This window comes from Pantoea sp. KPR_PJ (genome assembly GCF_041386365.1).
GTDB lineage: Bacteria > Pseudomonadota > Gammaproteobacteria > Enterobacterales > Enterobacteriaceae > Pantoea.
The window spans coordinates 172,618-229,317 of the sequence record NZ_JABMIK010000004.1; the positions used below are offsets into that span (position 1 = coordinate 172,618).

Annotated in this window: 56 protein-coding genes, 1 tRNA gene and 1 pseudogene (2 of these 58 cut by a window edge); 30 read left to right on the forward strand and 28 right to left on the reverse strand. The window is 54.4% G+C overall.

Going from position 1 to position 56,700, the window contains the following annotated elements:
• The 4 genes and pseudogenes from licT to HP564_RS11350 form a co-directional block, all read left to right on the forward strand.
• Positions 1-80 carry the 3' end of a BglG family transcription antiterminator LicT gene (gene licT / locus HP564_RS11335; RefSeq protein ID WP_371243049.1) on the forward strand. It extends 754 nt beyond the left edge of the window, so only the last 80 of its 834 coding nucleotides appear in the window; its start codon lies off the left edge, out of view; its stop codon occupies positions 78-80.
• Positions 81-215: 135 nt separating this feature from the next.
• Entirely contained in the window at positions 216-2,072 is a 1,857-nt protein-coding gene (gene bglF / locus HP564_RS11340) for a PTS beta-glucoside transporter subunit IIABC (protein ID WP_371243051.1), read from the forward strand.
• A gap of 15 nt (positions 2,073-2,087) precedes the next feature.
• Positions 2,088-3,482: a glycoside hydrolase family 1 protein gene (locus tag HP564_RS11345; protein WP_371243054.1), complete on the forward strand. Its 1,395-nt coding sequence runs from the start codon at positions 2,088-2,090 to the stop codon at positions 3,480-3,482.
• Positions 3,483-3,593: 111 nt separating this feature from the next.
• Positions 3,594-5,222 (forward strand): annotated as a pseudogene (locus tag HP564_RS11350) (carbohydrate porin).
• Between the two features lie 58 nt (positions 5,223-5,280).
• On the opposite strand, the gene HP564_RS11355 reads toward HP564_RS11350, so the two are convergent.
• Positions 5,281-6,516, reverse strand: a complete 1,236-nt coding sequence (locus HP564_RS11355) for an anaerobic sulfatase maturase (protein WP_371243056.1) — start codon at positions 6,514-6,516, stop codon at positions 5,281-5,283.
• A 438-nt stretch (positions 6,517-6,954) separates the two neighbouring features.
• On the opposite strand from HP564_RS11355, the gene HP564_RS11360 reads away from it, so the two are divergent.
• Complete coding sequence (locus HP564_RS11360) at positions 6,955-8,634, forward strand: sulfatase (RefSeq protein WP_371243058.1); 1,680 nt, start codon at positions 6,955-6,957, stop codon at positions 8,632-8,634.
• A 127-nt stretch (positions 8,635-8,761) separates the two neighbouring features.
• Here HP564_RS11360 and HP564_RS11365 read toward each other — a convergent pair.
• The 6 genes from HP564_RS11365 to aspA all read right to left on the reverse strand — a co-directional run bounded on the left by HP564_RS11365 (position 8,762) and on the right by aspA (position 14,481).
• A tRNA-Phe gene (locus tag HP564_RS11365) sits at positions 8,762-8,837 on the reverse strand.
• Positions 8,838-8,944: 107 nt separating this feature from the next.
• Entirely contained in the window at positions 8,945-9,523 is a 579-nt protein-coding gene (locus tag HP564_RS11370; protein WP_371243060.1) for a transcriptional regulator, read from the reverse strand.
• Between the two features lie 53 nt (positions 9,524-9,576).
• Complete coding sequence (locus HP564_RS11375; protein ID WP_371243062.1) at positions 9,577-11,277, reverse strand: protein-disulfide reductase DsbD; 1,701 nt, start codon at positions 11,275-11,277, stop codon at positions 9,577-9,579.
• Entirely contained in the window at positions 11,253-11,567 is a 315-nt protein-coding gene (gene cutA, locus HP564_RS11380) for a divalent cation tolerance protein CutA (RefSeq protein ID WP_371243064.1), read from the reverse strand. Before cutA ends, HP564_RS11375 begins: the two co-directional genes overlap by 25 nt.
• 74 nt (positions 11,568-11,641) lie before the next feature.
• Positions 11,642-12,943 carry an anaerobic C4-dicarboxylate transporter gene (locus HP564_RS11385; RefSeq protein ID WP_371243066.1) on the reverse strand — a complete coding sequence of 434 codons (1,302 nt, stop codon included), beginning with the start codon at positions 12,941-12,943 and terminating at the stop codon, positions 11,642-11,644.
• A gap of 101 nt (positions 12,944-13,044) precedes the next feature.
• Positions 13,045-14,481, reverse strand: a complete 1,437-nt coding sequence (gene aspA / locus HP564_RS11390) for an aspartate ammonia-lyase (RefSeq protein WP_371243068.1) — start codon at positions 14,479-14,481, stop codon at positions 13,045-13,047.
• A 346-nt stretch (positions 14,482-14,827) separates the two neighbouring features.
• Here aspA and HP564_RS11395 point away from each other — a divergent pair, with 346 nt between their 5' ends.
• From HP564_RS11395 to HP564_RS11410, 4 genes are all read left to right on the forward strand, one after another.
• Positions 14,828-15,286 (forward strand): FxsA family protein, encoded by a 459-nt coding sequence (locus HP564_RS11395; RefSeq protein ID WP_371243070.1) that lies wholly within the window; start codon positions 14,828-14,830, stop codon positions 15,284-15,286.
• A 237-nt stretch (positions 15,287-15,523) separates the two neighbouring features.
• On the forward strand, positions 15,524-15,817 hold the full coding sequence (locus tag HP564_RS11400; protein ID WP_033749242.1) for a co-chaperone GroES: 294 nt from the start codon (positions 15,524-15,526) through the stop codon (positions 15,815-15,817).
• A 45-nt stretch (positions 15,818-15,862) separates the two neighbouring features.
• Positions 15,863-17,512 (forward strand): chaperonin GroEL, encoded by a 1,650-nt coding sequence (gene groL / locus HP564_RS11405; RefSeq protein WP_371243072.1) that lies wholly within the window; start codon positions 15,863-15,865, stop codon positions 17,510-17,512.
• A 195-nt stretch (positions 17,513-17,707) separates the two neighbouring features.
• Complete coding sequence (locus tag HP564_RS11410) at positions 17,708-18,064, forward strand: DUF4156 domain-containing protein (protein ID WP_371243074.1); 357 nt, start codon at positions 17,708-17,710, stop codon at positions 18,062-18,064.
• Positions 18,065-18,117: 53 nt separating this feature from the next.
• Here the strand turns inward: HP564_RS11410 and epmB are convergent, their stop codons facing one another.
• Positions 18,118-19,146 (reverse strand): EF-P beta-lysylation protein EpmB, encoded by a 1,029-nt coding sequence (gene epmB, locus HP564_RS11415; protein WP_371243076.1) that lies wholly within the window; start codon positions 19,144-19,146, stop codon positions 18,118-18,120.
• A 41-nt stretch (positions 19,147-19,187) separates the two neighbouring features.
• On the opposite strand from epmB, the gene efp reads away from it, so the two are divergent.
• The 3 genes from efp (at position 19,188) to HP564_RS11430 (ending at position 20,174) form a co-directional block, all read left to right on the forward strand.
• Positions 19,188-19,754 (forward strand): elongation factor P, encoded by a 567-nt coding sequence (efp, locus tag HP564_RS11420; protein ID WP_371243078.1) that lies wholly within the window; start codon positions 19,188-19,190, stop codon positions 19,752-19,754.
• Between the two features lie 50 nt (positions 19,755-19,804).
• On the forward strand, positions 19,805-19,936 hold the full coding sequence (locus tag HP564_RS11425) for an entericidin A/B family lipoprotein (RefSeq protein WP_371243080.1): 132 nt from the start codon (positions 19,805-19,807) through the stop codon (positions 19,934-19,936).
• 103 nt (positions 19,937-20,039) lie between these two features.
• A complete protein-coding gene (locus tag HP564_RS11430) occupies positions 20,040-20,174 on the forward strand; it encodes an entericidin A/B family lipoprotein (RefSeq protein WP_033749247.1) in 135 nt (44 codons plus the stop codon).
• Positions 20,175-20,204: 30 nt separating this feature from the next.
• Here the strand turns inward: HP564_RS11430 and HP564_RS11435 are convergent, their stop codons facing one another.
• Positions 20,205-20,729: a lipocalin family protein gene (locus HP564_RS11435; RefSeq protein WP_371243083.1), complete on the reverse strand. Its 525-nt coding sequence runs from the start codon at positions 20,727-20,729 to the stop codon at positions 20,205-20,207.
• A 134-nt stretch (positions 20,730-20,863) separates the two neighbouring features.
• Here HP564_RS11435 and epmA point away from each other — a divergent pair, with 134 nt between their 5' ends.
• Complete coding sequence (epmA, locus tag HP564_RS11440; protein ID WP_371243085.1) at positions 20,864-21,841, forward strand: elongation factor P--(R)-beta-lysine ligase; 978 nt, start codon at positions 20,864-20,866, stop codon at positions 21,839-21,841.
• A gap of 188 nt (positions 21,842-22,029) precedes the next feature.
• On the opposite strand, the gene degS is transcribed toward epmA, so the two are convergent.
• The 3 genes from degS to zapG all read right to left on the reverse strand — a co-directional run bounded on the left by degS (position 22,030) and on the right by zapG (position 25,060).
• Positions 22,030-23,094 carry an outer membrane-stress sensor serine endopeptidase DegS gene (gene degS, locus HP564_RS11445; protein WP_371243087.1) on the reverse strand — a complete coding sequence of 355 codons (1,065 nt, stop codon included), beginning with the start codon at positions 23,092-23,094 and terminating at the stop codon, positions 22,030-22,032.
• A gap of 92 nt (positions 23,095-23,186) precedes the next feature.
• The gene (degQ, locus tag HP564_RS11450; RefSeq protein WP_371243089.1) at positions 23,187-24,548 is read right to left on the reverse strand and encodes a serine endoprotease DegQ; all 1,362 of its coding nucleotides are present in this window, start codon (positions 24,546-24,548) and stop codon (positions 23,187-23,189) included.
• 110 nt (positions 24,549-24,658) lie between these two features.
• A complete protein-coding gene (gene zapG / locus HP564_RS11455; protein ID WP_371243354.1) occupies positions 24,659-25,060 on the reverse strand; it encodes a Z-ring associated protein ZapG in 402 nt (133 codons plus the stop codon).
• Positions 25,061-25,236: 176 nt separating this feature from the next.
• On the opposite strand from zapG, the gene zapE reads away from it, so the two are divergent.
• From zapE to sspB, 5 genes are all read left to right on the forward strand, one after another.
• Positions 25,237-26,364, forward strand: a complete 1,128-nt coding sequence (gene zapE, locus HP564_RS11460) for a cell division protein ZapE (RefSeq protein ID WP_371243091.1) — start codon at positions 25,237-25,239, stop codon at positions 26,362-26,364.
• 228 nt (positions 26,365-26,592) lie between these two features.
• Positions 26,593-27,021, forward strand: a complete 429-nt coding sequence (gene rplM, locus HP564_RS11465) for a 50S ribosomal protein L13 (protein ID WP_123798202.1) — start codon at positions 26,593-26,595, stop codon at positions 27,019-27,021.
• Between the two features lie 15 nt (positions 27,022-27,036).
• A complete protein-coding gene (gene rpsI / locus HP564_RS11470; protein ID WP_031375459.1) occupies positions 27,037-27,429 on the forward strand; it encodes a 30S ribosomal protein S9 in 393 nt (130 codons plus the stop codon).
• A 327-nt stretch (positions 27,430-27,756) separates the two neighbouring features.
• On the forward strand, positions 27,757-28,398 hold the full coding sequence (sspA, locus tag HP564_RS11475) for a stringent starvation protein SspA (RefSeq protein ID WP_371243094.1): 642 nt from the start codon (positions 27,757-27,759) through the stop codon (positions 28,396-28,398).
• A gap of 3 nt (positions 28,399-28,401) precedes the next feature.
• The gene (gene sspB, locus HP564_RS11480) at positions 28,402-28,890 is read left to right on the forward strand and encodes a ClpXP protease specificity-enhancing factor (RefSeq protein WP_371243096.1); all 489 of its coding nucleotides are present in this window, start codon (positions 28,402-28,404) and stop codon (positions 28,888-28,890) included.
• 49 nt (positions 28,891-28,939) lie between these two features.
• Here sspB and HP564_RS11485 read toward each other — a convergent pair whose 3' ends face one another.
• Together HP564_RS11485 and gltB are read right to left on the reverse strand one after the other, a co-directional pair.
• Positions 28,940-30,358, reverse strand: coding sequence for a glutamate synthase small subunit (locus HP564_RS11485; RefSeq protein ID WP_371243098.1), 1,419 nt, complete (start codon positions 30,356-30,358; stop codon positions 28,940-28,942).
• Positions 30,359-30,412: 54 nt separating this feature from the next.
• Complete coding sequence (gene gltB / locus HP564_RS11490; RefSeq protein ID WP_371243100.1) at positions 30,413-34,882, reverse strand: glutamate synthase large subunit; 4,470 nt, start codon at positions 34,880-34,882, stop codon at positions 30,413-30,415.
• An 846-nt stretch (positions 34,883-35,728) separates the two neighbouring features.
• Between gltB and arcB the strand changes: the two genes are divergently transcribed.
• Both arcB and mtgA read left to right on the forward strand, forming a co-directional pair.
• A complete protein-coding gene (arcB, locus tag HP564_RS11495; RefSeq protein ID WP_371243102.1) occupies positions 35,729-38,071 on the forward strand; it encodes an aerobic respiration two-component sensor histidine kinase ArcB in 2,343 nt (780 codons plus the stop codon).
• Positions 38,072-38,955: 884 nt separating this feature from the next.
• Positions 38,956-39,675 (forward strand): monofunctional biosynthetic peptidoglycan transglycosylase, encoded by a 720-nt coding sequence (gene mtgA, locus HP564_RS11500; protein ID WP_371243104.1) that lies wholly within the window; start codon positions 38,956-38,958, stop codon positions 39,673-39,675.
• A gap of 3 nt (positions 39,676-39,678) precedes the next feature.
• Here mtgA and npr read toward each other — a convergent pair whose 3' ends face one another.
• From npr to HP564_RS11555, 11 genes are all read right to left on the reverse strand, one after another.
• Positions 39,679-39,951 (reverse strand): PTS phosphocarrier protein NPr, encoded by a 273-nt coding sequence (gene npr, locus HP564_RS11505; protein ID WP_371243106.1) that lies wholly within the window; start codon positions 39,949-39,951, stop codon positions 39,679-39,681.
• Positions 39,948-40,802, reverse strand: coding sequence for an RNase adapter RapZ (gene rapZ, locus HP564_RS11510; RefSeq protein WP_123798194.1), 855 nt, complete (start codon positions 40,800-40,802; stop codon positions 39,948-39,950). Before rapZ ends, npr begins: the two co-directional genes overlap by 4 nt.
• Before the next feature lie 54 nt (positions 40,803-40,856).
• The gene (ptsN, locus tag HP564_RS11515) at positions 40,857-41,336 is read right to left on the reverse strand and encodes a PTS IIA-like nitrogen regulatory protein PtsN (RefSeq protein WP_371243108.1); all 480 of its coding nucleotides are present in this window, start codon (positions 41,334-41,336) and stop codon (positions 40,857-40,859) included.
• Positions 41,337-41,490: 154 nt separating this feature from the next.
• The gene (hpf, locus tag HP564_RS11520; protein ID WP_371243110.1) at positions 41,491-41,778 is read right to left on the reverse strand and encodes a ribosome hibernation promoting factor; all 288 of its coding nucleotides are present in this window, start codon (positions 41,776-41,778) and stop codon (positions 41,491-41,493) included.
• A gap of 21 nt (positions 41,779-41,799) precedes the next feature.
• On the reverse strand, positions 41,800-43,233 hold the full coding sequence (gene rpoN, locus HP564_RS11525; protein WP_371243112.1) for an RNA polymerase factor sigma-54: 1,434 nt from the start codon (positions 43,231-43,233) through the stop codon (positions 41,800-41,802).
• A gap of 47 nt (positions 43,234-43,280) precedes the next feature.
• Complete coding sequence (gene lptB / locus HP564_RS11530; protein WP_371243114.1) at positions 43,281-44,006, reverse strand: LPS export ABC transporter ATP-binding protein; 726 nt, start codon at positions 44,004-44,006, stop codon at positions 43,281-43,283.
• Between the two features lie 5 nt (positions 44,007-44,011).
• Positions 44,012-44,560: a lipopolysaccharide ABC transporter substrate-binding protein LptA gene (gene lptA / locus HP564_RS11535; protein ID WP_371243116.1), complete on the reverse strand. Its 549-nt coding sequence runs from the start codon at positions 44,558-44,560 to the stop codon at positions 44,012-44,014.
• Positions 44,529-45,107: an LPS export ABC transporter periplasmic protein LptC gene (lptC, locus tag HP564_RS11540; protein ID WP_371243117.1), complete on the reverse strand. Its 579-nt coding sequence runs from the start codon at positions 45,105-45,107 to the stop codon at positions 44,529-44,531. Before lptC ends, lptA begins: the two co-directional genes overlap by 32 nt.
• Positions 45,104-45,670, reverse strand: coding sequence for a 3-deoxy-manno-octulosonate-8-phosphatase KdsC (kdsC, locus tag HP564_RS11545; RefSeq protein WP_371243119.1), 567 nt, complete (start codon positions 45,668-45,670; stop codon positions 45,104-45,106). Before kdsC ends, lptC begins: the two co-directional genes overlap by 4 nt.
• A gap of 13 nt (positions 45,671-45,683) precedes the next feature.
• Positions 45,684-46,670, reverse strand: a complete 987-nt coding sequence (gene kdsD, locus HP564_RS11550; protein ID WP_371243121.1) for an arabinose-5-phosphate isomerase KdsD — start codon at positions 46,668-46,670, stop codon at positions 45,684-45,686.
• Between the two features lie 17 nt (positions 46,671-46,687).
• On the reverse strand, positions 46,688-47,668 hold the full coding sequence (locus tag HP564_RS11555) for a calcium/sodium antiporter (RefSeq protein WP_371243124.1): 981 nt from the start codon (positions 47,666-47,668) through the stop codon (positions 46,688-46,690).
• Between the two features lie 224 nt (positions 47,669-47,892).
• Between HP564_RS11555 and mlaF the strand changes: the two genes are divergently transcribed.
• The 7 genes from mlaF to murA all read left to right on the forward strand — a co-directional run bounded on the left by mlaF (position 47,893) and on the right by murA (position 52,696).
• On the forward strand, positions 47,893-48,708 hold the full coding sequence (gene mlaF, locus HP564_RS11560; RefSeq protein WP_371243127.1) for a phospholipid ABC transporter ATP-binding protein MlaF: 816 nt from the start codon (positions 47,893-47,895) through the stop codon (positions 48,706-48,708).
• A gap of 4 nt (positions 48,709-48,712) precedes the next feature.
• Positions 48,713-49,495, forward strand: coding sequence for a lipid asymmetry maintenance ABC transporter permease subunit MlaE (gene mlaE / locus HP564_RS11565; RefSeq protein ID WP_371243129.1), 783 nt, complete (start codon positions 48,713-48,715; stop codon positions 49,493-49,495).
• A 4-nt stretch (positions 49,496-49,499) separates the two neighbouring features.
• Positions 49,500-50,042 carry an outer membrane lipid asymmetry maintenance protein MlaD gene (gene mlaD, locus HP564_RS11570; RefSeq protein WP_371243131.1) on the forward strand — a complete coding sequence of 181 codons (543 nt, stop codon included), beginning with the start codon at positions 49,500-49,502 and terminating at the stop codon, positions 50,040-50,042.
• A gap of 13 nt (positions 50,043-50,055) precedes the next feature.
• Positions 50,056-50,688 (forward strand): phospholipid-binding protein MlaC, encoded by a 633-nt coding sequence (mlaC, locus tag HP564_RS11575; RefSeq protein ID WP_371243133.1) that lies wholly within the window; start codon positions 50,056-50,058, stop codon positions 50,686-50,688.
• 2 nt (positions 50,689-50,690) lie between these two features.
• A complete protein-coding gene (mlaB, locus tag HP564_RS11580; RefSeq protein WP_371243135.1) occupies positions 50,691-50,996 on the forward strand; it encodes a lipid asymmetry maintenance protein MlaB in 306 nt (101 codons plus the stop codon).
• A gap of 115 nt (positions 50,997-51,111) precedes the next feature.
• Positions 51,112-51,369 (forward strand): BolA family iron metabolism protein IbaG, encoded by a 258-nt coding sequence (ibaG, locus tag HP564_RS11585; RefSeq protein ID WP_371243137.1) that lies wholly within the window; start codon positions 51,112-51,114, stop codon positions 51,367-51,369.
• 67 nt (positions 51,370-51,436) lie between these two features.
• On the forward strand, positions 51,437-52,696 hold the full coding sequence (gene murA, locus HP564_RS11590) for a UDP-N-acetylglucosamine 1-carboxyvinyltransferase (protein WP_371243139.1): 1,260 nt from the start codon (positions 51,437-51,439) through the stop codon (positions 52,694-52,696).
• A gap of 84 nt (positions 52,697-52,780) precedes the next feature.
• Here the strand turns inward: murA and HP564_RS11595 are convergent, their stop codons facing one another.
• Together HP564_RS11595 and ispB are read right to left on the reverse strand one after the other, a co-directional pair.
• The gene (locus tag HP564_RS11595) at positions 52,781-53,062 is read right to left on the reverse strand and encodes a helix-turn-helix domain-containing protein (RefSeq protein WP_371243141.1); all 282 of its coding nucleotides are present in this window, start codon (positions 53,060-53,062) and stop codon (positions 52,781-52,783) included.
• Between the two features lie 245 nt (positions 53,063-53,307).
• Positions 53,308-54,279, reverse strand: a complete 972-nt coding sequence (gene ispB / locus HP564_RS11600) for an octaprenyl diphosphate synthase (RefSeq protein ID WP_371243143.1) — start codon at positions 54,277-54,279, stop codon at positions 53,308-53,310.
• 256 nt (positions 54,280-54,535) lie between these two features.
• On the opposite strand from ispB, the gene rplU reads away from it, so the two are divergent.
• From rplU to cgtA, 3 genes are all read left to right on the forward strand, one after another.
• A complete protein-coding gene (gene rplU / locus HP564_RS11605) occupies positions 54,536-54,847 on the forward strand; it encodes a 50S ribosomal protein L21 (protein ID WP_033749281.1) in 312 nt (103 codons plus the stop codon).
• A gap of 15 nt (positions 54,848-54,862) precedes the next feature.
• Positions 54,863-55,120, forward strand: a complete 258-nt coding sequence (rpmA, locus tag HP564_RS11610; RefSeq protein WP_006121751.1) for a 50S ribosomal protein L27 — start codon at positions 54,863-54,865, stop codon at positions 55,118-55,120.
• A gap of 230 nt (positions 55,121-55,350) precedes the next feature.
• Positions 55,351-56,523, forward strand: a complete 1,173-nt coding sequence (cgtA, locus tag HP564_RS11615) for an Obg family GTPase CgtA (protein ID WP_371243146.1) — start codon at positions 55,351-55,353, stop codon at positions 56,521-56,523.
• Between the two features lie 40 nt (positions 56,524-56,563).
• Here cgtA and HP564_RS11620 read toward each other — a convergent pair whose 3' ends face one another.
• Positions 56,564-56,700 carry the 3' portion of a hotdog fold thioesterase gene (locus HP564_RS11620; protein WP_371243148.1) on the reverse strand. 280 nt of this gene lie beyond the right edge of the window, so only the last 137 of its 417 coding nucleotides appear in the window; its start codon lies beyond the right edge, outside the window; it ends in the stop codon at positions 56,564-56,566.

Consider the following 56,700-nt stretch of genomic DNA (forward strand, 5'->3'; position numbering starts at 1 on the left):
GCTATCAGCGAGAGCTGACCACTGAAGAGATTATGTTCCTCACTCTCCATATTGAGCGAGTAAAAAAAGAAGGGCATTAAGCCCTGAACGGGATTGTTACTGCATCACGCAGGCAAAACCTGAGCGTGGCCACCGAAAGGAGGCCATTCTCGGGTTTTTTTGTTTTTGGGCTCAGTCAACGGGTGCCTGCGGGCATCAGATGAAAGGAAATTGAGATGGAATATCAGGCTGTTGCAAAAGAGATTCTTCGCCATGTGGGTGGAAAAGAGAACATCCTGAGTCTCGTACACTGCGCGACCCGGCTCCGCTTTAAACTGAAAGATAATCACAAAGCGGATGCTGAAGCACTGAAGCAGCATCCGGGTGTGATTATGGTGGTTGAAAGCGGTGGCCAGTTTCAGGTGGTGATTGGCAACCACGTTCATGCCGTCTGGCAGGCGGTGCGTCATCAGGCAGGGCTGACGGATGACGCTCCGGCCGTGGAGGAAAAGGGGCACAGGGGCACTCTGCTGAGCCGCCTGATCGACATAGTCTCAGCCATTTTTACCCCCTTTATTGGCGTGCTGGCGGCTTCAGGTATTTTGAAAGGGCTGCTGGCGCTGGCGGTGGTGTGCGGCTGGCTCACGACCGAGAGCGGCACCTATAAAATCTGGTTTGCCGCAAGCGACGCGCTGTTCTTCTTTTTGCCACTGGTGCTGGGCTATACCGCCGGAAAAAAATTTGGCGGTAATCCCTTTATCACCCTGGTGATCGGTGGAGCGCTTACTCACCCAGTGATGATCGCCGCCTTTAACGCCAGCCAGCAGCCTGACGGCGTTGCGGACGTGTTTCTTGGCATTCCAGTCACCTGGTTCAATTACAGCGCGTCAGTTATTCCCATTATTCTCGCCGCCTGGGTGAGTTGCTGGCTGGAAAAACAGAGCACCAGGCTGCTGCCGTCGTCGATGAAAAATTTCTTTGCGCCGCTGATCTGTTTAGGTGTCACCGTGCCGCTGACCTTCCTGGTCATTGGCCCGCTCGCCACCTGGCTGAGCCAGATGCTGGCGAACGGCTACCAGTGGGTTTACGTGCTGGCCCCCTGGCTGGCGGGCGCTGCGACAGGCGCGCTGTGGCAGGTTTGCGTCATCTTTGGCCTGCACTGGGGATTTATCCCGCTGATGATTAACAATCTTGCGATGCTGGGACATGACTCTATGTTGCCAATGCTGCTGCCCTCGGTATTTGGTCAGGTGGGTGCAGCGTTCGGGATCTTTCTGCGCACTCGCGATGCGCGCCAGAAGATGCTGGCAGGTTCTTCCACAATGGCCGCTATTTTTGGCATCACCGAACCGGCGGTGTATGGCGTTAACCTGCCGCTGCGCCGTCCATTTATTTTTGGCTGCGTGGCAGGGGCTATCGGCGGTGCCATTGTCGGCTTCAGCCATACACAGGTTTACTCATTTGGTTTTGCCAACGTCTTTACCCTTGCCCAGATGATCCCACCTGAGGGTATCGACAGCACGCTATGGGGGGGCGCTATCGGCAGCCTGACCGCGCTGATACTGAGCTTTGTGCTGACGCTGCTGGCCGGTATGAAAAACCTCCCCGTACAAAAAAGCGCGGTGGCAGTGACGACAGGTGATGATGAGGTGCTCTCTCCCATGACCGGCACGCTTCTGCCTCTCGACCAGGTGCCCGACTCCACGTTTGCCAGCGGCCTGCTGGGTAAAGGCGTCGCCATTATTCCCTCAGATAACCGGGTGACGGCTCCCTTTGCTGGCGAAGTCGCCTCCCTGTTTCAGACCCGACACGCCATTGGCCTGCTCAGCAACAGCGGTATTGAAATACTCATTCATGTCGGGATCGATACGGTGAAGCTCGACGGCAGGCCATTTATTGCGCGCGTGAAGGTGGGTGACAAAGTGCAGCCGGGTGATGTGCTGCTGGAGTTCGATCGTCAGCAAATTATTGAGGCCGGATACAGCCTGACGACACCCGTTATCGTCAGTAACAGCGACGAGTACCGTGAGGTCGTGTCCGTTACGGCAGCCTCCATTAAGGCCGGTGCGCCATTACTTAGCGTCAGTCATTAATAACAGGAGAACGTGATGAAGACTTTCCCGAAGGATTTTTTATGGGGCGGCGCATTTGCGGCGAATCAGGTGGAGGGGGCATACCTGGAGGAGGGCAAAGGGCTGTCTACCTCGGATATGCAGCCACAGGGTATCTTCGGCCCGGTGGTGGAGCGTGTGCCGGGCGACAGCAGTCTTAAGGATGTTGCTATCGACTTCTATCACCGCTACCCGGAAGACATCAAACTGTTTGCTGAAATGGGCTTTAGCTGTTTACGCGTCTCTGTTGCCTGGACGCGTATTTTTCCAGACGGTGATGAGTCACAGCCAAACGAAGCGGGCCTCGCCTTTTATGATCGACTCTTTGATGAACTGGCTGCACATGGCATCACACCGTTGGTCACCTTGTCCCATTATGAAATGCCCTGGGGGCTGGTTAAACACTATGGCGGCTGGGGCAACCGTCAAACCATTACTTTCTTTGAGCGATATGCGCGTACGCTGTTTGCCCGTTACAAAGAGAAGGTCAAGCTATGGCTGACCTTTAACGAAATTAACATGTCTTTACACGCGCCCTTAACCGGCGTGGGGTTGCCTGAAGGCAGCAGTAAAAGTGAAATCTATCAGGCTATCCATCATCAGCTGGTGGCGAGTGCCAGAGTGGTGAAAGCCTGCCATGAGATGATTCCGGATGCCCGCATTGGCAATATGCTGCTGGGCGGTCTGATGTATCCTCTGACCTGTAAACCGGAAGATGTCCTGAAAACGCTGCAGGAGAACCGCAGCTGGCAGTTCTTTGGCGATGTTCAGTGTCGTGGCGTCTATCCCGGCTATATGCTGCGCTACTTCCGCGATAACCAGATCCAGATAGCCATTACCGAAGCCGATCGCGAAGCGCTGAAATCAACGGTCGATTTTGTGTCATTCAGCTACTACATGACCGGGTGTGTCACCGCCGATGAGGCGCTGAACAAGCAGGCACGCGGTAATGTGTTGAGTATGGTACCGAATCCTCACCTGATTAGCTCGGAGTGGGGCTGGCAGATCGATCCGCTGGGTTTGCGCACGCTACTCAACATGTTGTGGGATCGCTATCAGAAACCGCTGTTCATCGTCGAAAATGGTTTAGGGGCAAACGATAAGCCCGATGCAGAAGGCGTTGTGCAGGATGATTACCGTATTCGCTATCTGAACGACCATCTGGTTCAGGTGCGTGAAGCTATCGACGACGGGGTCGACATCATAGGCTATACCTGCTGGGGCCCCATTGACCTGGTCAGTGCATCGCGTGCCGAACTCTCCAAGCGCTATGGCTTTATTTATGTCGATCGCGATGACAGCGGAAAGGGCACGCTGGCGCGCCGCCGCAAAAAAAGTTTCTACTGGTATAAAGAGGTGATTGCGACAAACGGCGCGTCGCTTGACGGTTAATTCTGCCAAAAGGGTATCAATAACTACCCGGTGTTTAATGGAAACTGAAGGCATCAGCCGCAGACGATGCCTTTAACTATAAAAAATGGATTTACTAAAATAATACCTCTTATGAATAATAAATATATATGTAAATTCGTGGCATTATTAATGGCTACGGTTTCTGTATCCTCTCATGCTACGGCGGAAAAAGTCTCTGTTGAACAACGGCTGGCGTTACTTGAAAAAGAGCTGGCGCGGAATAATAAAGAGCTACAGACCGTCAGAGAAGAGTTACGACATTATAAATCATTTTATGACACAACACCGGGGAAAATCCCACCAGCAGTAGTCAGTAACAAGCCTTCCAGCAGTGAAGGTCAGAATAAATTAACCAGCGAGACACGGGTTTCTGTCAGTGACGCCGCAAAAAATAATGTAACCACAGCTACGTCATTTGTAACGTTAAAGGATTTAGGGAAATATATTAAGGATGATATTGGTTTCGAATATTCAGGCTATTTCCGCAGCGGCTGGTCTACCGGTAACCGGGGAGCGCCGAAGTCATATGCCATCGGTTCGCTGGGACGTTTCGGTCAGGAGAATGGAGCCTGGTTTGACCTGCAGCTGTCGCAAAAGGTATAAGATGACCATAGCGGTAAGGTAGCGAAAGCTGTGATCATGCTCGACGGTAATGTTGGTCAGCAGTATAGCAGCGGCTGGTTTGACAAGGATTCGGAGAACGTTTTGCAGTTTTCCGATATTTATTTGACGACCAGAGGCTTTCTGCCTTTCGCGCCAGAGGCTGATTTCTGGGTGGGCAAACATGCTTTGCAGAAATATGAAATTCAGATGCTCGACTGGAAAAGTCATCGTACAGATGCTGATTCTGGTTTAGGGATTGAGGGCTGGGAAGCTGGCCCTGGCAAGCTGAACCTGTCGCTGGTTCGTGAAGACGTTAATGCCCATGCGGTAGATTATGCCTCTTCAGGAAAATCACAGCAGGTGAATACCAACAGCGCGGAGATCCGCTATAAAAATATTCCTTTGTGGCATAACGCCCTGCTGGAAGTTTCCGGCCGCTATACCCTGCCGAACGAAACAGAAAGCAACCACAGAAACGAAGATGACGGCAGCTATTACAGCCTTAAAGACTCCTGGCTCGCCGGGTTAATCCTGCGTCAAAATTTCAAAGGCGGCGAATTTAACGAATTAACCTTACAAGGGGCTAATAACTCGATAGCAAGTGGCTTTGCTCGCCTTTCAGGCGCCAATCCCTCTTACAGCAATAATGGTACCGGTGAATATTATGGTGAGCATAGCAACGGTAAGGCATATCGAATCATTTCTCAGGGGGAGAACTATCTGTCTGAAAAAATAATAATGGCTCACGCTATGGTATGGGCCTTGGGTAACGACATTTACAGTTATGATACCGGCGCGCATACTGATTTCAATACGATACGTGCAGTAGTTCGTCCTGCTTATATCTGGAACAACAGTAATCAATCAGGTTTGGAGCTGGGTTGGTTTAACCAGAAAAACAGAGTCGATGATACGCAATACCATGAATCAGGATATAAAATAACGCCTTATCACGCTATTAAAGTTGATACCAGTATTCTTACATCACGTCCAGAAATTCGTTTCTATGGTACTTTCATGAAGACAGATAATAACGGTATTAGTCATTTCAGATTTGCTGATAAAAAGAGTGAGCAGTTTACCGTTGGCGTTCAGGCAGAAGTATGGTGGAAATGAACGCATTTGCTGTTATTCATGCAGAGAATTAACAACAGAAAATGCGACTAAATAACGTTCAGGCTTTTTTCTGGTAGTGTGCTTTCTTTATTGTCTTTTTTGCGTTTGCCAGAGAAACGCCCTGTTGCATTAGCCGTAATAAATGCTGCATGACAGGTAGCGTATGATGCAGGTAGAGGGAAAAACCTTCGCAGAAATAGTTTTTATTAGGTTTTCCATCCCTGGAAATATTGAAACGGTGTTTAGGGCAGCCACCGTTACAGAAGGGGCGTACAGCACAGTCCAGGCATTCTTTACTGATGTTTTTAAGTTTTTTCTGGCCGAATGATCTGTTTTGGGCAGAGTTGACCCGTTCTGAAAGTTCATCGGAATTAATATTACCCAGCTTATGTTCGGGATAAACAAAATGGTCGCAGGAGTAGAGATCGCCGTTGGCTTCAACGATAAGATTAGCGCCGCATGTTTCGCTGATGACGCAGGCGCTGGGTTGACCGGCCATTCGCGCCATTGTCTGCTCAAAATTCATTATGAATACTTTGCCGAGATCATTCATGATCCAGTAGTCGAAAAGGGTATTGAGAAAGATACCCCAGGCTTTGGCTGAGACAGACCATTTTGTGACGCTGCACTGACCGGGATAATCTGGCTGAATCAGCTGCAGACCATTCGCATCAGTAACGGAAGCGCGCCGTTCTACTAAAGGAATAAACTGCATGTAACGACTGCCAATACGCTTGAGGAAGTTATAAATATCCAGCGGATGTTTAACGTTTTCCACATTGACGACGGTCAGAGTATTAAATTCGACCTGATAACGTTTTAATATTTCTAACCCTTTAATGACAGCATCATAGGTACTTTTACCGGCGCGGGTAAGGCGGTATGCATCGTTGCAGTTACGATCGCCATCGATCGATAATCCGCCCAGAAAATTGTTTTCTTTCAGAAATATGGCCCATTCATCATCGATATTTGTACCGTTAGTCTGAAAAAAATTATTGATGCGCTTATTGCCGGCATATTTCTTTTGCAATGAGATGGCTTTACGGAAGAAATCGAGGCCGGCGAGGGTAGGTTCGCCTCCCTGCCAGATAAAATCAACCACCGCCGCCTTCTGTGCGCGAATATTTTTTCGGATATAATTCTCCAGGGTATGGCTGTCCATCTTCCAGCGATTTTTGCGCTCAGGATAAAGATGTTCTTTTTCCAGATAAAAGCAGTAAGTACAATCTATATTGCACACCGAGCCGGTAGGCTTTGCCATAAGCTGAAAGTTTTCAATAAAACCGACCATTATCCTCTCCCTGGCTTAAAGAAAGTCACATATTGTCTAGTCTGGAATGAATATTCAACAATAAAAATCCTAATATGCCGCATGGAAGTCAACTTTGTTCAGGAAGCAGCATAGCGGAAATTACGCATGTCTATGAGGACAGGCAATAGAATATGAGCATTTTATTGATTTCAGTCATTTTTTATTTACAGAAATATTTTGCTTGTCAGTATGAATAACGTGATCCGTAACTGGTGATTTTTTATGCCTGGTGTCACAAAAATAAGTCATCAGAGTTGAATAAAAAAGCGGTTTTATCATGATGCATTCATAGCGGATCGTGACTGTAAAAGGCGAAACCCGACAGCGAAGAGGAAGAAAGCTTCTTGTTCGCTGTCGGGTTTTTTCTTTTTATCGATCTGCCTCTTGTTTCTGATGACTTCAGCAAAGGAAAATAAAATGCATAAGCTTACACTCAGCGCGGTCGCGCTATGTTTTGCCCAGATGTTTATCCCAGCGTCATATGCGGCGGATACGCCCCAGCAGGCAGGAAGTCATGCGGTAGCCACACGTCCCAATATTGTCTATATTCTGGTTGACGACCAGCGCTACGATGCTTTTGGTTTTCTTAATCCTCGTATTAAAACGCCGCATATGGACGAAATTGCCCATAACGGCACTTATTTTCAAAACGCCTTTGTCACCACCTCACTCTGTTCGCCGAGTCGCGCCAGCATACTGACAGGGATGTACGCGCACAACCACGGCGTGTCGGACAACAATCCTTCCGATTTGTCTCGCTTACATTATTTTCCTGAAGAGCTACGCAAAGCGGGTTATCAGACTGGATTTTTTGGCAAATGGCATTTTGGTGGCGCGGATAAAACCGCTACTGCGGGATTTGCCGGTTTTGATCGCTGGGTGGGCCTGCTGGGCCAGGGCGATTACTATCCGATAAATATGTATGGCCAACCGGCAATGCTTAATGTTGACGGTAAGCTGACGCCACAGAAAGGCTATATTACTGATGAGCTAACGGATTATGCTGTCGACTGGCTCAATCACATCGACAAGAATAAGCCGTTTATGGTTTATCTGTCGCATAAAGGCGTGCATGCGGATTTTTATCCAGCCATAAAATATAAAGGTACCCTGAGCGGCGTGAGCTTTCCTTTACCTGATACCTACGATGATACGCCGGAAAATTACAAAGGTAAGCCAATGTGGGTCAAAAACCAGCGTAACAGCTGGCACGGCGTCGACTATCCCTACAATAAAAAAATGGATATGCAGCAGTTCCAGCGAGATTATTACGAAACGCTTCGCTCGGTGGATGACAGCGTAGGGCGGGTACAGGCGTGGCTGAAGCAGAATGGTCTGGATAAAAACACTATCGTCATGGTTATGGGCGATAATGGGTTTATGTTTGGCGAGCATGGGCTGATCGATAAACGCACCGCTTATGAAGAGTCCATGCGCGTACCGCTTATCGCCTCTGGGCCTGGATTTGGCAAAGGTAAGGTGGTGAAGGATGTTGTGGCGAATATTGATGTCGCCCCGACATTTCTTGATGCAGCAGGGATAAAAAAACCGCAGAATTACGACGGCGACAGTTTTCTTAGGCTAGGGACCGATCGCACCGATCTTCCCGGCCGCAAAAACTATTTTGTCTATGAATATTTCTGGGAATATAACTTCCCCTACACGCCAACGACTTTTGCCATCAGGACACCCCAGTACAAGTATATTCAATATTATGGTGTATGGGACAAGGAAGAATTGTACGACATACAGGAAGACCCGTATGAGAAACACAATCTTATTGAGTCCAGAGACAAGAACCTGACTGAAGCCAAAATTGCTTTGCGCCAGAAGCTCTTTGAAGGACTGAAAGATCATGATGGCCGTAACATTATTCCTTATAACAGCAGAACCGAAGCAGGCCAGGTATTCCGTTATATTGAGGGGGGGAAAAAAATGTCAGATTTCCCTGCCGAATGGCTGCGTGGAGATAATCCGCGGGATAAATATGCCGGCCTTATCCCTGACGCAGTGGACAAGGAGAAGACGGTGGAGAATGTATTCGCCTCATTCGAGAAAACAGAAGCTCTTATCAGGGATATGATGGATAAACAGTAGGGAAACTCTCAGGCTGCGCATTAACGGACATGCGCGCCACAAGGACGCGGCGAAGTCATCGAACCGGTTCGATGAACGGGGATTGCTCAAAAGCAAAAACCCCCGCCGAAGCGAGGGTTTCAAATTTTGGTGCCCGAACCCGGAATCGAACCAGGGACACGGGGATTTTCAATCCCCTGCTCTACCGACTGAGCTATTCGGGCAACGGGGCGCATTAAACCGTAATGGCCGCTTCGCGTCAACGCCTTTACGGTAAAAAACCTGGAAAACGTGACTGATTGCCTGATTTTCAGTCAGAAGCGGCAAAATGCTATGCCAGTGCTCCGTTGGCGCGGCATAACGCAATGCGCAGAACATCTTCTGCCAGCCGTTTTGCGGTCGCCACATCCTGGACATTCCGCTTCACCAGCAGCTTGCTGAGGCAGCCCTCAAGAATAAGCTCCAGCTGATCCGCCACCATGGCGGGGTTGTCCAGACCCAGCTCGACCAGGATGCGATGGGTAAAGTGCCAGGAGGCCTGTTTTTGCTGTTCAGCAATCTGGTGCACCGGCTGGTCCGGCTGCGGATAAAAGCTGCAGGCGGCAATAAACAGGCAGCCCGGATAGCGTCCTTTCTGTACCTGCTCACTCAGCACCTGATAGCGCGCCAGCAGCTTCTGCTCGCCGTCCAGCGCCTCGCTGAGCAGAACCTGGCGCCGCCAGGTATCCACCTGCTGACCGTGATAGCGCAGCGCATCGTAAAGCAGGGCGTCACGGTCAGGCCAGAATTGTTCAAGCTCTGCCAGCGCCAGTTCACTGTCGCCCGCCAGCTGTTGCAATGACGTCGTCGCCGCCAGTCCATTTTTTTCGAGCACGTTTAACGCATGCTCGAGTATCTGTTCACGCTGCAAGTGACGTCTCCTCTCTTTGCTATTCCGCCTCTCGCGGAGTTACTCAGTGTCGTTTAGTGCACTCGATTCTGCAAATGCGCACGAAAATCTTCTGCATTGAGGAAGCCGGTAACGCGCGAATCGGGGATCTCATGGCCCTGCGCATCAAAAAACAGGATGGTCGGCAGGCCAAGCACCTGAAGATGCTGTAACAGGGCATTATCGGTTGCACTGTTTGCCGTGACATTGGCCTGCAACCGCTGCAAATTGCCCAGCGCCTGATGAACGCCCGCATCGCTAAAGGTATATTTTTCGAACTCTTTACATGCCACGCACCAGTCAGCGTAGAGATCGACCATGGTGACGCGACCATTGGCCTGCCGGAGGGCCGCATCGAGCTGCGCTACCGAGGCAATACGCTGGAAGGAGAGCGCTGCCGCCGTCTGTGACGCCACCGGTGCGCGCCAGACCCACTCCTGCAATGGACGCGCGCTGAGCAGCGCTGCGGCCAGCATAATAATTTGCACCAGCCGCCATTTGCCGCCGTGGCCACGCAGGCTGAGGCAAAATGCCCAGGCGAAAAAGGCAATACCCAGACCGCTCCATAACCGCATTCCCCACGTATCGCCCAGTACGCGCTCCAGTAAAAAGACCGGCAGCGCCAGGATAATGAAGCCAAACCCCTGTTTTACCGTCTGCATCCAGGGGCCACTTTTCGGCAACAGCCGGTTGCCAAACATCGTCACCACAATCAGCGGTAAGCCCATGCCCATGGCATAGAGCCATAGCGTGCCTGCGCCGGTCCAGAGATTACCGCTCTGAGCGATATAGAGCAGGATGGCGCTGAGCGGGGCGGTGGTGCAGGGCGAGCAGATCAACCCTGCCAGCGTCCCCATCAAAAAGACACCGGGTAGCGATCCTCCCTGCTGGCGGTTGCTCCACAATGTCAGACGGGTCTGAACGCTGGCGGGAAGCTGGAGCTGAAACAGGCCAAACATTGAGAGTGCCAGCAGAATGAAAACCAGCGACAGTCCGACAAGGACAACGGGGTGCTGTAGCGCCGCCTGAAAGCGCAGGCCAGCCGCTGCCACCACCACGCCCAGCAGCGTGTAGGTCAGCGCCATACCCAGAACATAGATGAGGGCAAGGCTAAACAGCCGCAGCAGCGAGCCGCTGCGCTGACCGCCAAGAATGATCCCGGCAATAAGGGGATACATGGGTAACACGCAGGGGGTAAACGCGACGCCAACGCCAATCAGCAGCGCCCAGAGCGGCGAGAAGGGCAGCGGCGCGGCCGGGGCAGGCTGTACGCTGACGGCTGGCACGCGCGCGCTGGCGTTTACCGCCGAGAGTGGAATGGTGCGCGTCTCCGGCGGATAACAGAAACCTGCTGCGGCACAGCCCTGATAGGTCACGCTCAGGGTGGCGCCTTTGGCCGCCTGCTGTAGCTGCACTGGCACGCTGAGATCCTGCGGATAGATTTCACTTTTACCGTAAAACTCATCCTCATGCGGCTGTCCCTGCGGCAGCACCACCGGCGCGAGCTGCGCCTGCTGTGCAGTGATACGGATCTGCTGTCGGTAAAGGTAGTAGCCCTGTTTAACTTTCCAGTCGAGCCGAAGCTGATTGTCCTGCTGAGTAAAATCAAAGGCAAACGCCTGATCCACAGGGACAAAACCACCGGTGGCGCTTGAAGAGAAAATTGAGGCCTGAGCCGGCAGCGTGATAAACAGCGCCAGCATAACGGCGATCAGGCAAGAGATGCGTGCAGCCATGACAAGTATTCACTGTCTCCATGTTGAACCGGAAGTGCCAGCAGTTCGGGCACGTCGTAAGGATGTTCGCGCTTGAGTAAATCGATTAGCGCCTGCTGATGTGTCGTATCGCTTTTTAGCAGCAGCTGGACTTCACTGGCCTGCTCAAGTTTGCCCTGCCAGACATAGAGCGAGGTGGCACCCGGCAGCAGCGTTACGCAGGCAGCGAGCCTGGTTTCCAGCGCCTGCGCAGCGAGCCGGTGCGCACAGGCCTCATCCGGCGCAGTACAGAGGATCACGACGGCATTCATTGCATCACTCCCGTTGGGTAAAGCGCCGATGATAGCACGTACACTGCGCAGCAGGCTTTCCAGGCTGTGAGAGGCTACAGCACCAGGCCGCCAATTAAAAAGCCGAACAGCACCGACAGCGCAATCGCCAGCACGCCCGGCACGATAAAGGCGTGGTTAAAGACATATTTGCCAATGCGCGTCGAGCCGGTGTCGTCCATTTCGACGGCGGCGAGCAGCGTCGGATAGGTCGGCAGCACGAACAGCGCAGAAACGGCGGCGAAAGAGGCGATGGCGGTATGCGGCGACACCCCCAGCAGCAGCGCGGCGGGCATCAGGGCTTTAGCCGTTGCCGCCTGTGAATAGAGCAGCATGGAGGCGAAAAACAGCGCCACCGCCAGCAGCCAGGGCGCCTGATGCAGTAAATCTCCTGCCAGCTGCTGGATCTCACTGATATGCGCCTTAACGAAGGTGTCACCAAGCCAGGCCACGCCCATCACGCAGACGCAGGCGCTCATGCCCGATTTAAAGGTACTGGCGTTGAGGATAGCACTGGTGTCGATTCGACAAAGCAGCGAAATCAGCGTGGCAATAGTCAGCATAAAGACCACGATGGCCTCGTTGCGCGGCAGGGGCGGTTGGGTAATCAGCCCGATACCGTCGCTGATGGCAGTCGCGTAGAGCACGACCGCAGCGATCCCCGCCAGAAACAGCAGCACCGAGCGTTTTGCACCGGGCTTCTCTTCATAGCGGCTGGCTCCGCGCAGCCGTACTTCGCCCCTGGCCAGGCGCGCCTGGTAAACCTCATCCTCGTGCAGCTCTTTGCCGAGAAAGTTTGTGACCAGCGCGGCCAGAAATAGTCCGATCATGGTCGAGGGAATCGCCACCGCCAGCAGGGCGATATAGCTCACGCCGCGCGGCTCCAGCAGCGAGGCAAAGAAGATCACTGCCGCAGACAGCGGCGAGGCGGTAATCGCAATCTGTGACGCGACGACGGCGACAGAGAGCGGGCGCGACGGCCGAACGCCTTGCTCTTTTGCCACTTCAGCGATAACGGGCAGCGTGGAAAAGGCGGTATGGCCGGTGCCGGCCAGCAGTGTCATCAGGTAGGTCACCAGCGGCGCAAGCAGCGTAACGTAGCGCGGATGGCGGCGCAGCAGGCGTTCTGCCAGACTGACCAGATAATCCATGCCACCGGCGACCTGCATGGCAGCGATGGCGGCAATCACCGCCATGATAATTTCAATCACGTCAAAGGGGATGGCACCGGGTTTCAGTCCGCAAAGCAGCGTCAGCGCCAGCACACCCAGTCCGCCAGCAAAGCCGATGCCAATGCCGCCCAGACGCGCGCCCAACCAGATCGCCAGCAGGACGATCGCTAATTCAACGACGATCATTCGTCACCTCATAAGAGTGCTAAAACAGCAGGCTATGTAGCAAATAAAAAGGCGCGCCGTGTTGATCGCGACGCGCCTTTATTCTTATCTCTTCAGGCTGATTACTGTTCGTTTTCGTCAGTGTAACGTTTGGCCTTGTACGCCGGGAACATCAGGTTCTGTACCGAGAAAATATCATCCAGCTCGCTTTCGGTTAGCAGCCCGCGCTCCAGCACCACCTCGCGCACGCTTTTGCCGGTTTCTGCACAGATCTTGCCGACAATATCGCCGTTGTGATGGCCAATGTAAGGATTGAGGTAGGTCACGATGCCGATAGAGTTAAAGACATAGGCCTCGCACACCGCTTTGTTGGCCGTGATGCCGTTGACGCATTTTTCCAGCAGGTTATAGCAGGCGTTTGTCAGGATGCTGATCGACTCAAACAGCGCCTGGCCAATCACGGGTTCCATGACGTTAAGCTGGAGCTGACCCGCTTCGGCGGCCATGGTAACGGTGGTGTCATTGCCAATCACCTTGAAGCAGACCTGATTCACGACTTCAGGCACCACCGGGTTGACCTTGGCCGGCATGATGGAGGAGCCAGCCTGCAACTCTGGCAGGTTGATCTCATTCAGACCGGCACGCGGGCCGGAAGAGAGCAGGCGCAGGTCGTTACAGATTTTCGACAGCTTTACCGCCAGACGTTTCAGCGAGGAGTGCACCATCACGTACGCGCCACAGTCGGATGTCGCTTCAATCAGATCTTCTGCCGGAATGACCGGCAGGTTGCTGACCTCGGCGAGGCGCTGCACCGCCAGCTGTTGATAACCGTCTGGCGTATTCAGGCGCGTACCGATTGCCGTGGCGCCCAGATTCACCTCCAGCAGCAGCTCCGCGGTACGCAGGATGCTGCGCGTCTCTTCATTCAGCAGCACGTGAAAGGCATGAAACTCCTGGCCCAGCGTCATCGGCACCGCATCCTGAAGCTGGGTTCGGCCCATCTTGAGAATGGTTTCAAACTCAGCCGCTTTACGCTCAAACCCTTCGCCCAGCTCTCTGATGCCGTCCAGCAGTTTCAGAATGGAGCTATAAACCGCGATGCGAAAGCCGGTTGGGTAGGCGTCGTTAGTGGACTGACATTTGTTGACGTGGTCGTTAGGATTAAGGAACTGATAGTCGCCTTTTTGATGGCCCATCAGCTCCAGTCCAATATTGGCCAGCACTTCATTGGTGTTCATATTGACCGAGGTGCCCGCGCCGCCCTGATAGACGTCGACCGGAAACTGATCCATGCATTTACCGTTATTCAGTACTTCATCACAGGCTTGAATAATGGTGTTCGCGATATGGCGTGGAATGGTTTGCAGCTCTTTATTCGCGAGCGCGGCGGCTTTTTTCACCATTACCATGCCGCGTACAAATTCGGGAATGTCGCTGATTTTACTGTTGCTGATACGGAAATTTTCAATCGCACGCAGAGTATGAACGCCGTAATAGGCATCGGCGGGGACTTCACGCATGCCTAGCAGGTCTTCTTCGATACGAATGTTATTTGCCATGGTAACCTTCTTGTTATTGGCCGCTTGCGCTGGCGCTATCCATCACAGGTGATGTGTTAGTTTGTCGTGGAAAGCCGGAGTCCGTAGTGTATCTGCCTGACCTCTGGCGCGCACGATCATATGCTGCCGTCGGGCTAAAGCGCGAGTCAGGATCGCTATTCACGCTCTAATTACCGTTAGCTTAGCTGCGATATGTGATGTTACGCACAAAATTAACCCCACTGTAAATATTTGAAAACATCGGTTGAATTAGCGCTGCGGCAGGCCCATCTCGTTGCTATACCGTCTGAAAAGGCGTTTTCGCTGCCTGCCTGACGCCGGGCAGCCCGACTAAAAGGAGAATACGGTGCGCTGGTTACCGTTAATCGTGATTTTTGTGCTTGCCTGGATTGAGATCACCCTGTTTATTCAGGTGGCTCATGCGCTGGGCGTGCTGATGACTATGCTACTGGTGATCTTTACCTCGGCGCTGGGCGTGTCGCTGGTGAAAAATCAGGGCATGAAAAACTTTATGCTGATGCAGGAGAAGCTGGCACGTCATGAAAGCCCGGCTGAAGAGATGATTAAAAGCGTGTCGCTGATCATCGCCGGCTTCCTGCTGCTGCTGCCGGGCTTTTTCACCGACTTCCTCGGCCTGCTGCTGCTGTTACCACCGGTGCAAAAGCATTTGACGCTGAAGCTGATGCCGCACCTGCGCGTCTGGCGCGGTCCTGGCGCGGGCCCCGACAGCGGCTTTACCGTTGACGGCGAGTATGAGCGAAAAGATAACGATCGTATCGGCCATGACGACCGACAGGATCGCTAAGTCTCTTCTGGAAAAAAAAGCGTGACCGCTGTGTCACGCTTTTTTTATGCGTGGCGCTAAAGCGGTCTTTTTTGCGTAAAAAACGGGCAGTTGTCATAACCAGGTAAAAAATTTGTCCCTGGGGCCTTGAAAGCGAATTTGGCCGACCCTATCTCTTGCACCACGAGGCCGGAAGCCCTGCAGCCCGGCGTTCAACCCAAAAATGAATGATTGGACTTCTCAAAGGAGAGCTATCTAATGAAAATTCGTCCGTTGCACGATCGCGTTATCGTCAAGCGCAAAGAAGTAGAAGCTAAATCAGCTGGCGGCATCGTTTTGACCGGCTCAGCAGCAGGCAAATCTACCCGTGGCGAAGTTCTGGCCGTGGGCAATGGTCGCATCCTGGAAAATGGTGAAGTGAAACCGCTGGACGTTAAAGTTGGCGACCTGGTGATCTTTAGCGAAGGTTATGGCGCTAAAACCGAAAAGATCGACAACGAAGAAGTGCTGATCATCTCTGAAAGCGACATTCTGGCGATTGTTGAAGCGTAATGACGCGAAACTCACTGAACGAAACGAATTTAAGGGACAATTGAAATGGCAGCTAAAGACGTAAAATTCGGTAATGACGCGCGTGTAAAAATGCTGCGCGGCGTGAACGTACTGGCAGATGCAGTAAAAGTTACCCTGGGCCCGAAAGGCCGTAACGTGGTTCTGGATAAATCTTTTGGTGCACCGACCATCACTAAAGATGGTGTTTCTGTTGCGCGTGAAATCGAGCTGGAAGACAAGTTCGAAAACATGGGTGCACAGATGGTGAAAGAAGTTGCCTCTAAAGCGAACGACGCAGCAGGCGACGGCACCACCACCGCAACCGTACTGGCTCAGTCTATCGTAAACGAAGGTCTGAAAGCCGTTGCGGCGGGTATGAACCCGATGGATCTGAAGCGTGGTATCGACAAAGCCGTTGTTGCGGCCGTCGAGAAGCTGAAAGCGCTGTCTGTTCCATGCTCTGACTCCAAAGCTATTGCCCAGGTTGGTACCATTTCTGCCAACTCCGATGAAAGCGTCGGTACCCTGATCGCGCAGGCGATGGAAAAAGTGGGTAAAGAAGGCGTTATCACCGTTGAAGAGGGTACCGGTCTGCAGGACGAGCTGGACGTGGTTGAAGGTATGCAGTTTGACCGTGGCTACCTCTCCCCGTACTTCATCAACAAGCCGGAAACCGGTGCTGTTGAGCTGGAATCGCCGTTTATCCTGCTGGCTGACAAAAAAATCTCCAACATCCGCGAAATGCTGCCGGTGCTGGAAGCCGTTGCTAAAGCAGGCAAGCCGCTGCTGATCGTTGCTGAAGACGTAGAAGGCGAAGCGCTGGCGACCCTGGTGGTTAACACCATGCGCGGTATCGTGAAAGTGGCTGCGGTGAAAGCACCGGGCTTTGGCGACCGTCGTAAAGCAATGCTGCAGGATATCGCTATCCTGACCGGCGGTACCGTTATCTCTGAAGAGATCGGTATGGAGCTGGAAAAAGCCGCGCTGGAAGATCTGGGCCAGGCTAAGCGCGTGGTGATCAACAAAGACACCACCACCATTATCGATGGCGTGGGTGAAGAATCTGCTATTTCTGGTCGCGTGACCCAGATCCGTCAGCAGATCGAAGAAGCCACTTCTGACTACGACAAAGAAAAACTGCAGGAGCGCGTAGCGAAACTGGCAGGCGGCGTAGCCGTTCTGAAAGTGGGCGCAGCAACTGAAGTTGAAATGAAAGAGAAGAAAGCACGCGTTGAAGATGCCCTGCACGCAACCCGTGCTGCGGTAGAAGAAGGCGTAGTTGCTGGTGGCGGCGTCGCGCTGGTGCGCGTAGCAGCACAGCTGACTGAACTGAAGGGTCAGAACGAAGACCAGAACGTGGGTATCAAAGTTGCGCTGCGCGCAATGGAAGCTCCGCTGCGTCAGATCGTCTCTAACGCCGGTGAAGAGCCGTCTGTTGTTGCAAACAACGTGAAAAACGGCGACGGTAACTACGGTTACAATGCCCAGACCGAAGAGTACGGCAACATGATCGACTTCGGTATCCTGGACCCAACTAAAGTTACCCGTTCTGCTCTGCAGTATGCTGCCTCTGTTGCTGGTCTGATGATCACCACTGAGTGCATGGTAACTGACCTGCCGAAAGGCGATGCGCCTGACTTAGGTGCTGGTGCTGGCGGTATGGGTGGCATGGGCGGCATGGGCGGCATGATGTAATTGCCCTGACGCTTTTGCGCTCTGAAAAACCCCTGATCGGAAACGGTCAGGGGTTTTTCTTTTGCAGATGAAAAGGGTATAAGTAAGGGCGCAAACCTTCGGCTTTGTGGGCTCAGGGCAATGAATGTGCAGAAAAAAGGCGTTTTTTTCTGCTACGCTGCCGCCCAATACTGATGATAATAAATGGGGATTACAATGCGGATTAACCTCTTGCTCGGACTGGCGGCTGGAACTCTGTTGCTGGCAGGATGCAGCAGCTCTCACCAGCTGAGCGCAGGTGGCGAGCGTGTCACGTTCACCGATCAACAGCCGGGCAGTGACTGTCAGCTTCTGGGTAATGTCACCGGTTCACAAAGCAACTGGCTGAGCGGCTCAGGCGGCGAAGGCAGTTCACTGCGCGGCGCAGCGAACGATCTGCGCAATCGCGCGGCGGAGATGGGCGGCAACGTAATTTATGGTGCCACCAGCCCAACGCAAAACATGTGGTCGGCCTTTGCGCCGCTGGACAGCAAAATGAATGGTCAGGTTTATAAATGTCCTGCTAAATCCTGATGGCATTAACTGCTGTATAAAAAAGGCCGGTAAAAACCGGCCTTTTTCATGCGCTATACCTGACGCAGCTGCAGGTCGAGCGGCGTCTTGCTCGGCTCGCCGCCAATCTCTCTTGCCAGCTTTGGCACCATATAACCCGATACCTGGCTCAGCAGCTCACGGACCAGCGCCCGCGCTTCTTCATCAGAAACAAAGAAGTGGGCGGCGCCCTGTACTTTATCCAGTACATGCAGGTAATAGGGCAGTATACCGGCATCAAACAGCGCGTTACTCAGGCGGGCCAGGGTCGTGGCATTATCATTAACCCCGCGCAGCAGTACGCTCTGATTGAGCAGCGTCACGCCCGCACGCCGGAGCTGCTGCATCGCCTCCGTCAGCGCCGCGTCAATCTCCCGTGCATGATTGATATGCGTCACCATTAAGACCTGAAGACGCGTTTCGGCCAGTATCTGGCACAGCCCATCGGTAATGCGCGCCGGAATGACGACCGGCAGGCGGCTGTGAATACGCAGGCGTTTGAGGTGCGGGATATGTGCCAGCGCGTCAATCAACCACGCCAGTTCATGATCTTTTGCCATCAGCGGATCGCCGCCGGAAAAAATAATCTCATCCAGCTCAGGGTGGGCGGCAATGTAGTCCAGCGCCGTCTGCCAGTTGCGCTTATTGCCCTGATTATCCTGATAGGGAAAGTGACGGCGGAAGCAGTAGCGGCAGTTAACCGCACAGCCGCCTTTGACCAGCAGCAGCGCGCGATTTTTGTACTTATGCAATAAACCCGGCACAACGCTGCTCTGCTCATCAAGCGGATCGGTGCTGTAGCCAGGTGCCTGAGTAAATTCTTCTCGCTGGGTGAGAACCTGTAGCAGCAAGGGGTCTTGCGCGTCACCCGGCGTCATGCGTGCAATAAAGGCGCGCGGCACGCGCAGCGCGAAAAGACGGCGCGCATCGCCGCCTGCCGCCAGTTCGGCATGCTGCTCGAGGCCTAAAAGTCGCAATAATTCATCAGGTTCGGTGACAACATCAGCAAGTTGCTGCAACCAATCTTCTCTGGAAGGGGTTTTTAGGGTTACAATGTGTGCCATTTTTTTGGCTATTACCAGTTCAATATTTACAGAGGGCCTTTATGGCGACTTATCTTAGCAACGATTTTCGTTCCGGTCTTAAAATCATGTTCGAAGGCGAGCCGTATGCCATCGAATCCAGTGAATTCGTTAAGCCGGGTAAAGGCCAGGCTTTCGCCCGCGTTAAAATGCGTCGTCTGCTGACCGGCACCCGCGTTGAAAAAACCTTCAAGTCTACTGACTCAGCTGAAGGCGCAGATGTTATCGATATGACGCTGCAATACTCTTACAACGACGGCGACTTCTTCTACTTCATGCACCCGGAAACGTTCGAGCAGTATCAGGTCGAATCAAAAGTGCTGGAAGATGTGCAGAAGTGGCTGCAGGACAACGCAGAGTGTATCGTCACCCTGTGGAACAACAAAGCTATCGCTGTTCAGGCACCGAACTTTATCGAATCTGAAGTGATTGAAACCGATCCAGGCCTGAAAGGTGATACCGCAGGTACCGGCGGCAAGCCTGCTACGCTGGCCACTGGCGCAGTGGTTAAAGTTCCGCTGTTCGTGCAGATTGGCGAAGTGGTTAAAGTGGACACCCGCTCTGGCGAATACGTGTCACGCGTGAAATAAGTGCGAAGGCGCATCCCAGGATGCGCCTTTTTTCTGGTGAGTAAAGAAGAATGAAAAAACAGCTAAAACTTTTCACTCTTGCGCTGCTGGCCCTTACTGCGCTCAGCGCCTGCAATACGTTTCACGGCTTCGGCGAAGACGTTTCCCACCTCGGCGGCGCCATCTCACGCGCGGCAAAATAGTCCCGGTTTATCACCTTTTTTCTGTGTGTTTCAGTACGTTCAGCCATAAGCAGTCTATGCTTAAAACGCTGTACCTGACTGCAACCACAAAAAGGACATTGCCATGTTAAAGAAAAGTATTGTTGCCATTTTTTCAGTGCTGGTGCTCTCTTCTCTGCTGTCCGCCTGTAACACCACGCGTGGTGTAGGCGAGGATGTAGAAGCGGGCGGCCAGGCTATTCAGCGTACTGCGCAGTAATCTCTGTAGCCGGTACGATTTTCGTACCGGTTATTTCTGCTTCACCCAAATCAGCTCGTTTACCGGAAAGCCTGCCTGCCGCGCCTGCTCAACCAGTTTCTGCTTCACACTTTCATCAAGCTGCGGCGTGCGTGACAGAATCCACAGATAGTGGCGATTCGGCCCACAGACCAGCGCATAGCGGTAGTCCTTATCCAGCGCGATCACATTATACCCGCCATAAAAAGGCCCAAAGAACGAGACTTTCAGCGACGCCCGCTGCGGATCGCCAGTGAAATAGGCTTTGCCGACGCTCTCCTGCCATTTCTGCTTCTGCGGCTTATAACCACGATTAATCACCTTGAGGCCGCCATCATCGCGCGGGCTGTAGGTGGCGGTAACCTGTTCAAGGCCACGTTCGAAGCGATGATCGAGGCGGGCGATTTCGTACCAGGTGCCAAGATAACGTTGGCTATCGAACCCTTCGACAACGGTAACGTTTTTCGGCGGTGTGGTGGAGCAGGCTACTGACAGCACTGAGCCCAGTCCTGCAATAAAGGTTTTCCATGGGGACATAAGCGATTCCTTTTTGGTTAAACAGAGTAAGTATAGTTGCCGCTGTGATTTTTCTCTGGATGTGGGCGGCAGATTGTCTGCCGACGGCAATGCAGGTAGACTTCCACCCCTTATTTGTATACGGAGTCATCACTATGAGCGAAACGGCAAGCTGGCAGCCGAGCGCATCTATTGCCAATTTGTTGAAACGTGCGGCTATCCTCGCGGAAATTCGACGTTTCTTTGCCGATCGCGGCGTGCTCGAAGTGGATACTCCCGCCATGAGCCAGGCGACCGTTACCGATATTCATCTGGTGCCGTTCCAGACGCGTTTTGTTGGTCCCGGTGCGACGCAGGGGCGCGATCTCTGGCTGATGACCAGCCCGGAATACCACATGAAGCGGCTGCTGGCGGCGGGCAGTGGACCGATCTATCAGATGGGTCGCTGTTTTCGTAACGAAGAGGCCGGCCGTCACCATAATCCAGAGTTCACCATGCTGGAGTGGTATCGCCCACACTACGATATGTACCGCCTGATGAATGAGGTGGACGATCTGCTTCAGCAGGTGCTGGAGTGCGACAGCGCAGAGTCACTCTCTTATCAGCAGGCGTTTATTCGCCATCTGGATCTTGATCCGCTGTCTGCCGATAAAGCGCAGCTGCGTGAGGCGGCGGAGAAGCTGGGCGAGGGCGAGCTGGCGAGTCGGGAAGAGGACCGGGATACCCTGCTGATGCTGCTGTTTATGCTGGGCGTGGAACCCAAAATTGGCATGGATAAGCCGGCCTTTGTATATCACTTTCCTGCCAGTCAGGCGGCGTTGGCTGAAATCAGTACGGAAGATCACCGCGTGGCAGAACGTTTTGAGGTCTATTACAAAGGCGTGGAGCTGGCGAACGGTTTTCGTGAACTGACCGACAGCCGTGAGCAGCGTCAGCGTTTCGAGCAGGATAACCGCCGACGCGCGGCGCGCGGACTCCCACAGCACCCTGTCGATACCCTGCTGCTGGATGCGCTAACGCATGGTATGCCCGCCTGTTCTGGCGTGGCGCTGGGCGTCGATCGTCTGATTATGCTTGCGCTGAAGGCGGACTCGCTGAGCGAGGTCATCGCATTTCCGGTGGATCGTAGCTAGAAAAGAGTGTGATGCGTCTGGTCAGGGCGGGCATGCGATAGCGGGCGGGGCGCTGCCCGCGCATGCCGCGTCAGGCGCCTTTCTGACGTTGAGCTGCGCACTGGATGCGGCAAGGCGCAAATCTCTTCAGACCGCCTCCTGGGCGGTCTGCCGCACGACGCGCAGCTATGGCTGCGCCGTCCTCAGCCTTAGCTCCCGCTGTCGGGAAACTCCTGAATCGTCACCGGCAGCGTCAGCTTCTGATCGTTGCGCAGCACTTCAACCTTAATCACCGATCCCGGACGAATTTCTGCCACCTGATCCATCGTCTCCTGTGCAGAGACAGCCGGTTTACCGTTGACGCTCAGCAGCACGTCATTAACCTGCACGCCTGCTTTCTCGGCCGGTCCGTCTGGCGTCACCACACTGACAATAATGCCCTGAACGTGGTCGATGCCGCTTCCCTGATTGTGCAGCGCAGGCAGCTCACGGCCGGTAATGCCGATATAGCCGCGGATAACCCGACCGTCACGGATCAGCTTGTCCATAATCTTGCTGGCCAGGGCGGTAGGGATAGCGAAACCGATGCCCTCGGGCGTTTCACCATCGTTGCTTTTATCGAAGGTCAGGGTGTTGATGCCCATCAGTTCGCCCAGCGAATTGATTAGTGCGCCGCCGGAGTTACCCTGGTTAATTGACGCGTCGGTCTGCAGAAAGTTCTGGCGACCTGATGAGCTCAGCCCAACGCGGCCGGTGGCGCTGATAATGCCCTGCGTTACCGTCTGACCCAGATTGTAGGGATTGCCGATGGCCATCACGACGTCGCCGATGTGCGGTACACGCTGGGGATTGATCGGGATCACCGGCAGGCTGGACGCGGTGATCTTTAACACCGCCAGATCGGTCATGGCATCAGAGCCTACCAGCGTAGCCTCAAAAAAGCGGCCATCCTGGAGCGCGACGATAATCTGATCGGCGTTGTTGATTACGTGCTTGTTGGTAAGGATGTAGCCTTTGACGTTCATGATCACGCCGGAACCCAGCGTCGTAATACCACGGTTGTTATTGCCGTGCGCGCTTCGGTTGTAAACGTTAACGACGGCGGGCACGGCACGGCGCACCCCAGCATTAAAGCTGAATGGCGTTTGGTCGTTACTGTCATCATGGCTGAGAAGGGCGCTGGTGCCGCCCATGCGCAGTGCGGGCAGCGCCGCAAGCAAAATGCCCGCGACAATCATACCCAACACCACTGAACGCAAAAGTTTAAGAAACATGGTGTTAACTTACGCCAGGAGAGATCGCAGGGCAGAATAACACGAGAAAGGCGAACAAACACGCGCTTGTGTTGTCCGCCTGTCAGAGAGGATTAACGCAGAAGCAGATAGATAGACTCGTCGCCGCGCACGACATTTAGCGCCAGCACCGGAGGTTTGCCTTCCAGCACCTTACGCATTTCAGCCAGGCTGGTGACGCGAGTGCGGTTAACCCCAACGATAACGTCATCTTTTTGCAGGCCAACCTGTTCGGCCGCCGTGCCTTTATCGATGCTGTCGATCTTCACGCCTTTATCGCCCGTTTTGGTTGCACCATCGCTCAGCGTTGCGCCCTGCAGCGCCGGAGACATTAGCTGCGCACTGGCGGTGGTTTGCGCGCTCTGCTCAAGCGTAACGTCGACCGTCAGCGGCTTGCCGTCACGCAGCAGGCCCAGTTTCACTTTCTCACCAGGCGCGGTGGTTCCCACCTTCACGCGCAGTTCTGCAAAGCTGGTGATCGGCTTGTCGTTGATTGAAGTGATAATATCGCCAGATTTGATGCCTGCCTTCTGCGCAGCAGACTGCGGCAGCACCTCAGAGACAAACGCGCCGCGCTGGGCGTCAACGTTAAACGCTTTGGCGATATCGGCCGTCATCTCAGTGCCTTTGATACCCAGCTGGCCACGCTTCACTTCGCCAAATTTAATCAGCTGCTGTGCCAGGTTCATTGCCATATCGCTGGGAATGGCGAAGCCGATGCCAATGTTGCCGCCGCTCGAGGCAAGAATTGCAGTGTTAATACCGATCAGCTCGCCGTTCAGGTTGACCAGCGCTCCTCCAGAGTTGCCGCGGTTGATGGCGGCGTCGGTCTGGATAAAGTTCTCCAGCCCCTCAAGATTCAGGCCGCTGCGGCCCAGCGCAGAGATAATGCCGGAGGTCGCGGTCTGGCCCAGACCAAACGGATTGCCGATGGCCACAGCAAAGTCGCCGACTTTCAGCTGATCGGAATCGGCGATTTTCACCTGCGTCAGGTTCTTCGCACCCTCAACCTGAATCAGGGCGATGTCCGTCTGTTCGTCGTGACCAATCAGTTTGGCGTCATATTCGCTACCGTCGCCAAGCTGCACGCTGATTTTGTCAGCGCCGTTAACAACGTGGTTGTTGGTGAGGATATAGCCTTTAGCGGCATCAATAATAACGCCAGAGCCTAACCCCTCAAACGGCTGTGCCTGGTCGCCACCCGGCCCCTGACCAAAGAAGCGTTTTAACGGCTCAGGAATATCCTGTGCCTGACTGGCGGTCTCGGTGCCTTCAACGTGCACGCTGACAACTGCAGGCAACACTTTTTCCAGCATCGGTGCAAGGCTGGGTAAGGGCTGGCCCTGAATCTGTGCGGGCAACGTTGCCATCGCAGCAGGCGCTGCGGCCAGGCCCATGGCAATACTCAGGGCTAATGCGCTTAATTGTTTTTTCATTGCTACCACGCTCTCGCTGCAAAAAGTGGGGGAGTAAAGGTATGTGACAGCCGATTCAGGGTCTGGGTTCGCAAAAAAGCGGGGCGTAACAGGTTTACGCCCCAGTAAGATTAGTCGCGTGCGGGACGTTCGCCACGCAGCAGGCCAGAAGCGCCTTCGGAGTAGTCGCGCGGCATCTGTACCGGCGCCTGATCGTTATCCGCTTCCGCTTCGGTTAGCTGATAGGCAAAGGGGTTTTTCTCGCCCGGCAGGTTTGGCAGCAGATCGTTCGATCCTTTTGCCATGTGCTGATAAAGCTGACGGTAATCACGCGCCATGTTATCCAGCAGCTCAGCGCTCTGTGCGAAGTGGTTAGTCAGCTCTTCGCGGTAATCCGCCAGCTCTGCCTTGGTCTTCTCCAGCTCATACTGCATGCTGCGCTGCTCGCGCAGTTTTCTGTTACCGAAACGCATGGCAACCGCGCCGACAATAATGCCAATAACTAAACCAATAAGCCCGTATTCCCAGGTCATAATGACTCCCATGTAATTTCCGTTGTTTGTAGGGCATCCACCTTTCCAATAGTAGCCACTATACCCGTTAATCTTATGGATGTGGAACTCTGAGGCGGCATGCCTTAGTGTAGAGCGGCCTTTTTTTCGTCAACCGAACTGTGAATAAGACCTTTTTCAGGGATTCTGAGAGAACCATGCAAACCTCATCTCCGCTTGCGCGCTATGAGCAGGCGCTGTCGCAGGGCGACTTTAAACCCGATCGTGTACAACGCGATGCCATCACCCGATTAAACACCGTTCAGCAGGCGCTTATCGCACGCCAGTCTGATGCACCCGCCAGCGGCAAAGGACTCTTTGGCCGCCTGTCACGGCTGATGGGCAAAGAGAAAAGCGTATCCCAGCCGCCCGTGCGCGGTCTCTATATGTGGGGTGGCGTAGGGCGCGGTAAAACCTGGGTCATGGATCTGTTTTTTCAGTCGATTCCTGGCAATCGTAAGCTGCGCCTGCACTTTCATCGCTTTATGCTGCGCGTGCATGAAGAGCTGACCCAGCTACAGGGGCAGAGCGATCCACTGCTGATCATTGCTGACCGCTTTAAAGCGGAAACGGACATTCTCTGCTTTGATGAATTTTTCGTCTCTGATATTACCGATGCCATGCTGCTCGGCACGCTGATGGAAGCGCTGTTCGCTCGCGGCATCACGCTGGTCGCCACCTCTAATATTCCGCCGGACGATCTCTATCGCAATGGATTACAGCGCGCCCGATTTCTGCCCGCCATTGAGCAGATTAAACAGCACTGTGACGTGATGAATGTGGACGCCGGCATTGACTATCGGCTGCGCACTTTGACATCGGCGCATCTGTGGAACGCGCCGCTGAATGAGGCAACGCACGCCGAGATGGAGCGAATGTTTAAGGCGCTGGCGGGCCACGCGCGTGAGGAGGCACCGGTGCTGGAGATTAACCATCGCCAGATGCCGACGTTAGGTGTGAGCGAAGGGGTGCTGGCAATCGACTTCCTGACGCTGTGTGGGGAAGGGCGCAGCCAGCACGACTATATCGAGCTGTCGCGCCGTTTTCACAGCGTGCTGCTCTACAATGTGCCGGTGATGATTTATAAGACGGAAGATCAGGCCCGCCGCTTTCTGGCGCTGGTGGATGAGTTCTATGAGCGTCATGTGAAACTGGTGGTCGCGGCAGAAACCTCACTGTTTGAAATCTACCAGGGCACGCGGCTGAAATTTGAGTATCAGCGCTGCCTGTCGCGTCTGCAGGAAATGCAGAGCGAAGAGTATTTGCGTCTGCCGCATCTGCCTTGAGGTCGCGCAAGAAAAAGATCAAATAGGGTTCGATTTTTGTAATCGACTTCTCTATAATCTTGCGACCCCACGTTACAGCAACTGGATTTATTTCCCGAATCCGTTGTGCTCCGGTAACTCTATCCGAAGGGGTGGGCTTGCTGGTCAAAATGGTCGTGTGAGCCTCAACCGTTTACTTAAGCGTTTGGGTTTTCACCAACGTGTAACTTAATTTGGGTAAGCTTTTCGATGAAAACTTTTACAGCTAAACCAGAAACCGTACAGCGTGACTGGTATGTTGTTGACGCAACGGACAAAACCTTGGGTCGCCTGGCGACTGAACTGGCGCGCCGTCTGCGTGGTAAGCACAAAGCGGAATACACTCCGCACGTTGATACTGGTGATTACATCATCGTTCTGAACGCTGACAAAGTCGCCGTTACCGGCAACAAGCGTTCTGACAAGATTTACTATCACCACACTGGCCACATCGGTGGTATCAAACAGGCGACCTTTGAAGAGATGATTGCTCGCCGTCCTGAGCGTGTGATTGAAATCGCGGTTAAAGGCATGCTGCCGAAGGGTCCGCTGGGCCGTGCAATGTTCCGTAAACTGAAAGTTTACGCGGGCAACGAGCACAACCATGCGGCACAGCAACCGCAAGTTCTTGACATTTAATCGGGATTACAGGCAATGGCTGAAACTCAAAACTACGGCACTGGTCGCCGCAAAAGCTCTACCGCTCGCGTATTCATTAAGCCGGGCAGTGGCAACATCGTTATCAACCAACGTTCACTGGAGCAGTACTTCGGTCGCGAAACTGCCCGCATGGTCGTTCGTCAGCCGCTTGAGCTGCTGGATCTGGTTGGTAAATTCGATCTGTACGTCACCGTTAAAGGTGGTGGTATTTCTGGTCAGGCAGGTGCGATCCGTCACGGTATCACCCGCGCTCTGATGGAATACGACGAATCTCTGCGTGCTGAACTGCGTAAAGCGGGCTTCGTTACCCGTGATGCGCGTCAGGTTGAACGTAAGAAAGTCGGTCTGCGTAAAGCACGCCGTCGTCCGCAGTTCTCCAAGCGTTAATTGTTTGCGGCTTCGGCTGCGGCAGTTGGCTCAAAAAACCCGCTTCGGCGGGTTTTTTATTTTCCCAAACAGCCCGCCGGTTTGCCTCTAAAATCTCTGCACTGCTCGCAAATTCCCCGCAAATCTCGAATCCCTGCCCACAAGCTGCCCAAAATCTGGTAAACTGTGTGTCACTTTGCGCCCATAGGTCAGCGTGTGAGATCGGTCAACTGTCAGGATGTCAGAATGACGTGACTGGCGCGGGCTGTGAGCGAACGATTGAGCAGGTGAGTCGCCGTGTGGTTGGCTATTCGCAGTAACTTTTTGTGAACAAACTTGGAGGTTTTCATGGCTGTCGCTGCCAACAAACGTTCGGTAATGACGCTGTTTTCTGGTCCCACTGACATTTTCAGCCATCAGGTACGTATTGTCCTGGCTGAAAAAGGTGTCAGCGTGGAGATCGAGCAGGTCGAAATGGATAACCTGCCGCAGGATCTGATTGACCTCAACCCGTATCGCACTGTGCCGACGCTGGTAGATCGTGAACTGACGCTGTATGAATCCCGCATCATTATGGAGTACCTGGACGAGCGCTTCCCGCATCCGCCGCTGATGCCGGTCTATCCGGTTGCGCGTGGTGAAAGCCGTCTGATGATGCACCGCATCGAGCAGGACTGGTACAGCCTGATGCATACCATTGAAAAGAGCAGCGGTCAGGAAGCTGAAGCGGCGCGTAAGCAGCTGCGCGAAGAACTGCTGGCGATTGCGCCACTGTTTGCTCGCACCCCGTTCTTTATGAGCGAAGAGTTCAGCCTGGTTGACTGTTATCTTGCACCGCTGCTGTGGCGTTTGCCGTCAATGGGCATCGATCTTGCGGGCTCAGGTTCAAAAGAGCTGAAAGGCTACATGAATCGCGTGTTTGAGCGTGATTCCTTCCTCGCTTCGCTGACAGAAGCAGAACGTGAAATGCGCCTGCAAGTTCGGGGCTAACGTATGGAAATGTCGCAACTCTCGGCCCGTCGTCCTTACCTGCTACGCGCGTTCTATGACTGGTTACTCGATAACCAGCTGACGCCGCATCTGGTGGTCGATATCAATCTGCCAGGCGTTCAGGTGCCGCTTGAGTACGCCCGTGATGGTCAGATCGTACTGAACATTGCGCCGCGCGCGGTGGGCAATCTTGAGCTCGGCAATGACGAAGTGCGCTTTAACGCGCGCTTTGGCGGCGTACCGCGTCAGGTCTCTGTACCAATGGCTGCGATTCTGGCTATCTACGCGCGTGAAAACGGCGCGGGTACCATGTTCGAGCCTGAACCAGCCTATGAGCTGGGCACACAGGATACAGAGGATGCATCGGTCGATCCGGTGATGTCTGTGATTGATGGCGATCGTCCCGATGACGCCGTTGCCGAGGATGACTCTTCGCCAGACGACGATCCGCCACCGCGCGGCCATCGCCCGTCACTGCGCGTGGTGAAATAACCCATAAAAAAGCCGGCTGAATAGCCGGCTTTTTTGTCTCTGATGACGATTACACTTCCAGATAGTCCATGATGCCTTCTGCGGCTTTACGGCCTTCCGCAATGGCCGTAACCACCAGGTCAGAACCGCGTACCGCATCGCCACCGGCGAAGATTTTCGGGTTGCTGGTCTGGTGCGCGCTCTCGGCATGCTCTGGCGCAATAATGCGGCCCTGGCTGTCCAGCTCTACGCTAAAGTCAGCGAGCCACTCCATTTTATGCGGACGGAAACCAAACGCCATAACTACTGCATCTGCGGGCAGTACATGCTCAGAACCCGGCACGATTTCGGCGCGACGGCGTCCTGCCTCATCGGGCTGGCCCATTTCAGTCCGTGCAACTTTGACGCCGCTTACGCGGCCGTTAGCGTTGATTTCAACACCCAGCGGCTGCACGTTGAACTGGAACTCTACGCCTTCTTCACGCGCATTTTTCACTTCACGTCTGGATCCCGGCATGTTCGCTTCGTCACGACGGTAGGCACAGGTAACGTGCGTTGCACCCTGACGAATTGAGGTACGTACACAGTCCATCGCCGTATCACCGCCGCCGAGCACGACCACGCGCTTGCCTTCCATGTTGATGTACGGCTGCTCCGCCTGCTGAGCGAAGCCCATCGTATGTTTGGTGTTCGCGATGAGGAACGGCAGCGCGTCGTAGACGCCTGGCGCATCTTCATTCTCCAGCCCGCCGCGCATTGACTGATAGGTGCCGACGCCGAGGAATACCGCATCATAGGCATTGACCAGATCGCTCATCTGCACGTCGCGCCCTACCTCGGTATTAAGCTGAAACTCAATGCCCATCTCGGTAAAGAGCTTGCGGCGCTTCACCATCACCTCTTTTTCCAGCTTGAAGGACGGAATGCCGAAGGTCAGCAGGCCACCGATTTCTGGATGACGGTCGTAAACCACGGCTTTCACGCCGTTGCGCGTCAGCACGTCGGCACAGGCGAGACCTGCCGGGCCTGCACCGATGATAGCCACGCGCTTGCCGGTCGGTTTGACGTGCGACATATCGGGCTTCCAGCCCATCTCCATCGCTTTATCATTGATATAGCGCTCAATGTTGCCGATGGTCACCGCGCCGAACTCATCATTCAGGGTACAGGAGCCTTCACACAGGCGATCCTGCGGACAAACGCGTCCGCACACTTCCGGCAGGCTGTTGGTCTGATGCGACAGATCCGCCGCTTCCATAATGCGGCCTTCGTTTGCCAGCTTCAGCCAGTTAGGAATGTAGTTGTGAACCGGGCACTTCCACTCGCAATAAGGGTTACCGCAGGAGAGGCAGCGATCGGCCTGCGCCTTCGCCTGGCTCTCAGAAAAGGGCTCATAAATTTCTACAAACTCAATTTTACGGATTTTCAGCGGCTTTTTGGGCGGGTCAACGCGCTGTAAGTCGATAAATTGATATACGTTTTGACTCATCGTAACCTCTTACGGCTATCCCGTCTGGCGGGCGGCGCCAGACGGGACGAACTATTACTGTGCCTGCACACGCAGCTCGGCTGCGGAACGACTGCGGTGACCCAGCAAGGCTTTAACATCGCTGGACTTGGGTTTGACCAGGGCGAAGCGTGTCGACCAGAGCGGCCAGTTGGCGAGGATCTCTTCGCCACGGCTGGAGCCGGTGTACTGCACATGCTCGGTGATCAGACCGCGCAGGTGCTCTTCGTGGATCGCCAGCTCGTCGACGCTCAGCACTTCTACCAGTTCCGGGTTGACGCGCTTGCGGAACTCGCCGTCTTCGTCGAGCACGTAGGCGAAGCCGCCCGTCATGCCTGCGCCGAAGTTAACGCCGGTACGGCCCAGCACGCAGACGATACCGCCGGTCATATATTCACAACCATTGTCGCCAATGCCTTCTACCACGGTGATGGCACCGGAGTTACGTACTGCGAAACGCTCACCTGCACGGCCGGCGGCGAACAGCTTGCCGCCTGTTGCACCGTAAAGACAGGTATTGCCCGCGATTGTGGCTTCATGGCTACGGAACGCTGAGCCGACCGGAGGACGAATTGCCAGCATACCGCCCGCCATGCCTTTACCCACATAGTCGTTGGCATCACCGGTCAGCGTCAGCTCAACACCGCCTGCGTTCCAGACGCCAAAGCTCTGTCCGGCCGTGCCAGAAAAGTGCGCACGAATCGGATCGGCTGCCAGCCCCTGATCGCCGTGGATCGCTGCGATTGCACCTGAGAGCGTCGCGCCCACGGAGCGATCGGTGTTGCGAATATCGAAAAAGAAAGTCTTGCTCTGTTTCGCTTCGACAAACGGCATCGCCTGATCGTGCAGCGCTTTGTTCAACTCGCCCTTATCGAAGGGGGGGTTGCAACTTTCGGTGCAGTGCAGCGCTTTGCCCGGCATCGGCGCTGCCGTTTTCAGCAGTGACGAAAGATCCAGGTTCTGCTGCTTGGCGGTGAAGCCATCCAGCTCTTTCAGCAGGTCAGTGCGGCCGATCAGGTCAGTCAGGCGTTTTACGCCCAGGCTGGCCATGATCTCGCGGGTTTCACGCGCAATAAATTCAAAGTAGTTTGTCACTTTGAACGGCAGGCCGTGATAGTGATTCTTACGCAGCTTGTCATCCTGAGTTGCCACGCCGGTTGCACAGTTATTGAGGTGGCAAATACGCAGGTATTTACAGCCCAGCGCCACCATCGGGCCGGTACCAAAGCCAAAGCTTTCCGCACCGAGAATGGCCGCTTTGATGATGTCGCGACCGGTTTTCAGGCCGCCATCCACCTGCAAACGAATTTTGTGACGCAGGCCGTTGGAAACCAGCGCCTGCTGCGTTTCGACCAGACCCAGCTCCCAGGGACAGCCCGCATATTTCACCGAGCTTAACGGGCTGGCACCCGTGCCGCCGTCATAGCCCGCAATGGTGATCAGGTCGGCATAGGCTTTTGCTACGCCAGTGGCGATAGTACCGACGCCTGGCTCAGAAACCAGTTTCACTGAGATCATTGCCTTCGGGTTGACCTGTTTGAGGTCGAAAATCAGCTGCGCCAGATCCTCAATCGAGTAGATATCGTGATGCGGCGGTGGCGAAATCAGCGTGACGCCCGGTACGGAATAGCGCAGCTTCGCGATATAAGGTGTCACTTTATCGCCCGGCAACTGACCGCCTTCGCCCGGTTTCGCCCCCTGAGCCACTTTAATCTGAATCACATCAGCGTTTGCCAGGTAAGCTGGCGTCACGCCGAAGCGGCCTGAAGCGACCTGCTTGATGCGCGAAACTTTGTTTGTGCCGTAGCGCGCCGGATCTTCGCCGCCCTCGCCGGAGTTGGAGTAACCGCCAAGCGAGTTCATCGCTTCGGCCAGCGCCTCGTGTGCTTCGGGGCTGAGTGCGCCGATTGACATCGCGGCGGTATCAAAACGCTTATAAAGCTCGCTGGCTGGCTCGACCTCATCGATATGGATCGATTCGGTACCGGGCTGCAGCGCCAGCAGATCGCGCAGCGTCGCCACCGGGCGCTCGTTAACCAGCCTGGCGTAGGCCTGATAGTCGCTGTACTCGCCGCTCTCAACGGCGCGTTGCAGCGTGCCGACTACATCCGGGTTGTAAGCGTGGTACTCGCCGCCGTGCACATATTTAAGCAGCCCCCCCTGATCCAGCGGTTTACGCTGAAGCCAGGCGCGTTTTGCCAGGTTAACCAGGTCCTGCTGGAAGTCAGCAAAGTTTGCGCCGCTGATACGGCTGACCACGCCCTGGAAGCAGAGACCCGACACATCAGCATGCAGACCGACCGCTTCGAACAGTTTCGAGCAGCGATACGAGGCGACGGTTGAGATGCCCATCTTGGACATGATCTTGTAGAGACCTTTATTGATGCCATTACGGTAGTTCAGCATCACGGCACGATAATCTTTCTCAATGACGTTGCTGTCGACCATCTTCGCCAGCGACTCATAGGCCAGATAGGGATAGATCGCCGTGGCACCGAAGCCGAGCAGCACCGCAAAGTGGTGGGGATCGCGTGCGCTGGCGGTTTCAACGATGATGTTGGCGTCGCAGCGCAGGCTCTTCTCAACCAGTCGCGTTTGCACCGCGCCGACGATCATGGGCGCAGGCACCGGCAGGCGGCTTTCGCTGATGGCACGATCGGAGAGCACCAGCAGCACGGTGCCATTGCGGACCATACGCTCCGCTTCATCACACAGCGCATGCATCGCCTGCTCCAGCGTCTGGGTGGCCGGATCAAAGGTGCAGTCGAGCGTGTCGGCGCGATAGTATTCGCCTTCCATTGTGGTCAGCTGCTTAAAGTCAGACCACAGCAGAATAGGGGATTTAAAGCTCACGCGGTGTGCCTGACCTTCCGCTTCGCAGAAGACGTTCATTTCACGGCCAATGCTGGTCGCCAGCGACATCACGTGGTTTTCGCGCAGCGGATCGATCGGCGGGTTTGTTACCTGCGCGAACTGCTGGCGGAAGTAGTCATAGATAATGCGCGGACGGCTGGAGAGCACGGCAAATGGCGTGTCGTCGCCCATAGAGCCGACCGCTTCCTGACCGTTCTCGCCCAGCACGCGAATAATGGTATCCAGCTCTTCGCTGCTGTAGGCAAACTGCTTCTGCCAGGTCGCCAGCTGCGCATCGTCCAGCTCGCGGCTGCCGACCTGATTGTCAGGCAAATCTTCAAACGGCACCAGGCGCTTAACGTTCTTCTCCATCCACTCTTTGTAGGGATGACGGCTTTTGAGATCGTTGTCCGTTTCCGCTGAATGCAGGATGCGCCCGATACGGGTGTCAATCACCATCAGTTCGCCCGGGCCTACGCGGCCTTTTTCGACAACTTCGTCCGGCTGATAATCCCAGATGCCAACTTCCGAGGCGCAGGTGATCAGCTTGTCTTTAGTGATCACATAGCGCGCCGGGCGCAGACCATTACGGTCCAGGTTACAGGCCGCATAGCGACCATCGGACATTACGATGCCTGCCGGGCCGTCCCACGGCTCCATATGCATGGAGTTGAAGTCAAAGAAAGCGCGCAACTCGGGATCCATATCCGGGTTGTTCTGCCAGGCGGGCGGAACCAGCAGCCGCATCGCACGCACCAGGTCCATGCCGCCATTAAGAAACAGCTCCAGCATGTTATCCATAGAGCTGGAGTCAGAGCCGGTTTCGTTTACAAACGGCCCAGCGTTCTGCAAATCAGGGATCAGCGGAGTGTTAAATTTGTAGGCACGCGCACGCGCCCACTGGCGGTTACCGGCAATGGTATTGATTTCGCCGTTGTGCGCCATATAGCGGAACGGCTGGGCCAGTGGCCAGCGCGGCACGGTGTTGGTGGAGAAGCGCTGGTGAAACAGGCAGATTGCCGATTCAAGGCGCAGATCCGCCAGATCGAGATAGAAACGCGGCAGATCGGCCGGCATACACAGGCCTTTGTAAATATTGACCTGATTCGAGAAGCTACAAATGTAGAACGCTTTATCGTCGGTCTGCTCCATGCGCTTTTCTGCGCGTCGGCGTGCCATATAGAGACGGCGCTCCATATCGCGTGGACGCCAGCCTGCCGGCGCGTTGATAAACAGCTGCTGGATGCGCGGCATAGAGGAGAGAGCAATCTCGCCCAGCACGTCCTGATTGACGGGCACATCGCGCCAGCCGACCACGGAGAGGGTTTCGCGAATCACTTCCTCTTCTACAATGCGGCGGCTTGCCTGAGCTTCTTCTTCATCATGGCTGAGGAACAGCATGCCGACGGCGTAGTTCTTCGCCAGACGCCAGCCTTTCTCTTCTGCTACGACGCGGAAAAAGCGGTCAGGTTTTTGTAATAACAGACCACAGCCGTCGCCGGTCTTGCCATCGGCAAGAATCGCACCACGGTGTTGCATACGAGCCAGCGCGTGGATCGCAGTACGCACTACCTTGTGGCTAGGTTCGCCTTCTATATGGGCGATGAGGCCGAAACCACAGTTATCCTTTTCAAGGGATTTGTCATACAACATTTCAGTGAACCTCCCCAGGCTCTGTGGATTCCCTCTAGTCGGGCTGCGGGCGCAGGAAGGGCAGACGACGGAAGCGCGCATCATGCGCTGCACTCCTGTGTCGCCCCATCTGTCTGGCCGTTGGCGTCGTTGTCACAAGCGTCGAGGTCTTGTTACAGGGGGAATCTCTGTTACTGCATAAATATGACGGATTGAGCATCCGTCCAGAAAGCTTCCAGCGGATTTCCAACTTATCGGGAAAGCGTAATAAGGTCAAATAGGGTTCCTGGTCGTCGTTTCAGGTGGCTTTGTAAGTTTAATATATTGATTTGTATGATTTTTTAAGTGAAATAAGTGTCAATCGGCCAGATGCCTGGCATGGCGGAAATGTGAACTGTCTCACTGTTGCCCAGCGCTGAAATCCCTTCTTTGTGCTGGTTGGTGTGCTAATAACAGCAGAATATGCTATATAGCAGATTACCCACATCGCATGTATCTGTTTTTCTTATATCGGCATATTTGAATAAAACAAAGGGGTGCTATAAGCAAAATTAATCACGCTCCGTGCGAAAATTCATGCAAATAAAACGAATGGATATTCAAATAGCAAAAGGGCTGCCGGGACAACAGAATGCTGCCGGCAAGGAAAATGAAGGGCTTAGAATCGTGCCGCCACGCTACAGGCGGCCCTCCAGATTATTCAGTCAGGGAATTTAGTCAAGTGATTTAGCGGTTAAGCGGACAACGTCGGCGAACGTGTCGTCAGTTGCACCATAATGGGGCGCAAGAGAGGCTTTCCTGCGCATCACCGCGCCATCTGTGGGCTAATTACGCTATGATGGGGCGGTTATTTTTCAGGGAGTGCGTATGAAACAGATTCGCCTGCTGGCGCAATACTATGTTGATTTGATGGTTAAGCTGGGACTGGTCCGCTTTTCACTGCTGCTGGCATCGGCGCTGGTGGTGCTGGCGATGGTGGTCCAGATGGCAGTAACGATGGTGCTGCGCGGGCATGTCGAGAGCATTGACGTCGTGCGCTCGGTCTTCTTCGGCCTGCTGATTACCCCCTGGGCCGTCTATTTTCTCTCGGTTGTGGTTGATCAGCTGGAGGAGTCGCGTCAGCGGTTGTCGCGTCTGGTAGACAAACTGGAGGAGATGCGCACTCGTGACTTAGAGCTGAATCAGCAGATGAAAGAGACCATTACGCAGCTCAACCAGGAAATTAACGATCGCATCAAGGCGGAGCAGGCGCGCGAACAGGTAATGGACAAGCTGCGCGAAGAGATGGCTCGGCGTGAACAGGCACAGATCGAACTGGAGCAGCAATCCTCTTTCCTTCGCTCTTTCCTGGACGCATCGCCTGACCTGGTATTTTACCGCAACATCGATAAGCAGTTTTCGGGCTGCAACCGCGCGATGGAACTGCTGACCGGTAAAAGCGAAAAGCAGCTGATTGGCCTGACGCCGCGCGATATTTATGATGAAGACGCCGCGAACAAAGTACTGGAAACTGATGAGAAGGTGTTCCGGCACAACGTCTCACTGACCTATGAGCAGTGGTTGCAATATCCAGACGGCCGCAAAGCCTGTTTTGAAATTCGTAAAGTGCCTTACTACGACCGCGTTGGCAAACGCAGCGGGCTTATGGGTTTTGGACGCGATATTACCGAGCGTAAGCGCTATCAGGACGCGCTGGAGAACGCCAGTCGGGAAAAGACCACTTTTATCTCTACGATCAGCCACGAGCTGCGTACGCCGCTTAACGGCATCGTCGGCCTCAGCCGCATTCTGCTTGATACCGACCTCAATCAGGAACAGCTGAAGTACCTGAAAACTATTCACGTTTCCGCCATCACGCTTGGCAACATCTTTAACGACGTGATTGAGGTAGACAAGATTGAGCGCCGTAAAGTACAGCTTGATAACCAGCCGCTCGATTTTACCGGCTTCCTTGCCGATCTGGAGAACCTCTCGGGACTGCTGGCACAGCCAAAAGGTCTGAAATTCGTGATGGCACCCACTCTACCTCTTCCCCACAAGATTTGCGCCGATGGGACGCGTCTGCGACAAATTTTATGGAACCTGATTGGCAACGCGGTGAAGTTTACCCAGCAGGGGGAAATTATTGTGCGCGTCGCCTACGAACAGAACGAGATGCTGCGTTTTGACGTGGAAGATTCGGGGCAGGGCATTCCGCAGGAAGAGCAGGATAAAATCTTCGCGATGTACTATCAGGTCAAAGATCAACACGGCGGCAAACCCGCTACCGGTACCGGCATCGGTCTGGCAGTGTCACGCCGCCTTGCACAGGCAATGGGTGGCGATATCAGCGTGCGCAGCGCACCGGGGCAAGGCTCCTGCTTTACCGTGCTGATTAACGCACCGCGCGTGGCCGAAGAGGTAGAAGACGATGGCGTGGATGACAGTATGCCGCTGCCTGCGCTGCATGTCCTGCTGGTAGAAGATATTGAGCTGAACGTGGTAGTGGCGCGCTCAGTGCTGGAGAAACTGGGCTGTAGCGTTGAGGTCGCCATGACCGGACAGGCCGCGCTGGAAATGTTTGATCCACTGGAGTTCGATCTCGCTCTGCTGGATATTCAGCTTCCGGATATGACCGGGCTGGATGTCTCACGCGGCATTCATCAGCGCTATCCCGATACCAGTTTGCCGCCGCTGGTAGCGCTCACGGCTAATGTGCTGAAAGATAAAAAAGAGTATCTCGATGCGGGGATGGACGATGTCTTGAGTAAGCCGCTGTCAGTCCCCGCGCTGACCGCAATGATCAAGAAATTCTGGGATTACCAGCGCGAAGAGGCAGACGTTGAACACGTCGCCAGCGATGACAAAACGCGCACGCTGCTTGATGTGCCGATGCTGGAGCAATATATCGAACTGGTGGGACCTGGCCTGATCACGCAGAGCCTGACCATGTTCGAACAGATGATGCCTGGCTACCTCGACGTTCTCGACTCCAACATGATGGCGCGCGACCAGAAAGGCATCACCGAAGAGGGGCACAAAATAAAAGGCGCGGCAGGATCGGTAGGCTTACAGCATTTACAGCAAGTCGCTAAACAGATTCAGAGCCCGGAGCTGCCAGCATGGTGGGACAACGTAGATGAATGGATTGAAGAGTTAAAACGCGAATGGCGCCATGACGTGCAGGTACTGCGTGAGTGGGTAGCAGAGCGAGAAAAGCAGGGTTCCTAAAAAAAATGACCCCAGTCGAAACTGGGGTGCGCGAATACTGCGCCAACACCAGGGAAAAAGTCGCTGTTGCTATACTTAGAGGAGTAAAAAAGTGCAGCAGCGTGTTATTGGTTAACGCCTGACATCACCTTAGCAAATTCATTAACGACTGGGTGAAGATTCATTAAAATGTGTGATGTTGAGCAGCGTTTAAATACAGAAAACATTAATTTGGCAACACAGTCAAGTCAGGAATTAATTTCTGCGTTATATTGCTCGATTTTTAACCAATTACCTCCGTTTTTGAGCAGTTTTTGTTAGCTGCAGGCGCAGAAGTTGTACCGGAAAGCCCTTTAAGCAGGTTTGACCTTATACGGGGCGGACAGTAGTGGATAAATTAATGATATATATAGTTTAAAAAGGCTTTTTATGCGCTTTATCCAAAACGTTTTGGAAAGAGAGCGTTTAAAGTTTCAGATTTAACCCGGGCCGGTAAAATCTGTAAAAATGGCTGGACGGGGTTTTCCATCTTTTCCATGCCTTTTCAGGCGGGATCAGTCGCCTGATTACGGTTATTCTGTAACCGGTTGCAAAAAAACGCGTAAGAGTTGATAAGATCGCTGAATCTAATCTTCAGATTTGTGAATGTATGTATGGCTGCTTTATCACAAAACATTAAGTATTTATCGTGAAATGCCATAAGGAGATCATCCGAATGGAACCGATTCCTTTTTCACGGAAGTGCTTGATGTCATTCGATCTGTTTTAAGATGTACAGACTAAAATATCAGAATGACGAACGAAACATGCGCAACTTTCGTCTTTCCTTCAGCTATTTTGACAGAAATGCGGCTGTCATCACGTCAGTAATTGATTAATGCAGGGAACAGGTAAGAGAACATTGCATGAATAAGAATAAAGGGAGCCTCTGGCAACGTATCAAACGGGTATGCACCGCTATCGTACTGACAGTTTTGGCAATTTGGGTTGCCGGAATCGCACTGTTTGCCTTTTTACCCGTGCCGTTTTCCGCTGTGATGGTGGAACGGCAAACTGGCGCCTGGCTTCAGGGTGACTTTCATTATGTCGCGCACTCAGACTGGGTAGGGCACGATGAGATCTCTCCCTGGATGGCGCTGGCCGTTATCGCCGCAGAGGATCAGAAGTTTCCGGTGCACTGGGGATTTGATGTCGCTGCGATTGAGTCGGTGTTGGGTAGCGATGGCGATCGGATGCGCGGGGCTTCAACGCTGTCACAGCAAACGGCGAAAAACCTGTTCTTATGGGATGGGCGCAGCTGGGTAAGAAAAGGGCTGGAAGCGGGGCTGACGGTCGGTATCGAAACCGTATGGACCAAGCGCCGCATTTTGACAGTCTATCTTAATATCGCCGAGCTTGGACCGGGGATCTTTGGTGTTGAGGCCGCCTCACAGCGCTATTTCCACAAGCCGGCCAGCCGACTGACGATGGCGGAAGCGGCGCTGCTGGCAGCGGTCTTGCCCAATCCTGTCCGTTTCCGCGCTGAGGCGCCCTCAGGCTACGTTCGCCAGCGTCAGCAGTGGATTATGCGTCAAATGAGGCAGCTTGGCGGGCAGGGCTTCCTGCAGCGCAATCGTCTTGATTAACGACTACTCTTCGTCGAAGCCTGCCTCGAACAGCTCAATAACAGCGGCCAGTGCCTGGTTCTCTTCCGGGCCGCTGGCCTCGATCTCAATGTGACCGCCTTTCGCCGAGTCCAGCATCAGCAAGGCAATCACGCTACTTGCTTCCGCTTCGGTGCCTGATTCGTTGCGCAGCAGAACTTCGGCGTCAAAACTCTGTACCAGCTCAAACAGCTTCATTGCGGGGCGCGCATGCATACCCAGCTTGTTTTTAATTTCAACGGTTTGCCTGACGGTCATGATTTACGTTTTTCCAGCGTACGGTGGCGAGACTGCACATTTTTGCCGCGTGAACGAAAATAGTCCGCCAGCTGTTCAGCAATGTACACTGAGCGGTGTTTGCCGCCGGTACAGCCGATAGCGACGGTAAGGTAGCTGCGGTTGTTGGTTTCCAGCATAGGGAGCCACAGCTCCAGATAGCTGCGCGTCTGGTAGATAAAGTTGTGCACTTCTGTGTGGCGATCGAGAAACGCTGCCACCGGGCGATCGAGGCCGGTCATTGGACGCAGCTTAGGATCCCAGTGTGGGTTAGGCAGAAAGCGCACGTCAAAGACATAGTCAGCATCAATGGGAATGCCGTGCTTGAAGCCGAACGATTCGAACACCATCGTCAGCTCGCGCTCGCGTTTGCCCAGCAGCCGCGTGCGCAGCATCTCTGCCAGCTCATGCACCGACATTTCTGAGGTATCGATAATCAGATCTGCCCGGGAACGCAGCGGCTCCAGCAGGTCATTCTCTTCATCAATGGCGCTTTCCAGCGATAAATTTTTGCTGGAGAGCGGGTGGAGGCGACGCGTGTCGCTGTAGCGGCGGATCAGTGTATTACGATCGGCATCAAGAAACAGCAGCTGCGGTGAAAAGGCGTCCGGCAGGTTGTTCAGCGCCGTTTCGAACACTTCCGGCGATTCAGGCATATTGCGCACGTCGATACTGACGGCCGCCGAAATGTTGCGTTCCACCAGCGAATTTGCCAGCTCGGGTAACAGCACCACGGGCAAATTGTCGACGCAGTAGAATCCCATGTCTTCAAGTGCGCGCAGCGCTACCGATTTTCCTGAGCCTGACCGACCGCTAACGATCATCAGCACCATGACCTTCTCTCCCGTTTTAAACCGGCGCGCACGCCGGTAAAAGCGCAGCGCGCGTTACTGCTCCTCTGGAGCTTCTGTAATTATGGCGTAGAGTTCTTCATTGCTCTGTGCCGCGCGCAGGCGGCGACAGACGGTTTTGTCTGCCAGACGTTTCGCGACCAGAGACAGGGTATGCAGGTGGGTTTTACACTGATCGGCTGGCACCAGCAGTGCAAACAGCAGATCGACCGGCTGATTGTCTACGGCGTCAAAGGCGATAGGCTGATCAAGACTGATAAAGACGCCTACCGCGCGCAGCGTATCCTCTTCCAGCTTGCCGTGCGGAATTGCAATGCCGTTGCCGATACCCGTACTGCCCATACGCTCGCGGGTCAGGATCGCCTCAAACAGGGTTTGATGCGGCAGGTTAAGCTGCTTCGCTGCCAGTTCGCTGATGATCTCCAGCGCACGTTTTTTACTCTGGCAGTGTACGCCACTACGCGTACAGTCCGGCGTCAGCACGGTGCTCAGTTCCAGTGTCAGATCGTTGTTCATTATCGTTTCACTTGCGAGTTCACAGAGCCAAAGGCTTACCGCACTGACAGTACGCGCGGTATCCCGTGGCGCTTGCACAGATGGCAAAACGGGGCGGTAAATCCGCCCCATCCAGACCACCCTGAGCGCGCGACGCGCGCTGCAAGCGTGAAGGTTAGTGTTTTTTCAGCTTGTCTTTATGCTTAGTCAACTGACGAGCCAGCTTATCAACCAGCCCATCCAGTGCTGCATACATATCTTCCGCTTCCGACGTGGCGTGCAGCTCGCCGCCGTTGACATGTAAGGTTGCCTCCGCAACCTGCGTGACCTTTTCTACTTTCAGAACAATATAAACCTGATTGATACGATCGAAGTAGTGTTCCAGTTTGGCAAATTTGTTGTTGATGAATTCACGCAGGGGTTCGGTGATTTCAACATTTTGCCCGGTAAGGTTCAGCTGCATAGGTCTTCCTTTTCATTTCTGTCAAACCAGCTGTTTACGCTGGTTCGATGGCGGAATAGATAAAGACTCGCGATATTTAGCGACGGTTCGGCGTGCCACCATGATGCCCTGTTCAGATAACATGGAGGTAAGCTTACTGTCACTCAAGGGTTTAGCAGGGTTCTCCGCTGAGATTAATTTCTTCACCAGCGCACGAATGGCCGTGGAGGAGGCTTCGCCGCCACCTTCGGTGTTGACGTGGCTGGAGAAAAAATATTTGAGTTCAAAGATGCCGCGCGGGCTATGCAGATATTTTTGCGTTGTCACACGCGATATTGTGGACTCGTGCATATCCACTGCCTGTGCGATATCCGCCAGCACCATAGGACGCATAAATTCTTCGCCCTGCTCGAAAAACGCCTGCTGCTGTTCAACAATACAGCGCGTTACCTTTAGCAGCGTATCGTTGCGGCTTTCCAGGCTTTTGATCAGCCAGCGCGCCTCTTGCAGATTGCTGCGAATAAACTGGTTGTCGCTGTCATTGCGCGCAGCCCCACCCATCGCGGCATACTGCTGGTTAATGCGCAGGCGCGGCACGCTGTCCGCATTGAGCTCAACCGTCCAGCGCTTACCCACTTTGCGCACCAGCACATCGGGAATAACATATTCGGGTTCGCCGGTATGCACCGACTGGCCCGGACGCGGATCCAGCGACTGGATCAGCAGCATCGCCTCCTTCAGCACGTCCTCTTTAAAGCGGGTCACGCGCATCAGGCTGCGGAAATCATGGTTCGCGAGCAGATCCAGATGTTCACTGACAATAAGACGCGCTTCGGCCAGCATCGGCGTAGCAGGCACAAACTGCGAAAGCTGCACCAGCAGGCAGTCGCGCAAATCGCGTGCGCCCACGCCAATGGGATCAAAGCGCTGAATACGCTTCAGCACCGCTTCAACTTCATCCAGCGCCAGCTCATCATTGCCCATGCTGTCGAGAATTTCATCAAGCGAAACGGTAAGATATCCGGTCTCGTCGATGGCATCGACGATCGAGGTCGCAATCGCCCGATCGGTATCGGTAAAAGGCGTGAGATCGACCTGCCACATCAGGTAATCCTGAAGCGACTGTGTGGTTTCACCCTGATAGACCGGCAGCTCGTCATCCTGATAGTCGGTGCCTGTACCGGAAGGCGTGCCTGCGGTATAGATTTCATCCCAGGTTGCGTCAAGCGGCAGATCGTCTGGCATCTCTTTCTGTTCAAGCGCCTCGCGCGTGTCCAGCACCTCATCGTCCTGATAGTCGCGGCTGTCGATCTCTTCATGTACGTCAGCCTGTTCCAGCAGCGGATTACTTTCCAGCGCCAGCTGCAGCTCTTGCTGTAGCTCAAGCGTAGAGAGTTGCAGCAGTCGGATGGCCTGCTGCAACTGTGGAGTCATCGCCAGCTGTTGGCTGAACCTGAGTTGCAAACCTTGCTTCATATTCAGGACAGGATTTCCTAAGCAAACATCGTATTAACGACACCTTATCAGAGTCTGAACTCTTCGCCCAAATAAACCCGTTTAACCTGCTCATCTGCAAGAATTTCATCTGGCGTGCCGTGAGCGATAAGATGCCCCTGGCTGACGATATAGGCGCGTTCGCACACGGCCAGCGTTTCACGGACGTTATGGTCGGTAATCAGCACGCCGAGGCCGCTGTCACGCAGATGCTCGATGATTTTTTTGATGTCGATAACCGAGATGGGGTCGACGCCCGCAAAGGGCTCATCCAGCAGGATAAATTTCGGATTAGCAGCAAGCGCGCGCGCAATCTCCACACGACGGCGCTCACCGCCTGACAGCGCCTGCCCCATGCTGTCGCGCAGGTGGGCAATATGAAATTCATCCATCAGCTCATTGGCGCGATCCTGGCGCTGCTCTTCCGTCAGATCATCACGGATCTGCAACACGGCCATCAGGTTGTCATAGACGCTGAGGCGGCGGAAAATTGACGCCTCCTGCGGCAAGTAGCCGATACCGCGGCGTGCGCGGGCGTGCAGCGGCAGAAGGCTGATATCGTCCTCATCGATAACGATGCGGCCAGCGTCACGCGGCACAATGCCCACGACCATGTAAAACGTGGTGGTTTTGCCTGCGCCGTTAGGGCCGAGCAGGCCGACGATCTCACCCGATTTCACCTGCAGGCTGACATCTTCTACCACGCGACGGCCTTTATAAGCCTTCGCCAGGTTTTCTGCGATTAGTGTGGCCATAGCGATCAGTTACTCTTCTTCTGGCTGTTAGCGTTTTTGTCCTGCAGCTGCGACGGCACCAGCACGGTAGTGACGCGTTTGCTCTGTCCCTGGCTGTAGGCCTGCATCTTCTGCTCTTTCACCAGGTAGGTGATGCGGTCGCCTTTAATATTGCTGTCCTGCTGCTCAATGTAGGCGTTGCCGGTCAGCTCAACGAAATCTTTTGCCAGCTCATAGTGCAGTTTTGCTGCATGGCCCTGAACGGGTTTGCCGCTGTCCTGCATCTGATAGAAGGTCGCGGGATTACCGTAGGCATCGACGATCGTTTTATTACTGTCGCCGCCCGGGCGCGTGACCACCACTTTATCCGCGGTGATTTTAATGGTGCCCTGCGTGACGATGACGTTGCCGGTAAAGGTCGCCACGTTGCCTTGCAGGTCCAGCGCCTGGTTTTCAGAGTCGATGTTGACAGGTTTGTCGGAATCGCCGGTTACCGCCAGCGCGGGCAGGCTGGCCGCCAGCAGTGCGCCGACCAGGAAAAACTTAAGGCTGTTGTTGTGCATTTTGAATTTCATAATAAGTTTTGACCTTTTCAATCAACTCGGCGTTTTTCGTCCGTAAATTCCCGCGCATCTTCATGCCGGTAGAGTTAAAACCACGTCCAAACAGCGTGACCTGATCGTCGGACGTCACGTCCTGAGAGATAAGATTGACCTGCGCGTTGTCGGTTTGGATGCGCTGCAGCTGCGAATCCTGTGTCAGGGTATTCACCTCAACGTGACCATACAGATAAAGCATACGATCTTTCGTCAGTTTGGCTTTATCAGCACGCACGGACCAGGTCGGCACCTTATTTTCGTCGTAGGTGGTCATTACCGGCTTGTCGAACCAGCTAACCTCATCCGCTGCAAAATAGGTCACTTTATCCGATACCAGTTTGTAGGCCAGCGCGCCCGTCGGGTTATACACCACAGTATTGGAATTTGCGCTGGTGTAAGTGGGTTCCTGATCGTTGGTCGCAACCGGTACGCCATTCTCATCCTGACTGGTCAGGTTCCAGCCGATCAGCACCAGCGCAATCAAGGCCAGAATCAGCGTTATCCAACGCCTGCTTTTACTCATACTGATTGCCCTTTGGCATCCTCAAATTTGTTCTGCGCCATTAAAATCAGGTCGCACAATTCGCGCACCGCGCCGCGTCCACCGGCAATGTGCGTGACATAATGCGCGCGCGGTAGCAGAACCGGATGGGCATCCGCGACCGCCACGCTCAGGCCAACGCTGGCCATTACGGGCCAGTCAATCAGATCGTCACCGATATAGGCTACCTGATCGTCAGAGAGCGACAGTTTATCCAGAAGTTCGCGATAGGCCAAAAGCTTATCGGACTGACCCTGATAAAGATGACGAATGCCCAGTGTCTTGCAGCGATCTTCCATCAGACGCGCATTGCGCCCGGTAATAATCGCTACTTCTATATCAGAGGTTAGCAAACAGCGGATGCCATAGCCGTCACGCACGTTAAAGGCTTTGAGCTCTTCGCCATTATTGCCCATATAGATCACGCCGTCTGACATCACGCCGTCAACGTCGCAAATCAGCAGACGGATCTGGCTGGCTCGCGCGATAACCTCAGCGCTGACTGGACCGTAGCAGGTTTCCACCAGGGAAGTATTTACCGACATTCTTGTTTCCTGTTCAGACTACGCCGGCGCGCAGCATGTCATGCATATGTACCACACCAAGCAGACGATCGTCATCGGCCACCAGCAGCGCAGTGATGTTTTTGTTTTGCATCAGGTTCAGCGCGTCCACTGCCAGCATATTAGGGCGCACCCGAATGCCGCCGCGCGTCATGACTTCTGAAATTGTGGCTTTCTGGAAATCGATACCCATATCAAAGATGCGGCGCAAATCGCCGTCGGTGAAAATGCCTTCGATCTTCATCAGGTCGTCGACGATCACCGTCAATCCCAGGTTTTTGCGCGTAATCTCCAGCAGGGCGTCACGCAGCGAGGCGTCACGCGTGATATGGGGGATCTCATCGCCGCTGTGCATAATATCGCTCACGTGCAGCAGCAGTTTGCGGCCCAGCGCGCCGCCCGGATGCGACAGCGCAAAATCTTCAGCAGTGAAGCCGCGCGCTTCCAGCAGTGCGACCGCCAGCGCATCGCCCATTACCAGCGTGGCGGTGGTGCTGCTGGTCGGCGCGAGACCGAGCGGACAGGCCTCCTGCGGCACTTTCACGCACAGATGCACGTCGGCAACGCGGCCCATGGCACTGTCAGGACGGCTGGTAAGGCAGATAAGCTTCACATGCTGACGCTTCAGCACCGGAATCAGCGCCAGAATCTCATTTGACTCACCGCTGTTGGAGATGGCCAGCACGATATCGCGGCTGCCGACCATGCCAAGGTCGCCGTGGCTGGCTTCGCCGGGATGCACAAAAAAGGCGGGTGTGCCGGTGCTGGCAAAGGTCGCGGCCATTTTCTTACCAATATGGCCCGATTTGCCCATGCCCATGACGACGACTTTGCCCTGGCAGTGATAGATCATCTCACAGGCGCGGGTAAAATCGTCGTTAATATACTGGTCCAGCTGCTCCAGACCTTCACGCTCTATGCGCAGTACCGCTTTTCCCGCCGTTTGAAAGTCGAAGTTCGCGATAGAAAGCTGAGTTGACATGGCAAATCGATCCTTTGTTATCCGTCGATGAAAGCGGGCTGTAGCCACAACAGCGCGACCCAGGCAGTAAAACCACAGAGTAAAAGTATGCCCGGCAGGCGACCAATACGGCGGCTGCGTTGCAGGCAGAGCAGGGCGAACAGAACGCTAACGCCCAGCATCACCCAGTAATCACGCGCAAAAGCATGCTCATCCACGCTGCCGGGATTAATGAGCGCCGGCAGGCCGAGCACGATGGCGATATTATAAATATTGGCGCCGATCAGGTTGCCAATCGCCATATCATCTTCACCCTTCAGCGCACCTGCAATAACCGTTGCCAGCTCTGGCAGGCTGGTGCCAACCGCAATCAGCGTCCCACCCATGACCAGTTCGCTGACGTCGAAATAGTCAGCAAAAACGGTGGCGTTGTCGATCACCATGCGCGTCGCCATCGGCAGAATAATCAGCGCGACCGCCAGCCAAAGGAACGCTACTGTGTTACCGCTCTCTTCACGCGGCAGCTCCGCGAGCTGCTCTCGCGTCAGGGTATCGTTGTTATCGCGCTCGGCGCGGCGGGCAATGCGGATCGCCACCAGCAGATAGATCAGCGCAATTGCAATCAGCCCCACGCCATCAAAACGGCTCAGGTAGTTATCAAACAGCATCAGGCCGCTGAGTAGTGAGACCAGCAGCATCAGTGGCAGTTCGCGCCGCACCAGATTGGAGTGTATGTTCAAAGGGTGCAGCAGCGCCGCGCCGCCGAGAATTAAAAGAATGTTGGTGATGTTAGAACCGAGTGCAGTGCCTACCGCAAGATCCATCTGTCCATGCTGTGCCGCTGAAAAAGAGAGGATCATCTCTGGTAGCGAGGTGCCGATACTGACAACCGTCATGCCGATAATCAGCGGGGGAATCCCAAAGGATCGACACAGGATCGCGGCACTGAACACCAGGCGGTCGGCACCATAAGCCAGTAAAATCAAACCAACGATCAGCAGGGCAGAGGCTACGAACATGAAAAATCCTTGGATGAAATGCGTTGCCAACACGTCTTGTGCGGCAGGTTTCAGGTTCTGTCATCGCAAACAGGCGCTGATTTTGACCGTCTGAGCGGCAAAAGTAAATTTTATGACCGCTTTAGCCAAACGAAGACGGTAATTTCTGCAAAGCTATCGTGCATTGGCGCGTTACAGGCTACCATCCTAGGCTTTATAACGCCCGATCCACAGAAGAGGTAATAATGGACCAACAGGAAACGAACCTGGTTGAGGTTCGTGGCGTCAGTTTTTCACACGGCGATCGCCCGATTTTCGACGATATTTCGCTGACGGTGCCGAAAGGAAAAGTGACCGCCATTATGGGGCCGTCAGGCATTGGCAAAACGACGCTGTTGCGTCTGATTGGCGGTCAGCTGCAGCCTGACCGCGGCGAAATCTGGTTTCGTGGCGAAAACATTCCCCGACTGTCGCGCGCAAAACTTTATGAAGCGCGAAAGAAAATGAGCATGCTTTTTCAGTCTGGCGCACTGTTTACTGATTTAACCGTTTATGACAATGTCGCCTGGCCGCTGCGCGAGCATACCCAGCTGCCTCCGGCGCTGCTGCACAGCACGGTCATGATGAAGCTGGAAGCGGTAGGATTGCGCGGCGCGGCGCAGCTCAAACCAGCCGAGCTTTCCGGCGGAATGGCGCGGCGTGCGGCGCTGGCACGCGCTATCGCACTTGAGCCCGATCTGATCATGTTTGATGAGCCCTTTGTGGGGCAGGACCCGATTACCATGGGCGTTCTGGTCAAACTGATTGATGAGCTGAATCACTCGCTTGGTGTCACCTGCATTGTGGTATCGCACGATGTCCCTGAAGTACTGAGTATTGCTGACCGCGCCTATATCGTGGCCGGGCAAAAAATCATTGCGCAGGGCAGCACGCCAGAGCTGCGGGACAACCCCGATCCACGCGTGCGTCAGTTTTTGGACGGGATTGCGGACGGACCTGTCCCGTTCCGGTTTGCCGCCGGAGACTATCTCGCCGATTTAACCGGCTCAGGGAGAATGTAAGACCATGTTGTTAAAGGCGCTGGCGTCAACAGGACGCCGCGGAATCAATATCTGTTCCAGCTTTGGCCGTGCAGGCTTAATGCTGTTTCACGCGCTGGTAGGCAAGCCCGCGTTTCGTAAGCATGCGCCGCTGCTGGTCAGGCAACTCTACAGCATCGGTGTTCTGTCGCTGCTGATTATTATGGTCTCAGGCCTGTTTATCGGCATGGTACTGGGGCTACAGGGTTATCTGGTGCTGACGACCTACAGTGCTGAAACCAGCCTGGGGATGCTGGTGGCGCTATCGCTGCTGCGCGAGCTGGGGCCAGTCGTCACCGCACTGCTGTTTGCTGGACGCGCCGGATCGGCGCTGACGGCGGAAATCGGTCTGATGAAGGCGACAGAACAGCTTTCCAGCATGGAGATGATGGCGGTGGATCCGCTGCGTCGTGTGGTCTCACCGCGTTTCTGGGCCGGCTTTATCAGCATGCCGCTGCTGGCGTTAATCTTTACCGCCGTGGGGATCGCTGGCGGAGCGCTGGTTGGTGTGAGCTGGAAAGGCATTGATGCCGGCTTCTTCTGGTCGGCAATGCAGAGCGCGGTCGATTTTCGCACGGACATCGTTAACTGCATTATTAAAAGCGCCGTTTTCGCCGTGACCGTCACCTGGATTGCCCTGTTTAACGGCTATGACGCGATTCCGACCTCGGAAGGGATCAGTCGCGCGACGACGCGTACCGTAGTACATGCCTCACTGGCGGTGCTAGGTCTGGATTTTGTGCTGACAGCACTGATGTTTGGGAACTAAAGCAATGCAAAGCAAAAAAAGCGAAATTTGGGTTGGCGTGTTTATGCTTCTGGCGCTGGTGGCGATGTTATTTCTCTGCCTGCGTGTTGCAGATCTTAAATCACTCGGCACACAGCCAACGTGGCAGCTCTATGCCACCTTCGATAATATTGGCGGCCTGAAAGTCAGTTCGCCGGTCAAAATTGGTGGCGTGGTTATTGGCCGCGTCACCGACATCTCCCTTGAACCGAAAACCCTGCTGCCGCGCGTCACGATGGCGATCAGCGATGAGTACGCAGATAAAATCTCCGATACCAGCTCGCTTGCGATCCGCACGCAAGGTTTACTCGGCGAGCAATTTTTAGCGTTGAATCTAGGCTTTGACGATCCCGAGCTGGGCTCGGCGATGTTAAAGGATGGCGACACCCTGCGTGACACCAAGTCGGCGATGGTGCTGGAGGACCTGATAGGTCAGTTCCTTTACAAAAGCGGCGACAACAAAAAAGACACGGATAACAAGGATTCGCAGGGCAGTGACAGTGCGCCTGCGGCCCCGGCCCAACCCTGAGAGGTAAAAACAGATGTTTAAACGTTTCCTGATGATTGCCATGCTGATTATTGCGCCGCTGACGGCGGCCACCGCAGCCGATCAAAGCAATCCCTATAAGCTGATGAATGAAGCGGCGGCGAAAACCTTCACTCGCCTGAAAAATGAGCAGCCGAAGATCAAGCAAAATCCCAATTACCTTCGCGAAATTGTGCGCCAGGAACTGCTGCCCTATGTGCAGATCAAGTATGCCGGAGCATTAGTGCTGGGCCGCTACTATCGCGAAGCGACGCCAGCGCAGCGCGACGCCTATTTTAACGCTTTTGGTGATTATCTTGCCCAGGCTTACGGCCAGGCGCTGGCGCTCTATCATGGCCAGACTTACCAGATCCAGCCTGAGCAGTCGCTGGATGGCAAAAATATCGTCGCGATCCGCGTAACGATTATCGATCCTAACGGCCGTCCCCCGGTTCGCCTGGATTTTCAGTGGCGTAAAAACAGCCAGAGCGGAAACTGGCAGGCATATGACATGGTGGCGGAAGGCGTCAGCATGATCACCACCAAGCAAAATGAGTGGGGCGACCTGCTGCGCACGAAAGGCATTGATGGCCTGACCGCACAGCTGAAAACGTCTGCGGCGCAGCCGATTACGCTGGATAAACAGTAACGATGCATCAGTCATTACGCTGGCAGCGTGACGCCAGCACACTGTCGCTGTTTGGCGAATTAGATCGCGATACGCTGCTGGCGCTCTGGCAGCAGCGTGACACGCTGATCGATAAAATAGAGATTATCGACGTTTCTGCGCTGGCGCGTGTTGATTCAGCGGGTCTGGCCCTGCTGGTACACCTGCGAGAAATCGCCCGCGCGCAGGGCGTTACGCCGCGTTTTAGCGGCATCAGCGATAAATTACAGTCGCTGATCACCCTCTACAACCTTCAGCAGATTATTGTTTCTGCGGAAAAAACCGCCTGATCGCGTTTATCTCCCGATAAGCCCCTGTTTCACACAGGGGCTTTTGCATGTTTAAGAGTCCGCCGCTTTCCTCTAAGATGTGGCCCTTTATTATTTTCAAGTGAAGTAATGAGCAATGGAAAACAGTGAAATTCAGGCCGTGCTGATGAACGCGCTGCCGCTGGACGAAGTGCATGTGATGAGCAACGACGGCAGCCACTTTCAGGTGATTGCCGTTGGTGAAATGTTTGGCGAACTGAGCCGTGTAAAAAAGCAGCAGGCTGTTTATGCGCCGCTGATGGAATACATCGCTGACAACCGCATTCATGCTGTCTCCATTAAAACCTATACCCCTGCTGAATGGGCGCGTGACCGTAAACTTAACGGTTTCTGAGTCTTCATCAGGGAGCGCTCGCCGCAGGCGAGTTCTACCCGTCTTTAGCTAATTGAGAGCCGTGTTAATGGACAAATTTCGTGTGCAAGGCCCCACCCGTCTGAGTGGTGAAGTGACCATTTCTGGGGCGAAAAATGCCGCGCTGCCGATTCTGTTTGCTGCGTTGCTGGCCGAAGAGCCGGTTGAGATCCAGAACGTGCCGAAGCTGCGTGATATCGATACCACGATGAAGCTGCTGAGCCAGCTGGGTGCGAAAGTTGAGCGCAACGGTTCCGTACACGTCGATGCCAGCAACGTTGATATTTTCTGTGCGCCCTATGAGCTGGTGAAAACCATGCGTGCCTCTATCTGGGCGCTGGGCCCGCTGGTGGCGCGTTTTGGCCAGGGACAAGTTTCTCTGCCGGGCGGCTGCGCTATTGGCGCACGTCCGGTCGATCTGCATATTACCGGCCTTGAGCAGTTGGGTGCAGAGATCAAACTGGAAGAGGGGTATGTTAAAGCCTCTGTTGATGGCCGTCTGAAAGGCGCGCATATCGTGATGGATAAAGTCAGCGTCGGCGCGACGGTGACCATTATGAGTGCGGCAACGCTGGCGACCGGCGTCACCATTATCGAAAACGCCGCGCGTGAGCCGGAAATTGTGGATACGGCTAACTTCCTGATTACGCTTGGCGCGAAAATCAGCGGGGCAGGCACCGATAAGATCACTATCGAAGGTGTTGAGCGTCTTGGCGGCGGTGTCTACCGCGTCCTGCCAGATCGTATCGAAACGGGGACCTTCCTCGTGGCGGCGGCGATCTCTGGCGGTAAAGTTGTCTGCCACAAAACCCAGCCGGATACGCTGGATGCTGTGCTGGCGAAGCTGCGTGACGCGGGGGCTGATATTGAGATCGGCGAAGACTGGATCAGTCTGGATATGCACGGCAAGCGTCCAAAAGCGGTCAACGTGCGCACTGCGCCGCACCCTGGCTTCCCGACTGACATGCAGGCGCAGTTTACCCTGCTGAACCTGGTGGCAGAAGGCACGGGCGTTATCACCGAAACCATTTTTGAAAACCGCTTTATGCACATCCCTGAGCTGATTCGTATGGGGGCGCATGCGGAGATCGAGAGCAACACGGCAATCTGTCACGGCGTGGAGACGCTTTCTGGCGCGCAGGTCATGGCGACCGATTTACGTGCGTCAGCCAGTCTGGTGCTGGCGGGCTGTATCGCTGAAGGTACAACGCTGGTCGATCGTATTTATCATATTGACCGTGGCTATGAGCATATCGAAGATAAGCTGAAAGCGATGGGTGCCCAGATCGAACGCGTCAGCGGCGAATAACCGTTGTTCTGACGATAAAACCAGCCACGTTCGCGCGGCTGGTTTTTTTTCGCCCGTTAAATCGTTGAACCGGCAAAATTTTGCTTATTGCTCGCCATTTTTGTGCCGGGAGCGAATCCGCTTTTTACGATCCAGCAGTTTATGGGTGTGGGGATCGTAGTAGCGGCTGGGCCAGATCTCGGCGGGATGAACGTCGATCGCGTCAGCAATAAGCCACTCTCCTTTTGGCCAGGGACGCGAAAGAGCATTAGCCAGCGTGGAGGAGCTCAATCCTGCCTGCCGTGATAACGCTGCCAGCGTTGTACCTCGTCTGCGCAATGCAGCGATAACATCGGCCGGATGCCAGTCTTCAATCCTTTTTTGCATATCGCATTCTCCTTGTTCCGTGCGTTAACGGTGCCTGTGCCATTCGGGTATGACATGGTTAATCATCTGGAAGCTTATGGATTTTTTATATCAGATAGTTTCCATTTATTTCCAGTAATTTTTGGCGCGGTCAGGAGAAGTGCGTGCTGCTACGCAAAAGCGCGGCAACAAACAGAGGGAGAGGGCAGTGAAAATGCGAGGTAAAGAGTAACGTTGCGGAGCCACAGATGCCGCTCCGCTGTGATTCAGAAATCGCGCTGCACAGACATATGCGCCAGCGACTCTAGCGCACTGCGCCACGGAGATTCTGGCAACACGCTCAGGGCTGCGATCGCTTTGTCCGCTTCCTGTTCCGCCCGCTTGCGCGTCCACTCCAGCGAACCGCACTGCTGCATCGCGGCCAGTACCGGCTCCAGCAGATGACGACCGTTGCCCTGTTCGATTGCCTCGCGGATCATCCGGGTCTGTTCCGGCGTGCCGTTATGCATCGCATGCAGCAGCGGCAGCGTGGGCTTGCCTTCGCTCAGGTCATCGCCGGTATTTTTACCCAGCGTTGCGCCGTCTGCGCTGTAGTCGAGCAGGTCGTCAATTAACTGGAAAGCCGTACCGAGATAGCGCCCATAATCCTGCATGGCCTTCTCCTGCGCGGCGGTCGCCTCGGCAAGAATTGCGGATGCCTGCGAAGCGGCTTCGAACAAACGCGCGGTTTTGCTGTAAATCACGCGCATATAGCTCTCTTCCGTAATATCCGGGTCGTTTACGTTCATCAGCTGGAGCACTTCGCCTTCAGCGATAACGTTAACCGCTTCAGACATCAGCGCCAGGATGCGCAGCGAGCCCATACTGGTCATCATCTGGAACGCGCGGGTATAGATAAAGTCACCGACCAGCACGCTGGCGGCATTACCGAACGCCGCGTTGGCCGTGGCTTTACCGCGACGCATATCGGATTCATCCACCACATCGTCATGCAGCAGCGTGGCGGTATGGATAAATTCGATCAGCGCCGCATTGGTAACGTGCAGGTCACCCTGATAGCCCAGCGCGCGTGCAGAGAGCACGGCAATCATCGGGCGGATGCGCTTGCCGCCGCCGCTGATGATGTAATATCCCAGCTGGTTAATCAGCGAGACATCAGAATTCAGCTGGTCAAGGATGGTCTGGTTGACGGCCGCCATGTCCTGCGCGGTTAATTCATTAATCTGTTCTAAGTTCATTCGTCTGTTCAGCTTTGACTCGTTTCAACGGCTCATGGTACGTGCTTTAACCAGCCTGAGTTCGGGTAATCTGTTACTGATTGTACTTGAATTTTCCAGATGAGAAACGTTTGCGATCGGCCTGTGTTTTTTTTCTGCAAGAGAGTGCAAAGTGCACTTGTCTTCTGCTGGAGTTTTGCGTAGAATTCGCGCCCTATTGTGAATATTTATCGCGCCGCCTGATGAACGAAAGGCATGCGCAGAAGCGGAGTTTTATATGTACGCGGTTTTCCAAAGTGGTGGTAAACAACACCGAGTAAGCGAAGGTCAGACCGTTCGCCTGGAAAAGCTGGACATCGCAACCGGTGAAACCATTGAGTTTGACCAGGTGCTGATGATCGCAAATGGCGAAGACGTGAAAATCGGCGCGCCACTGGTTTCAGGCGGCGTGATCAAAGCTGAAATCGTTGCGCACGGTCGTGGCGAGAAAGTTAAGATCGTTAAGTTTCGTCGTCGTAAGCACTACCGTAAGCAGGCTGGCCACCGTCAGTGGTTCACTGATGTGAAAATTACTGGCATCAGCGCTTAAGAGGAGATCTGACAAATGGCACATAAAAAGGCTGGTGGCTCGACTCGTAACGGTCGTGACTCCAATGCAAAACGTCTGGGTGTAAAACGTTTCGGTGGCGAATCTGTTCTGGCAGGTTCTATCATCGTTCGTCAGCGTGGCACTAAATTCCACGCCGGTAATAACGTAGGTTGTGGTCGTGACCACACCCTGTTTGCTACCGCAGACGGCAAAGTTAAATTCGAAGTGAAAGGTCCGAACAACCGTAAATACATCAGCATCGTTGCTGAGTAAGGTTGTCGTGACGCAGACAGCGACTGTCTGAACGCACGAATAAAAGCCCCGCAGCCATTGCGGGGCTTTTTACATTCTGCGACCTGTCGCTGTGTATTGCTGTACACTTTACGTACGCCTGATGAAAATCAGTTTTGATTTATCCGCCGCCGGTCAGCGCAGACAGACCCTGGCGGACCCGCCCGCAGAACTGACATGCGCTGCGGACGATTGTGTGACGGAGAAAGAAAATGAAGTTTGTTGATGAAGCCACCATTCTGGTGGTTGCTGGCGATGGCGGCAACGGCTGCGTCAGCTTCCGCCGTGAGAAATATATTCCGAAAGGCGGTCCGGATGGCGGTGACGGCGGAGATGGCGGCGATGTCTATCTGCTGGCTGACGAAAACCTGAATACCCTGATTGACTACCGCTTTGAAAAATCTTTCCGCGCTGAACGCGGTCAGAATGGCCAGAGCCGTGACTGCACCGGTAAACGCGGTCAGGACATCATCATTAAGGTGCCGGTTGGCACGCGCGTTATCGATCAGGGCACCGGCGAAACGCTGGGCGACATGACGCGTCATGAGCAAAAGCTGATGGTGGCGAAAGGCGGCTGGCATGGCCTGGGCAATACGCGCTTTAAATCTTCGGTCAACCGTACGCCGCGTCAGAAGACCATGGGTACGCCAGGCGAGAAGCGCGATCTGCAGCTGGAGCTGATGCTGCTGGCTGATGTGGGCATGCTGGGTCTGCCGAACGCCGGCAAATCGACTTTTATCCGCGCGGTATCAGCGGCCAAGCCAAAAGTCGCCGACTACCCGTTCACCACGCTGGTGCCAAGCCTGGGCGTGGTGCGTATGGACAGCGAGCAGAGCTTTGTTGTTGCCGATATTCCGGGCCTGATTGAAGGCGCGGCGGAAGGCGCAGGCCTCGGTATTCGCTTCCTGAAGCACCTTGAGCGCTGCCGTGTCCTGCTACATCTTATCGACATCGCGCCGATTGACGAGTCCGATCCGGTGGAAAACGCACGCATCATCCTTGGCGAGCTGGAAAAGTACAGCGACAAGCTGTTCAACAAGCCGCGCTGGCTGGTGTTCAACAAAGTTGACCTGATTGACGAAGAAGAAGCGCAGGCGCGCGCTAAAGCAATTGCTGAAGCGCTGGGCTGGGAAGAGAAGTATTACCTGATCTCTGCGGCAAGCCGTCAGGGCGTTCAGGATCTTTGCTGGGACGTTATGAGCTTCATTAACGCTAACCCGAAAGAAGCCGAAGAAGAAGAGAAGAAGCCCGAGAAAGTCGAGTTCATGTGGGATGACTACCACCGTGAAGCGATGGAGAGCGTGGCGGAAGAAGAAGATGAAGAGTGGGATGACGACTGGGATGAGGATGACGACGAAGGCGTCGAAATCATCTATCAGCGTTAACGCACAGAAAAAGGGACAGCGAAAGCTGTCCCTTTTTTCGTTACCCCAGCACCGCCACCGTCAGTCGCGACGAGCAGCAGAGCTGGCCGCGCGCGTTGCGGATCTCAATCTGCCACACCTGATTGCGTGAGCCGATATGCAGCGGGCGACAGAGGCCACGCACTTCGCCGCTGGAGA

Bases quoted from the DNA above. Each gene is read 5' to 3' on its own strand.
- epmA (WP_371243085.1), top strand. From the start codon at position 20,864: ATGAGCGAAACGGCAAGCTGGCAGCCGAGCGCATCTATTGCCAATTTG.
- mlaF (WP_371243127.1), top strand. From the start codon at position 47,893: ATGGACCAACAGGAAACGAACCTGGTTGAGGTTCGTGGCGTCAGTTTT.
- HP564_RS11385 (WP_371243066.1), bottom strand. From the start codon at position 12,943: ATGATCGTCGTTGAATTAGCGATCGTCCTGCTGGCGATCTGGTTGGGC.
- kdsC (WP_371243119.1), bottom strand. From the start codon at position 45,670: ATGTCGGTAAATACTTCCCTGGTGGAAACCTGCTACGGTCCAGTCAGC.
- rplM (WP_123798202.1), top strand. From the start codon at position 26,593: ATGAAAACTTTTACAGCTAAACCAGAAACCGTACAGCGTGACTGGTAT.
- HP564_RS11555 (WP_371243124.1), bottom strand. From the start codon at position 47,668: ATGTTCGTAGCCTCTGCCCTGCTGATCGTTGGTTTGATTTTACTGGCT.
- rplU (WP_033749281.1), top strand. From the start codon at position 54,536: ATGTACGCGGTTTTCCAAAGTGGTGGTAAACAACACCGAGTAAGCGAA.
- mlaE (WP_371243129.1), top strand. From the start codon at position 48,713: ATGTTGTTAAAGGCGCTGGCGTCAACAGGACGCCGCGGAATCAATATC.
- gltB (WP_371243100.1), bottom strand. From the start codon at position 34,882: ATGTTGTATGACAAATCCCTTGAAAAGGATAACTGTGGTTTCGGCCTC.
- cutA (WP_371243064.1), bottom strand. From the start codon at position 11,567: ATGAATGCCGTCGTGATCCTCTGTACTGCGCCGGATGAGGCCTGTGCG.
- hpf (WP_371243110.1), bottom strand. From the start codon at position 41,778: ATGCAGCTGAACCTTACCGGGCAAAATGTTGAAATCACCGAACCCCTG.
- lptB (WP_371243114.1), bottom strand. From the start codon at position 44,006: ATGGCCACACTAATCGCAGAAAACCTGGCGAAGGCTTATAAAGGCCGT.
- zapG (WP_371243354.1), bottom strand. From the start codon at position 25,060: ATGACCTGGGAATACGGGCTTATTGGTTTAGTTATTGGCATTATTGTC.
- lptA (WP_371243116.1), bottom strand. From the start codon at position 44,560: ATGAAATTCAAAATGCACAACAACAGCCTTAAGTTTTTCCTGGTCGGC.
- mlaB (WP_371243135.1), top strand. From the start codon at position 50,691: ATGCATCAGTCATTACGCTGGCAGCGTGACGCCAGCACACTGTCGCTG.
- HP564_RS11435 (WP_371243083.1), bottom strand. From the start codon at position 20,729: ATGTCCCCATGGAAAACCTTTATTGCAGGACTGGGCTCAGTGCTGTCA.
- zapE (WP_371243091.1), top strand. From the start codon at position 25,237: ATGCAAACCTCATCTCCGCTTGCGCGCTATGAGCAGGCGCTGTCGCAG.
- HP564_RS11355 (WP_371243056.1), bottom strand. From the start codon at position 6,516: ATGGTCGGTTTTATTGAAAACTTTCAGCTTATGGCAAAGCCTACCGGC.
- npr (WP_371243106.1), bottom strand. From the start codon at position 39,951: ATGACCGTCAGGCAAACCGTTGAAATTAAAAACAAGCTGGGTATGCAT.
- aspA (WP_371243068.1), bottom strand. From the start codon at position 14,481: ATGGCAAATAACATTCGTATCGAAGAAGACCTGCTAGGCATGCGTGAA.
- ptsN (WP_371243108.1), bottom strand. From the start codon at position 41,336: ATGAACAACGATCTGACACTGGAACTGAGCACCGTGCTGACGCCGGAC.
- degS (WP_371243087.1), bottom strand. From the start codon at position 23,094: ATGTTTCTTAAACTTTTGCGTTCAGTGGTGTTGGGTATGATTGTCGCG.
- HP564_RS11360 (WP_371243058.1), top strand. From the start codon at position 6,955: ATGCATAAGCTTACACTCAGCGCGGTCGCGCTATGTTTTGCCCAGATG.
- groL (WP_371243072.1), top strand. From the start codon at position 15,863: ATGGCAGCTAAAGACGTAAAATTCGGTAATGACGCGCGTGTAAAAATG.
- mlaC (WP_371243133.1), top strand. From the start codon at position 50,056: ATGTTTAAACGTTTCCTGATGATTGCCATGCTGATTATTGCGCCGCTG.
- sspB (WP_371243096.1), top strand. From the start codon at position 28,402: ATGGAAATGTCGCAACTCTCGGCCCGTCGTCCTTACCTGCTACGCGCG.
- HP564_RS11430 (WP_033749247.1), top strand. From the start codon at position 20,040: ATGTTAAAGAAAAGTATTGTTGCCATTTTTTCAGTGCTGGTGCTCTCT.
- rpsI (WP_031375459.1), top strand. From the start codon at position 27,037: ATGGCTGAAACTCAAAACTACGGCACTGGTCGCCGCAAAAGCTCTACC.
- HP564_RS11485 (WP_371243098.1), bottom strand. From the start codon at position 30,358: ATGAGTCAAAACGTATATCAATTTATCGACTTACAGCGCGTTGACCCG.
- HP564_RS11400 (WP_033749242.1), top strand. From the start codon at position 15,524: ATGAAAATTCGTCCGTTGCACGATCGCGTTATCGTCAAGCGCAAAGAA.
- rpmA (WP_006121751.1), top strand. From the start codon at position 54,863: ATGGCACATAAAAAGGCTGGTGGCTCGACTCGTAACGGTCGTGACTCC.
- kdsD (WP_371243121.1), bottom strand. From the start codon at position 46,670: ATGTCAACTCAGCTTTCTATCGCGAACTTCGACTTTCAAACGGCGGGA.
- lptC (WP_371243117.1), bottom strand. From the start codon at position 45,107: ATGAGTAAAAGCAGGCGTTGGATAACGCTGATTCTGGCCTTGATTGCG.
- efp (WP_371243078.1), top strand. From the start codon at position 19,188: ATGGCGACTTATCTTAGCAACGATTTTCGTTCCGGTCTTAAAATCATG.
- HP564_RS11375 (WP_371243062.1), bottom strand. From the start codon at position 11,277: ATGGCTGCACGCATCTCTTGCCTGATCGCCGTTATGCTGGCGCTGTTT.
- rapZ (WP_123798194.1), bottom strand. From the start codon at position 40,802: ATGGTGCTGATGATCGTTAGCGGTCGGTCAGGCTCAGGAAAATCGGTA.
- murA (WP_371243139.1), top strand. From the start codon at position 51,437: ATGGACAAATTTCGTGTGCAAGGCCCCACCCGTCTGAGTGGTGAAGTG.
- mtgA (WP_371243104.1), top strand. From the start codon at position 38,956: ATGAATAAGAATAAAGGGAGCCTCTGGCAACGTATCAAACGGGTATGC.
- HP564_RS11345 (WP_371243054.1), top strand. From the start codon at position 2,088: ATGAAGACTTTCCCGAAGGATTTTTTATGGGGCGGCGCATTTGCGGCG.
- sspA (WP_371243094.1), top strand. From the start codon at position 27,757: ATGGCTGTCGCTGCCAACAAACGTTCGGTAATGACGCTGTTTTCTGGT.
- HP564_RS11425 (WP_371243080.1), top strand. From the start codon at position 19,805: ATGAAAAAACAGCTAAAACTTTTCACTCTTGCGCTGCTGGCCCTTACT.
- HP564_RS11595 (WP_371243141.1), bottom strand. From the start codon at position 53,062: ATGCAAAAAAGGATTGAAGACTGGCATCCGGCCGATGTTATCGCTGCA.
- bglF (WP_371243051.1), top strand. From the start codon at position 216: ATGGAATATCAGGCTGTTGCAAAAGAGATTCTTCGCCATGTGGGTGGA.
- mlaD (WP_371243131.1), top strand. From the start codon at position 49,500: ATGCAAAGCAAAAAAAGCGAAATTTGGGTTGGCGTGTTTATGCTTCTG.
- arcB (WP_371243102.1), top strand. From the start codon at position 35,729: ATGAAACAGATTCGCCTGCTGGCGCAATACTATGTTGATTTGATGGTT.
- HP564_RS11410 (WP_371243074.1), top strand. From the start codon at position 17,708: ATGCGGATTAACCTCTTGCTCGGACTGGCGGCTGGAACTCTGTTGCTG.
- epmB (WP_371243076.1), bottom strand. From the start codon at position 19,146: ATGGCACACATTGTAACCCTAAAAACCCCTTCCAGAGAAGATTGGTTG.
- rpoN (WP_371243112.1), bottom strand. From the start codon at position 43,233: ATGAAGCAAGGTTTGCAACTCAGGTTCAGCCAACAGCTGGCGATGACT.
- ispB (WP_371243143.1), bottom strand. From the start codon at position 54,279: ATGAACTTAGAACAGATTAATGAATTAACCGCGCAGGACATGGCGGCC.
- ibaG (WP_371243137.1), top strand. From the start codon at position 51,112: ATGGAAAACAGTGAAATTCAGGCCGTGCTGATGAACGCGCTGCCGCTG.
- degQ (WP_371243089.1), bottom strand. From the start codon at position 24,548: ATGAAAAAACAATTAAGCGCATTAGCCCTGAGTATTGCCATGGGCCTG.
- cgtA (WP_371243146.1), top strand. From the start codon at position 55,351: ATGAAGTTTGTTGATGAAGCCACCATTCTGGTGGTTGCTGGCGATGGC.